A 56785-nucleotide genomic window follows, 5' to 3' on the forward strand; every position below is an offset into this window, starting at 1 on the left:
GCCACTTCAACGACGCCCGCGGCATCCTGCCGGTCACCGCGCGCGAGGAAAACGTCGACGACGTCGGCTTCACCCGGGCGCTGGTCGAGCGGCTGCGCCGCGACTACTCCGCCGGGCGCGTTTTCGCCTGCGGGTACTCCAACGGCGGGCAGATGGTCCTGCGGCTCCTCTTCGACGCCCCCGGGCTGCTCAGCGCTGCCTGCATCTTCGCCTCGACGCTGGGCCGCGGCGACAACCACCGCCCCAGCAACCCAGACTCCGCCCTGCAGCCGACCCCGGTCCTGCTGCTGCATGGCACCGCGGACCCGTATGCCCCCTATGCCGGCGGCACGGCCGGGCTGGACGCCCAGCGCACTCGCGGGGAGGTCACCTCCGCCGGCGAGACCGCCGCCCGGCTCGCCGAACTCAATGGCTCTTCCCCCTCCCCGGCGACCAGCCGGCCCTACCCTGGCGTGCGCGCCGAAACCTGGGACGGAGATGCCCCCGTGGTGCTGTGGACCATGGAGGGGCTAGGCCACGTGGTGCCGTCGGGCAACGAGGTCGACCCGCGGCTGGGCCCCAACACCCAGGACTTCATCGCGGCCGAGGTGGCCGCGGATTTCTTCGGCCTAGCCGGCCGCGCGGCGCTGCCGGGCGAATTCGGATAGCACGGCGCCGGCCGCGACGGAGGCGTTCAGAGACTCCACGCCCGCGGCCATCGGGATGGACATGATGACGTCGCAGTTCTCCCGCACCAGGCGGGAGATCCCCTTGCCCTCGGAGCCGATGACGATGACCACCGGGTCAGTGCCGCCGTCGTAGCTGTCCAGGGTGTGCTCGCCGCCAGCGTCAAGGCCGACGACCTGGTAGCCGTTCTTCTGGAACTGTTGCACCGTGCGGGTGATATTGGTGGCGCGCGCCACCGGCAGGCGGGCCGCCGTGCCCGCCGAGGTGCGCCAGGCCACCGCGGTGACGGATGCGGAGCGGCGCTCCGGGATGATGACGCCGTGGCCGCCAAAGGCCGCCACCGAGCGCACCACCGCGCCCAGGTTGCGCGGGTCGGTGATGTTGTCCAGGATGACGAACATCCCGGTCTCCCCGGTGTCCTGGACCTGCTGCATAAGAGCCTCGACCTCGGCGTACTTGTAGGGCGGGATCTGCAGGCCAATGCCCTGGTGCATACCGTTGCCGGTCATGCGATCCATCTCGTGGCGCGGCACCTCGTGGATGGGCACATTGCGGGTGTTGCACATGGCCACCGCCTCGGACAGGCGCTCGTCGTTCTTGGTGCCCTGGGCGATGTAGAGCGCCGTGGCCGGCACGCGGGCGTGCAGGCACTCGATGACCGGGTTGCGGCCCACCACCATCTCCGGGGTCTCCTTGACGTGGCGCCCGGAGTCGCGGCGCTGGCGGGCCAGCTTCGCCTTGTGCTTGGCGTGGTAGACGCGGTCCTCCGCCTTGGGCGTCGGTCCCTTGCCCTCCAGGCCGCGACGGCGCTGCCCGCCGGAGCCTTTAATCTGGCCCTTCTTGTTGGTCTTGCGGGTGCCTGCCCCGCCGCGACCGTGCGTGCGTGCCAATGGTGGTCCTTCCTGAGTTTTTAAAAAGTCTTAAGACAGCTGCCAGGTGGCGCCGTCGGGAGTGTCCGTGACCGTAATGCCCGCCGCGGCCAGCCGGTCGCGCACCGCGTCCGCGGTGGCGAAGTCCTTGTCCTTGCGAGCCTGGGCGCGCCGGTCCAGTTCGGCCTGGACCAGCTGATCCAGGGCGGCATCGGCAGCCGACGAGTTCGCGTCCGCCGCCCACTTCTCATCCAGCGGGTCGAAGCCCAGGACCGCGGCCATGGCGCGCACGGAGCCCGCTAGCTTCCTGGCGTTATCCTCGTTGCCGGCGGCCAGCTCCTTGTTGGCCGCACGGACCGTGGTGTGGATTTCGGCTAGCGCCTTGGGCACGGCGATGTCCTCGTCCATCGCGGCGCCGAAGGCCTCAGTCCACTCGCCCAGCGCCAGGTCCGGGAAACGGTTGACCAGGTCCTCGATCCGGCGGTAGCCGGCCGCGGCCTCGGTGAGCGCGGCCTCGGAGTATTCCAGCACCGAGCGGTAGTGCGCGGAGCCTAGATAATAGCGCAGTTCCACGGGCCGTACTAATTCCAGCATGTTGTCCACGCTGAGCACGTTGCCCAGGGACTTCGACATCTTCTCGCCCGCCATGGTCACCCAGTGGTTGTGCATCCAGTACCGGGCGAAGCCGTCCCCGGCCGCATGCGACTGCGCCATCTCGTTCTCGTGGTGCGGGAACTGCAGATCCAGGCCGCCGCAGTGGATATCGAACTCGGAGCCCAGGTAGTAGGTGGACATCGCCGAGCACTCCAGGTGCCAGCCCGGGCGGCCCTTTCCCCACGGGGTGGGCCAGGCAGGCTCGCCCGGCTTGGCGGCCTTCCACAGCGCGAAGTCCAGCGCGTTGCGTTTGCCGGCGTTGTCCGTCTCGCCCTGCTCCATCTCCTCGACGCGGTTGCCGGACAGGCTGCCGTAGTCGGAGCCTTCCGCTTGGGTCCAGGCGTTAACGTCGAAGTAGACCGAGCCATCAGCCGCGTAGGCGAAGCCGTTGTCGATGAGCCGCTGCATGTAGTCGACCATCTGGGTCACGAACCCGGTCGCGCGCGGCTCCACGGACGGCGGCAGCACGCCCAGCATGTTGTAGGCGGCGGTGAACTCGCGCTCGTAGGTGGACACCCACTCCCACCAGGGGCGGCCGTTGTCGGCGGCCTTGGTCAGGATCTTGTCATCAATATCGGTCACGTTGCGCACGAAGGCCACGTCCCAGCCCTTGGCCATGAGCCAGCGGCGCAGGATGTCGAAGGCGACCCCCGACCGCAGGTGCCCGATGTGCGGCTTGGCCTGCGGGGTGGCCCCACACAGGTAGACCGACACATGGCCGGGGCGAAGCGGCTCAAAATCGCGGAGGTTACGGGACGCAGTGTCATAGATACGCAAAGTCACAACAGCAATTCTACCTAACCGTATCTGCCGTCCTAGTTGGGCTTATTCGCCTCCGCGAACTCGTAATAATCGCGGTTGCGCAAGCCAGCCGCGGCGGCCGCGTCCACCACCACCGTGGCGTGCCGGTGCCACTGCAGGATGGAGGCCGGACACGCCGCGCTCAAGGGTCCTTCCACCAGCCCGGCGACCGCGTTCTGCTTGTTTGAGCCAGTGGCAATCAGCAGCAGGTGCCCGGCGCACTGGATGGTGCCCAGGCCCTGCGTGACGACGTGGCGCGGGACCTCGTCGGTGGAGGCGAAGAAGCGGGAATTATCCGCCACCGTCTGCGGGTGCAGCGTCTTCCAGCGGGTCAGGGAGTTGAGCGAACTGCCCGGCTCGTTGAAGCCAATGTGCCCGTTTTGGCCCACCCCCAGCAGTTGGCAGTCGATGCCGCCGGCCGCCGCGATCTCGTCTTCGTAGCGCTCCGGCGCGCCCGCGTCCGGCACGTGCAGCCGCGCCGGCTCGACCCCGAGCGGGTCGATGAGCTCACGGCGCAGCGTGTGGTAGTAGCTCTGCGGGTGGTCGTGGTCCAGCCCGACGTATTCGTCCAGGGCGAAAAACTCCACCCCGTCGGCCTGAAGGCGGTCGGCCCGCGCGCGGGCGATGAGCTCGGCGTAGGTGGCCAGCGGCGTCGACCCCGTGGCCACCCCGATGACCCCGCCGGGGCGGAAATAACCGCCCAGGATGTCCGCGGCCACCGTCGCGACCTCCGCCGCGCTGTGCCGGATGATGACCTCCATGCTTGCCGCCTCCTGTCCTTTCGTCTCGCCTACTACCGCGTGCCCCTATTATCCCCGCAATCGCGTGCCGCCGGCGAAAACGGTGCGGACGGCCCCGGCGGGGTCGAATTCCACGAATTCCGCGGGCTGGCCGACCTGCAGGCCGCGCGCCTGGTCCAGGCCCAGCAGGCGGCCGGGGTTCACCGCTGCTGCCCGCGCCGCGGCGGCCGCCCCGTGGCGGGTGCTAAATCGCGTGAACTGCTGGGCCAGGGTGCTCGTCCCGCCCGCGATGGCGCCGTCGACGCCGGCCAGCCGCGCCACCCCGCCGGCGACGACGACGTCGAGCGGGCCCAACCGGTAGGCCCCGTCCGGCATGCCCGCGGCCTCCATCGCGTCGGTGACCAGGACCAGGCCGTCGCCGGCGCAGGCGGCGATGACGTCCACGGTCCCATCGGCCAGGTGCACGCCGTCGCCGATGGCTTCCACGGCCACCTCGCCGCGGGCGGCGGCCGCGAGCATGGCGCCCACGGCCCCGGGCTGGCGGTGGTGCAGCGGCGGCATGGCGTTGAACAGGTGCGTGGCCGTGACCCTCGCCCCGCGGGCCACCGCGTAGTCAAGGATCTCGGCCGTGGTGGCGAAGTCCGCCGTGGTGTGCCCCAAGGAGACGATGACGCCGTACTCGACGCAGGCGTCCACCAGCGCCCGGGCGTGGGGCGTTTCCGGGGCGAAGGTCAGCTGGCGGACCGCACCCGCGCCGCGCTCCAGGATGCGGCGCAGCATGGCCGGGTCGCCGTCCTGGATGCGGTCCGGGGCCTGCGCCCCGCACTTGGCGGTGTGGATGAACGGGCCCTCCAGGTGGATCCCATCCACCACGCCCTCGGCCACCAGCGGCGCCAGTACTCCGACCTGGCGGGTCAGCTCCTCCTCCGTCCCGGAGACCAAGCTCGCCAGGAGGTGGACGCTGCCCTGCTGGCGGTGGAATTCGGCCGCTTGCCGACATTCAGCGAGCGTGCCCGTGGGGAAGGCCCCGCGCGCCCCGCCGTGATTGTGGACATCCACCAAGCCCGGCGCGATAATCCCCAGCGTATCGGGGGATGACTCGAGGCGCTCAACGCTTTCGATTACGCCCTCGGCATCCACGCGCACCTGCGCGGGGTAGGGCTCGGCCTGGCCGTCGGTGAGCCGAGCGGCGACGGCAAAACCGGCCATTAGCGGTACTCCACTTCCATGACGTGCTGGCCCACGGCCACATCTCCGGTGCGGATCAGCGTGGTCTCAGCGACTTTCTTCTTGTTGGTCACGACCACCGGGGTGGTCAGGTCGATGCCGCGCTCGCGCAAGGCGGCCGTATCCACCTGCACCAGCGGGTGGCCCGGCTCCACCGCGTCCCCGCGGCTAACCAGGACCTCGAAGCCCGCCCCGCGCAGGCCCACGGTGTCCATGCCGATGTGGACTAGTACGTCCAGCCCCTCGGCGCTGCGCACCGCGACGGCGTGCTTGGTCTTGGCCACCATGATGACTTCGCCGGCTACCGGGGAGGCCACGACCAGCTCGTCCTCGTTGCCCGGCACGATGGCGAAACCGGGGCCCACCTGGCCGCCCGCGAAGGCTGGATCCGCCACCTCCTCCAGCGGGATGGCCTTGCCCTCGGTGGGCGCGGACAGCTCCGTCATCCCCGCCTTCTCCGGGGAGGCAGTCGCGGGAGCTGGAGCGGGAGCCGCGACCGCCACCGGGTGCTCCATCTGGCGCCGCACCTCGTCGTGGACGAACTGCACGTTGGGTCCGATGATGACCTGCACGCCCTTGGCCGACGGCCGGTACACCCCGGCCACGCCCGCAGATTTGAGCGTCTGCTCCTCCACCCGCTGCGGATCGTGCACGGTGGTGCGCAGACGCGTGGTGCAGTATTCCATCGTGTTGATGTTTTCTGCCCCTCCGAGGCCGTCCAGGATCCGGGCGGCCTGCGCGACCACTTTGTCGTCGCCTTCCGCGCCGTCAGCCCCGTCGCTCGATCCGTCTTCCTCGTCGCCGCGGCCCGGGGTCTTCAGGTTGAACTTGCCGATGAGGTAGTAGAAGAACCCGAAGTAGATGAAGAAGTAGGCCACGCCCATCACGAGCAGCATCCACCACTGGTTGGCCAGCGGGTTCTGCGAGGACAGCAGCATGTCGAAGAAGCCGGCCGAAAAGCCGAAGCCCGCCGTCCAGTCGAAGAAGGAGGCGATAGCCATGGAAATACCCATCAGGATCGCGTGCACCACGAACAACAGGGGTGCTACGAACATGAAGGAAAACTCGATGGGCTCGGTGACACCGGTGAGGAAGGAGGCCAGCGCCCCGGCCAGCATCAGCGAGCCGACCACCTTGCGGCGTGACGGCTTGGCGCGCAGCGTCATCGCCAGCGCCGCGCCCGGCAGGCCGAACATCATCACGGGGAAAAAGCCCGCCTGGTACTGGCCGACAACGCCGATGACCTCGCAGCTCGAGCCGTCCCAGACGCCGGGGCAGGAGGTGGCATCGCCAGCCGCCTGGGCGGCGGCCAGGGTGTCCGCACCACCCAGGAACTTGCCGATGTCGTTAATTCCGACCACGTCGAACCAGAAGATGGCGTTCAGCGCGTGGTGCAGGCCGGTCGGGATGAGCAGGCGGTTGGACACGCCGTAGACGCCCGCGCCGATGGCGCCCATGCCCTGGATCCACTGGCCGAAGTTGAAGAACGCGGTGTAGAGCACTGGCCACAGGAAGTAGAAGACCCCGGCCAGCGCGATGGAAAACAGGGAGGTCAGGATGGGCACCAGACGCCGGCCGGAGAAGAACGCCAGCGCGTCCGGCAGCTTGGTGGCGTGGAAGCGGTTATAGGTCCAGGCGGCGAGCACGCCGACGAAAATGCCCAGCAGCACGTTCGCCGGACCAACCGCGTCCCAGCCCTGGGCCGCCCAGTCGAGGGCTTGGTCGCCCTCCAGGGCGGCAGGGTCCTCGATGCCGCGGTAGTTGGCCACGGCCTCCGGGCCGACCAGCTTGGTGACGGTGAAAAATCCGAGGAAGCCCGATAGCGCGGCCGCGCCGTTGGAGTCCTTGGCCAGGCCGAAGGAGATGGCGATGGCGAAGAGCACGCCGAGGTTATCCAGCACCGCCCCACCGGCCTGCTGGAAGACGGAGGCCAAAAAGCTTAAGCGTTCACCTCCCCGGGCGTCGAGAAAATAGCCGATGCCCATCATCAGCGCCGCGACCGGCAGCACCGCCACCGCGCCCATCAGCGCCTTTCCGAGCTTTTGCAGCGGTCCCATGACTTTATCCATGGCGCTTTTACTCCTTAGCTTTATTAAGACCGGGAGACCTAGTCCCGGTAGGAATACACCAGGGCGGTGGCAATCGCCGCGCGGCCTTCCTTGCGGCCGGTAAAGCCCAGGTGATCGGTGGTGGTAGCGGAAACGCTCACGGGAGCGCCCAGGACCTCGGTGAGGGTGCGCTCGGCCTCCTCGCGCCGCGGCCCCATCTTCGGGGTTTGCCCGATAAGCTGCGCGGACGCGTTGCCAATCCGGTAGCCGTGCGCGGCCAAGTAGTCCCGACACTCGGTGAGCAGGCGGGCCCCGGATACGTTGTCGTATTCGGCCCGGCCCACGCCCACAAACGAGCCCAGGTCCCCCAGCCCCGCAGCCGACAGGAGGGCGTCCACGAGGGCGTGGGAGACCACATCCCCGTCGGAGTGGCCCTCACAGCCGTCGTCGTCGGCGAAGAGCAGGCCGGCAATCCAGCAGGGCTTGCCGGCCTCGATTTGGTGGGCGTCGCTAGCGATGCCCACCTTGGGCAGGATCGGTTCGTTCATTAGGCACCTCAAATACTGTGGGTTCAGCCTCAGATACTACGGCCTGAGCCAGCCGCAGATCTATAGGGGTAGTGATTTTAAATGCCATGGCATCCCCTGTCACCGTCACGACCGGGCAGCCGTACCACTCCATGAGGCTGGCGTCGTCGGTGGCGACGAACTCGCGGGAATCGGTGGCGAAATAAGCCTCATTGGCCTGGCGCAGGGTGGCCAGGTCGAAGCCCTGCGGGGTCTGGACCGCGCGCAGCAGGCTGCGGTCCGGGGTAGAGCGCACCCGGGAAGTATCCGCGGCCGCCACCTCTTTAATGGTGTCGGCGACCGGCAGGACCGGGATGACCGCCGGCGCCCCGTCGAGCACCTTGCGCACGACCCGGCTGATCATCCCCGGGGGCGTGAGCGCGCGGGCGGCGTCGTGGACCAGCACCACCGCGTCCTCGTGCTCAATGGCCTGTAGCCCGGCCCAGACCGAGTCGGCGCGCTCGCCACCGCCGGCGACGAAGCGCAGAGGGATCTCTTTAGCCTGGCTAGCCAGGGCGTGCTCGGCGTGGGCGCGCATGACCGGGTTGATGAGAACGACGACCTCGTCCACCACGGCGGAATTAATCATCGCCTGGACGGAGCGTTCCAGCAGGCTGCGGCCGGCCAGCTCGACATAGGCCTTCGGCAGCTCGGCGCCCAGCCGCGTGCCGCTGCCGGCGGCGGCGATGAGCGCGATAACCCGGTGAGTCACTAGTCTTCGTCGTCGAAGGACAGGTCACCCAGGTCGACGTCGTCAGTGTCGACGTCGGTGGTCACCGAATTGTCCTCGACCAGGCCGGCGGCGCGGTGGCGCTCGATGGTGGCGTTGATTTCGTCCATCATCTTGTCCGCCTTGGCGTCATCCACCGGCTTGGCCAGGGCCAGCTCGCCGACGAGGATCTGGCGGGCCTTGACCAGCATGCGCTTCTCGCCCGCGGACAGGCCGCGGTCCTGATCGCGACGCCAGAGGTCGCGCACGACCTCGGCGACCTTGTTGATGTCACCGGAGGCCAGGCGCTCCTGGTTGGCCTTGTAGCGGCGGGACCAGTTGCCGGCCTCTTCCACGTCCTCCTCGCGCAGGACGGAGAAGACCTTTTCCAGACCTTCCTTGCCCACCACGTCGCGCACACCGACCTTCTTGGCGTTCTTGGAGGGCACGCGGACAACCAGGTCGGACTGGTTGATGTGGAGCACCAGGTACTCCAGCTCTTCGCCGCCCATCACGCGCTGCTCGATGTCTTCGATCACCGCGGCGCCGTGGTGCGGGTAAACAACCACCTCTCCGACCTTGAACTCCATTGCCACTCCTTGCTCGATTGTTAAAGAGGTACCCCTAAAGCCTGCCTGGCAGACACATAGGACAAATATTCTACCACGCGCCAACTCCCCCGGCGCCGGCCGGCCTCATCCCCCAAAAGTACACCCCCAATTGCCCTCCCTAGAGCGGGGGCTAGGTCACGTTGAGGTCGAAAACTGTGTACTTGGTTGGAAAAAATACTAGGCTTGATGATCGACAAATCCCTGTGATCTTTAGTTGATGGAGGACAACCCAAAGTGAAGTCCCTGAAGTCTGCCGCCCGTCGCGGTGTCATCGTTTCGGTTACCGCTGCGTCCGCGCTGGCGCTGGCTTCCTGCTCCGCCGGCCAAGTCACCCAGACTGCCGACCAGGTCGCTGCCGTTGACGGCTCCGAAGCTTCCACCGAAGATGGCCTGATTGCGGTGCGCGACGTGACCATCCTGGTCGAGCCGGACAACCAGCACGCCTCCCTGAAGTTCACCGCCGTGAACCAGAGCTACGAGGACCAGGCAGCCGAGCTGGAATCCATCACCGTGGACGGCCAGGAAGTCCAGCTGCAGCCGGACTCCGTCGAGCCGATCAACCGCGATCAGCGCCTGGTGGGCGACTCCCAGAAGAACCTGGACAACATGCCGCAGGCTGAGTCGGACGACATCCAGTACGTCGCCACCACCATGCAGGATGACGACTTCGGCTACGCCGGCCACCGCACCGTGGTCTTCCAGTTCTCCAACGGCGACATCGAGGTCAACGCCACCGTCGCCGCTTCCCAGAAAGAAGCCGGCAAGTACAACCGCGACGTCGAGTCCACCGAGGGCTACACCACCGAGGAACCCTCCGGCCACTAAGCACTAGCTTTCCCATCTCCCCTGGCTACGGCCGGGGGATTTGTTGTATCTGCGGGAATGTCCGGGACGTGTTTTAAGCTAGGGGCATGGCAAAGAAGCAGCGTCCCATCCATACCTGTACCGAGTGCAACTACGTCTCGCCGAAGTGGCTGGGGCGCTGCCCGGAGTGCGGGTCGTGGGGTACGTTCCAGGAATCCACGCCGGCCAGCCCGGCCGCCGCGACCGCCAGCGCGCCGCAAGGCCTGACCCCGTCCAGCCCGGCGCAGCCGATGACCAAGATCACCGCCTCGGCCACCCGGACGCAGAAAACCGGCATTTCGGAGTTGGACCGGGTACTCGGCACCGGCATCGTGCCCGGCTCCGTCGTGCTCATGGCGGGCGAGCCCGGCGTGGGCAAATCCACGCTGCTGCTGGAGGTCGCCTCCCGCTGGACCCAGCAGGACCGCACCGCGCTTTACGTCACCGCGGAAGAGTCCGCGGGCCAGGTCCGCGCCCGCGCCGAGCGCACCGGAGCGCTGCAGGACACCCTGTACCTGGCGGCCGAGTCCAACCTGGACGTCGTCTTCGGACACGTCAAGCAGACCCAGCCCTCGCTCATCATCGTCGACTCGGTCCAGACCATGCAGGCTCCCGGCGTGGAGGGCGTGGCCGGCGGCGTGGCCCAGTCCCGGGCCGTGACCGCGGCACTGACCACGCTGGCCAAGTCGACGGGGATCCCCATCCTGGTGGTCGGCCACGTCACCAAAGACGGCAACGTGGCCGGGCCTAGGGTGCTCGAGCACCTCGTCGACGTGGTCTTGAACTTCGAGGGCGACAAGCAGTCCAGCCTGCGCATGCTGCGCGGCATGAAGAACCGCTTCGGTGCCACGGATGAGGTCGGCTGCTTCGAGCAGACCGCCACCGGCATCCGCGAGGTCGCCGACCCGTCCGGCCTCTTCCTCTCCCACCGCGGCACCACCCCGGACGGGTCCGCGGTGACCGTGGCCATGGACGGCGTGCGCCCCATCCTGGCTGAGGTCCAAGCCCTGACCGTGGACCCGGTGGCCAAGAACCCGCGCCGCGTGGTCACCGGCTTGGACACCAACCGGGTGCCGATGGTGTTAGCGGTCCTGCAGGCCCGGGCCGGGCAGCGCACCAATGACAAGGACGCCTATGTCGCCACGGTCGGCGGCGTGCGCATTTCGGAGACCGCCACGGATCTGGCAGTCGCGCTGGCCACGTGGTCTTCCCTGCACGAGCAGCCGCTGCCGCCGCGCACGGTCGTTATCGGCGAGGTCGGTCTGGCGGGCGAGCTGCGCCCGGTGCCCAACCTGGCGCGCCGGCTGAGTGAGGCCGCCCGGCTGGGCTATGAGAGCGCCATCGTCCCGGCCACGAAGAACCTAGAGACCAACTTGCAGGTGCGCCAGGCGCAGACGCTGCGGGAGGCTATCGGGCTGGTTAGCCCCTAGGACAGGTTGAAGGTGTGGGCCGCCGACGGGTTGTCGCCGATGACGGCGTGGAGGTAGTAGCCGCCCGGCTCCACGGCGGAGCGGTTGTTGCACTGCTCCGGGGCGGAGTTCTGCCGCGACCAGGTCGCCTGGAAGTGGCGCTTCTTGCCGGACTCGAAGGTCTGCTCGCCCTCCTGCACCGACGGGTAGCAGTCCGTGTCCGCCCACATCCGCTGGTTGGTGCCCAGGTTGTAGACCTCGAAGCGCAGCTCCTGGTCGTCGAGGTTGATCTCGCAGTCGGCCTTGGTGGGGTTTTCCACCGTCATGTAGAAGGTGGGCAGCTCGCCCTCGCCGTAGGTAGCCTTATCGCTGCTGGCGGTGATCTTCAGATCGGAGAGCTGACAGGTGTCCTTAGCGTCGGCCGCTACCGGCTCCGAGCTCGCTTCCGCGTCCTCGCTTTCGCGGGCGGATTCAGACTCGGTCTCCGTCTGAGATTCCGACTCGGCTTCTGATTCCACCGCGGTCGTCTCAGTCTCCGCCGCAGGGGTTGACTCCGAGGTGGTCTCGGCGGCCGGCTCGGTCGTCTCGTCGTTGCTGGAGCCGCCGACCATGCTTAAGACCCAGACCAGCAGAACGACGACCACGACGATGATGACCAACGCCGCGACGCGGCGGCGCTGGTAGATCTCGTTGGGCAGGGGGCGCTTCTGCTGGGGGTTACGGTTAGTCACGGCTACTAGTTTATTGCTTTAGCAGCGGCGACGGCTGGCACCTTCAGGGGCGTGTCTTCGATTGGCCGGCGGTTACGCGGCTCAGTCCAGCCCGTGGGTCACCAGGGTCTCGACGGTAGAGTCTTCCAGCAGGTAGCGGGCGCCGACGACGCCGACGGTCCCCTCCTCGACCTTGTGCTGCAGGACCGAGAGGCTGGCCACGAGCTGGTCGACGGTCTCGCGCACGTGCTGGCGCTCGTAGTCGTCGGTGCTCGAGTTGCCGGCGCGCTTGGACTTCAGCGTCGACAGCGTGACCTTCTCGATGATCGCGCGCTGGAAGCCGGCGGGTAGCTCGGCGTGCTGGTCCACCACCGCGGCGGTGGCGGAGACCGCGCCGCAGGACTGGTGGCCCAGGATAACCACCAGGTTGCAGTTCAGGTTTTCCAGGGCGTATTCCAGCGAGCCCTTCACCGCGGTATCCAGGATGTGCCCGGCGGTGCGGATGACGAAAGCATCCCCCAGGCCCAGGTCGAAGAGGATCTCCACGGGGGCACGGGAATCCGAGCAGGACAGGACCACCACGCGGGGATCCTGCCCGCCGCGCAGGCCGGCCCGACGCTCCTCGTCGCTGTGCGGGTGCAGCGGGGAGTTGTCGCGGAAGCGCTCGTTTCCGGCTTGGAGGGCCTCCCAGACTTCCCGGGGGCTTTGCTTTTTATCTTTCAGTGGCATGGCTCAAATTATAGTCCTGTACACCGCTCCTATTAGACTCCTGCACAGATATGGATACTGGTGCTTTGCTCGAATGGTTCGCCCACGCCCGCCGACCCCTGCCCTGGCGGGAGCCGTCGACGACCGCGTGGGGCGTGTTGGTCAGCGAGGTCATGAGCCAGCAGACCCCCGTCGCCCGGGTCGCGCCCGTCTGGCAGGAGTGGATGCGCCGCTGGCCCACCCCTACCGACTTCGCCGCCGCCAGCCGGGACGAGATCCTGCGCGCCTGGGGCAAGCTGGGCTACCCGCGCCGCGCGCTGCGCCTGTGGGAGTGCGCGCAGGTGGTCCGCGACGACTTTGCCGGCGAGGTCCCCGACAGCGTCGATGATTTGCTCAGCCTGCCGGGCATCGGCGACTACACCGCCCGCGCGGTGTCCTGCTTCCACTACGGCTACAACGTCCCGGTGGTCGACACCAACGTCCGCCGCGTGGTCGAGCGCGCCGAAAATGGCAATTTCCTAGCCCCCAACCCGTCGAAGAGGGAGCTCGCCCAGGTCGCCGCGCTCCTGCCGAAAGATAACGGCCCCACCGTCTCCGTGGCCCTGATGGAGCTGGGCGCCCTAGTCTGCCGCGCCAAGTCCCCGGCCTGCCCCGCCTGCCCGTTGAAGGAGTCCTGCGCCTGGCAGGCCGCCGGCTGCCCCAGCCCTAGCGCGGAAGAGCTGACCAAGGCCAAGAAGCGGGTCCAGAAATTTGCCGGCACCGACCGGCAGGTGCGCGGCAAAATCATGGACGTGCTGCGCGCTGCCGATGCCCCCGTCCCCCAGGCGGACATCGACGTCGTCTGGCCAGACGCTCCGCAACGCTCCCGGGCGCTGGCCTCGCTTCTGGCCGACGGCCTCGCCGAACAAGACGAGCAGGGGCTTTTCCACCTGCCGCGCTAGGTCCGGATGGAAAAGTCGATGAGCCGGGTCAGCGCCCAGTCCGGGTCCGTGAACAGCCGGGCCAAGACCAGGCCGGCGCCGATGGAGGCCACCACCATCATGCTGGTGGCCAGGTTGGCCAGGGCCTGCTCCATCTGCCCCTCGTTGAGGTAGTAGACCGCCCGGAACATAGTCACCCCGGGAATCATGATGACCGCGGCCGGCACCGTCGTGGTAATCCGCGGCAGCCGCGCCTTCCGGGAGGCCAGCGCGCCCAGCAGGCCGATGACCAGCCCGCCGCAAAACGCCGCGAAGTACCCGGTGGTGCCCAGGTGCAGCAGCAGAAGGCGCGCCGCGTTCGCCACGGTGCCCACCATCGCGGCCACCAAGATCATCCGGCGGGAGGAATTAAACAGGAAGGCGAAACCGGCGATGCCGAAGAAGCTGGCCAGGACCGCCATGGTGTGCCAGGTGGCATCGGTAGCCGGCACCGGCGGGGCCGGGTTCAGGTCCGTGAGCCAACTGACCATCGCCACGGTAAAGGTGGCGGCGAAAATGACGGTGAAGGCATAAGCCAAGCGCACCATGCCGGCGTCGAAGTCGAAGCGCGCAATATCAATCAGCGCGGAGAACAGCGGAAAGCCCGGGATCAAAAAGAGCACCGCCGCCACGTAGCCGGAGGAAAAATCCCCCGGGTCGGCCAGCCCGAGCGCCCCGACGAACTCGGTCACGAGGAAGAAGACCAGGCTGGCCGTCGCGCCGCCGGCCACGATGCCACCGATCTGGTGGACGTGGTTACTGAGCACGAAATGGCGCACGAATTGCCCGCTAAAGGCGGCCAAGGCGACGATCCCGACCGCGGCCAGGGGAAAGAAATTCAGCAGCGCAAACGATGCACAGGCCACGGCTGCGGCGGCCGAGAGCACCCAGCCGTTCCACCGCTTGCGCACGTTGTGCTCGATCTGATCGAGCTTTTCCGACAGCTCCTCGGCCGTAATCCCGTAAAACAAGTGGTGCCGGGTCAGGTCTTCTAGCGCCTCGATGCGGGAGGCATCCACCGCCGGCGAATGCTGCCGGGAGATCACCGTGCGGAAAAGCTCACCGCGGTGGAAGGTACAGGTAATCTGCGTGAGCCCGACCGTGGCATCCAGCCGGTCGAAGCCCAGGGCCCGGGCCGCGCGCTTCATCCCGCGCAGCACCCGGTAGCCCGACGTGCCCGCCCCCATGAGCAACATTCCCAGGCGTAAGACCACGTCGGCCTCCACGCCCATGCGGCGGTGCTTTTCGTACGGCGGCGGGGTCACTTTAGCGCCAGCGTCCGCGCCAGTTGAGCCCGCCCGGCAGGTTCACCCAGAACCCGCCGCGGGAGTTGAACGTCACCGGACCAATCTTGGTCGAGGCCGAGGCCCCGCGGCCGGAGAAGTTGATCCAGCTGTTCTTGCCGGTCTTCTTGCGTGAACGGTATTGCAATCCCATGCCAGTGATTCTAACTCACTTTTAGAGCCCGGTTTACAGGCACTAAAAAGCAGCCTCCCGCAGGAGGCTGCTTTATCACGTCAGCGACGTCTTACATCGGCTGGCCGGCTCCGGCCGGCCCATCCTCATCGCCTAGGTTCTCAGGCGTTTCGGGCAGGGTATCAGCCGTGATTTCCTCTGGCTCGCCGGTTTCCTCGTTCTCGCGGACCTCGGTGTCGTCCAGCTCCTGTTCGAAGGTGCCTTCCGGCAGCGGCTTCGGGCGCGGGCTGAAGGTGAAGGTGGCCTGGGAGTTGTCTTTGGACTCGCCGTCCCAGTTCTCCACGTCGACGCTGATGATTTCGCCAGCACCGATCTCGCCGAAAAGGATCTTCTCCGAGAGCTGGTCCTCGATCTCGCGCTGGATGGTGCGGCGCAGCGGGCGCGCGCCCAGCACCGGGTCGAAACCGCGCTTGGCCAGCAGGCGCTTGGCCTTCTCGGTCAGCTCGATGTCCATGTCGCGCTCCTGCAGGGACTTGGACACGCGGCCGATGAGCAGGTCGACCATTTCCATGATCTGCTCTTCGTTGAGCTGGTGGAAGACCACAACCTCGTCGATACGGTTCAGGAACTCCGGGCGGAAGTGCTTCTTAAGCTCGTCGTTGACCTTGGTCTTCATCCGCTCGTACTGCGCATCCTGATCCGAGGCAGCATCGGCAGTAAAGCCTAGGCCCACGGCCTTGGAGATGTCCTGGGTGCCCAGGTTCGAGGTGAAGATCAACACGGTGTTCTTGAAGTCCACCACGCGGCCCTGGCCGTCGGTCAGGCGGCCGTCCTCGAGGACCTGCAGCATGGTGTTGTAAATCTCCTTGTGGGCCTTCTCGATCTCGTCGAAGAGCACGACGCTGAACGGCTTGCGGCGGACCTTCTCCGTGAGCTGGCCTCCCTCCTCGTAGCCGACGTACCCCGGAGGGGCACCGAACAGACGGGAGGCGGTGAAGCGGTCGTGGAACTCACTCATGTCGATCTGGATGAGGTCATCATCCGAGCCGAAGAGGAAGTTAGCCAGCGACTTCGACAGCTCCGTCTTACCCACGCCAGACGGGCCAGCGAAGATGAAGGAACCGGAAGGACGGCGCGGGTCCTTCAGGCCCGCACGGGTGCGGCGGATGGCGCGGGAGACGGCCTTGACGGCCTCGTCCTGGCCGATGATCCGCTTGTGCAGCTCCTCTTCCATGTGCAGCAGCCGCGAGGATTCCTTCTCCGTGAGCTTGAGGACCGGGATGCCGGTCCAGTGCGCCAGCACCTCGGCAATCTGATCCTCGCCGACCTCGGCGATGTCCTCCAGCTCGCCGTTGCGCCACTGCTTTTCCTTCTCGGCGCGCTCCTCGCCCAGCTGGCGCTCCTTGTCGCGCAGGCCGGCGGCCTTCTCGAAGTCCTGGGCGTCGATGGCCGCTTCCTTCTCCTGGCGGACCTCGGCGATCCGGTCGTCGACCTCGCGGACGGAATCCGGGGCGGTCATGCGCTTGATGCGCATGCGGGCGCCGGCCTCGTCCAGCAGGTCCACCGCCTTATCCGGCAGGAAGCGGTCGTTGATGTAGCGATCCGACAGGGAGGCCGCCGCCTTCAGGGCGTCGTCGGTGTAGGAGACACGGTGGTGCGCCTCGTACTTGTCGCGCAGCCCCTTCAGGATCTTGATGGTGTCGTCCAGGGAGGGCTCTTCCACCTTCACTGGCTGGAAACGGCGCTCCAGCGCGGCGTCCTTCTCGATGTGCTTGCGGTATTCCTCCAGCGTGGTCGCACCGATGGTCTGCAGCTCGCCGCGGGCCAGCTTCGGCTTGAGCAGCGAGGCGGCATCAATAGCGCCCTCGGCGGCGCCGGCGCCGACTAGGGTGTGGATCTCATCGATGAACAGGATGATGTCGCCGCGCTGGTTAATCTCCTTGAGCACCTTCTTCAGGCGCTCCTCGAAGTCACCGCGGTAGCGGGAACCGGCGATCAGCGAGCCCAGATCCAGGGAGTAGACCTGCTTGTCCTTCAGGGTCTCCGGGACCTTGCCGTTGACAATGTCCAGGGCCAAGCCCTCGACGACGGCGGTCTTACCGACGCCGGGCTCGCCGATGAGCACCGGGTTGTTCTTGGTGCGGCGCGAGAGCACCTGCATGATGCGCTCGACCTCGGACTCGCGGCCGACGACCGGATCCAGCTTGCCGTCCTTGGCGGCCTGGGTCAGGTTGCGGCCGAACTGGTCCAGCACCAGGGAGTTGGAGCGCTCCCCGGAGCTGCCCTGGGAACCGCGCCCGCCGGCGCCAGCACCCACGGGGCCGCCCTTGTTACTGTTGTCGTTTTCCTGGTTATTGCCCTCGTAACCGGACAGCAACTGGATAACCTGCTGACGCACGCGCGGCAGATCCGCGCCCAGCTTGGTCAGCACCTGCGCGGCGACGCCGTCGCCTTCGCGGATAAGGCCCAGCAGCAGGAACTCAGTACCGATGTACTTGTGCCCCATCTGCAGTCCCTCACGCAGGGACAGCTCCAAGACCTTCTTCGCGCGCGGGGTAAACGGGATGTGCCCGGTGTGCGGCTGGGTGCCCTGGCCGATGATCTCCTCGACCTCGCGGCGCACGTCCTCCAGGGAAATCCCCATGGACTCCAGCGCCTTGGCGGCTACGCCTTCACCCTCGTGGATAAGGCCCAAAAGGATGTGCTCGGTGCCGATATAGTTGTGGTTGAGCATGCGTGCCTCTTCCTGCGCCAAGACGATGACGCGGCGGGCACGGTCAGTAAACCTTTCGAACATCTGCTATCTACCCCTTGTGGTTTTTCCTAAATTCTCTATCCACTCTAACGCGCTTTCCCCAGCCTCCATTCTCACTTTCTGTGTCAAGGTAGTAAATCAGCCGCTTTTAGCAGGTCATGAACCTGTACGCCGGTAGCGAACAGCGGAATTTAGCGGGGTGGATTACCCCGCACTAGGCTTTAGGGAAAAGCCCAATTCTGAAAGGCGTAGTGAACATCTCCCACCGCTCGGCGCTCCAGCACTACCACGCCGCCGCCAGCCAATCCGCGGGTCGCATTATCAGCTACTATTCCACCAGTTTCTCGTGGAGTACCCGGCTTTTCCCCGCCCGGATCCGGCGCGACATCCAGGCCCTGTACGCGGTGGTGCGCATTGCGGACGAGATCGTCGACGGCGCAGCGGCGGAGGCTCACGCCCCGGACATCCGCGCCTTGCTGGATGGCTACGAGAAGCAGGTCGTCCACGCTGCCGATGCCGCCTTCCACACCGACCCAGTCCTCCACGCGTGGGCGAACACGCAACGCCGCTGCCAGTTCTCCGAAGACCACATCAGGGCGTTCTTCGCCTCTATGCGCCGGGACTTGGACCCCGCGCCGCATGATGCGGCGAGCCTCCAGCGCTACATCCACGGCTCGGCGGAGGTCATCGGCCTGATGTGCCTGGATATCTTCCTGGTCGGCCACCACCCCGGCGAAAAGGACCGGGCCACCATGGCAGACGGGGCGCGGGCCCTTGGGGCGGCCTTCCAGAAGGTCAACTTCCTCCGCGACCTCGCCGAGGACACCGACTGCCTGGGGCGGGGTTACCTTCCGGAGCTGGATACCGCCACTAAGCGACAGTGGTGCGCGGAGATCCGCGACGAGCTCGCCCGCGCACGCCGCGCCGCTCACCTCCTGCCGCCCGGCGCGCGGCGGGGAGTCCTCGCCGCGACGGGCCTTTTCGCGGACCTAAACGAGCGCATCGACAGCGCCAGCGTCGACGAGCTGCACGCGCGCCGGATCCGGGTGCCCGCGCCCCGCAAGGCCCAGATCCTGGCCGGCACCCTCTGGAGGAGAGCATGAGTACCTGCGTTGTTATCGGCGCGGGCGTGGCCGGCCTAGCCACCGCCTGCCTCCTGCAGGACGAGGGCTACCAGGTCACCGTGGTCGACCGCCTCGCCGAGCCAGGCGGCCGGGCCGGGCGGTTCATCGACTCCGGTTTCCAGTGGGATACCGGCCCGTCCTGGTACCTGATGCCCGAGGCCTTCGATCGTTTCTTCAGCCTGCTAGGGCACCGCACCAGTGATTTCTTCGAGCTCAGCGAACTGGCCCCCGCCTACCGGATTTTCAACGAGGACGGCCCCGCCGCCGACATCGACGGCAACGTGGTCGAATTTTTCGACCAACGCACGCCCGGGCAGGGCGCTCGCCTGAGTGACTACCTCGCCACCGCCAGCGATACCTACCGGATGGCGCTCAAGCACTTCCTCTACACCACCTTCAACCACCCCTCGCAGCTCCTGCACCCCGATATCCTGTGGCGCCTGCCGCGCCTGGCGAAGCTCCTGGGGCAGTCCCTGCAAAGCTACGTCGGCTCGCGTTTTAGCGATCCCCTGCTGCGCCAGGTCCTGACCTACCCGGCGGTCTTCCTGTCCACCGAGCCGGCCGCCGCCCCGGCGCTGTATTCCCTGATGAGCCACACCGATCTCACCCAGGGTGTGCGCTACCCGCAGGGCGGTTTCGCAGCGATCATCGACGCGCTTATGAACCTCGCCACCAACCTGGGCGTGCGCTTCCAGTGGGAGACCGAGGCCACCGACATCGTCACGCACGGCAAACGCGCGACAGCCGTCACCACCGACCGCGGCACGCTGCCGGCGGACCTGGTGGTCTCCGCCGCCGACCTCCACCACACGGAGACCCGCCTGGTGCCCGCCCACCAGCGGACCTTTTCCGATAAGTTCTTCGCCCGCCGCGACCCGGGGCTTTCGACCGTGCTCGTCCTGGCCGGCGTGCGCGGTCCGCTCCCCACCCTTGCCCACCACAACCTGCTGTTCAGCCGCGACTGGGACCCAGACTTCGACGCCGTCTTCCGAGAAGGTGGCGCCTCGAATTCCATCTACGTCTGCAAGACCTCGGCCAGCGATACTTCCGTGGCGCCGGAAGGGTGCGAGAACCTCTTTATCCTGGTGCCCACCGCCGCCGATGCCGCCTTCGGCCACGGCAGCGCCTACGGGGAGGAATCGGCGGAGGTAGCCGGCATCGCTAGCCGGGCTCTCCAGCAGCTGGCCGAGTGGGCGGAGATCCCGGATCTGCACGACCGCATCCTGACCCAGCACACCATCGGCCCCGCCGACTTTGTTAGCCGCTACCATTCGCTCTCCGCCGGGGCCATCGGTCCCGCGCACACCTTGTTCCAGTCCGCCTTCTTCCGGGGGCGCACGAAGTCCAAAAAGATTGACAACCTGTTTTATGCCGGGGCCACGACTGTTCCCGGAGTGGGGGTACCGATGTGCCTCATTTCTGCCGAAAATGTACTGACGGCCGTGAAGGAACTTAAACTGAAGGTGTAGGCTCTATCCCTCTCTCGAACAGGAACCCTCACCATGCCAAGGTTTAACGTCAATATTCAGCAGATTATTTCCGCCGTCCTGTCCCTGCTTACCATTCTGGGGATCATCATCGGCGGCATCTCCTCCGGCAGCTCGGTCGGGACGACCCCGTCTCCGTCCGCTTCTGCTTCCGGCACCTTTACCCAGCAGCAGCTCATCGACGCGACCAACGACTTCCGCGCCCAGAACGGCCTCGCCTCGGTCAAGGCCAACGCCGCGCTCAACGACCTCGCCCAGGACTGGGCCGAGACCGTCGCTCGCACCGGCGATTTCAAACACCGCCCGGAGTTTGCGCAAAGCTACCCGGCCGGCTGGCGCGGCGCGGGCGAAAACATCGCCGGCCAGCCGACCGGCAATAACCCGCGGGCCTTCGTCGACCAGTGGGCCAATTCCCCTGGGCACCGCGCAAACATGCTGAACCCGGACTTCACTGACCTCGGGGTGGGAATCGCCCGGGGCAACGACGGGATGTACTACGCGGTGCAAAACTTCGGCACCTTTTAAGCCTTCGCCCCGCGCACCGGCTTAAGCAACGGGGCCAAGGCCACCACGGCGAGCGAAACCACGCCGGCGAAAAGGAACGCCCAGGAGGTGCCCTGGGAGGTAGCGGCGGCCACGTCCAGCCCGGCGTCTTGGCCGGCCTGGGTGCCGCGGGTCAAAAAGACCACCAGGAAGGCCGTGCCCGTGGCGCCGGCCAGCTGCTGCAGCGTGTTCATGATGGCGGAACCGTGCCCGTAATACTCGTTGGGCAGGGAGGCTAGCGCGGTGGTCATCAGCGGGGTCATCATCATGCCCATGCCCACGGCGAAGAGCACGTGCATACCCACCACCATCCAGACCTGGCTATCCTGCCCCAGAAGGGTCATCAGCCAGACGCCGGCCGCGAACATGATGGAGCCGGGGATGAGCAGCGGGCGCGGCCCGCAGGCATCGAAAATGCGCCCGACGAACGGGGAAATCACGCCCTGCAGCAGGCCGCCCGGCATGACCATCAGGCCGGTGACCAGGGCGGACACCCCCAGCGCGGACTGCAGGTAAATGGGTAGGACCGTGACCGAGCCCAGCATCAGGCCGAAGGACAACAACATCACGGCCACGGACAGGGTGTAGTTGCGCACCTTGAACGGGCTAAAGTCCAGCAGCGCCCGGTTCTCGCGGGCCAGGCGGCTTTGCCGGCGCACGAAGACCACCAGCGCGACGACGCCCACGATCCCGACGATGAGCGGCAGGGTGGCAGCGCCCTCCATGGCCTTCTCCATGGAGGACAGCGCGTAGACCAGGCCGCCAAAGGCCAGGGCGGAAAGGATAACGGAGGGAACGTCCAGCGGGGTGTCGCGGTGTTCACCGACGTTGGCCAGCAACTTCAGCCCCGCAGCCAGGACCATCACCAGCAGGGGCACCATGCACCAGAAGATGAAGTGCCAGCTGGAGGCATTCAAGATGGCGCCGCCAACCGTGGGGCCTAGCGCGGGCGCCACCGCGATGACCACGGAGATGACCCCCATGACGGTTCCGCGGCGCTGCGGCGGGACTAGGGTCATGGCGACCGTCATCAGCGTCGGCAGGATAAGCGCCGTGCCCGCGGCCTGGATGACGCGCCCGAGCAGCAGGATGACGAAGACGGGTGCGAGCGCGGCCACGACGGTGCCGGTGAGGAAGAGCCCGGTGGCGATCCCGAAGATCTGCCGGGTGGTCAGCCTTTCCAGCAGGAAACCGGTGGTGGGGATGACTACGCCCATCGTCAGCATGAAGCCCGTGGTCAGCCACTGAGCGGAGGTCGCCGGGATGGAAAAGTCCGCCATGATGGACGGCAGCGCGACGGACAGCGACGTCTCGTTCAGAATCATAATGGTGGCGGCGAGCACCAATACCACCAGGTTGCTGACAACTTCCCGGCTCAATGCGGCATCTTTCACCTGAGGTCCCCCTTAGAAAAGCTAAAACAAAAACGCAGACCAGAGATATTAGCCGCATTTCACTGGTCTGCGCAAAGAGCCTTTTAGCTTTGCTCAGGCTTGACGATGGGGAACAAGACCGTCTCGCGAATGCCCAGGCCGGTCAGGGCCATCAGCAGGCGGTCGATGCCCATGCCGGTGCCGGCTGTCGGCGGCATGCCCTGCTCCATCGCGGCGAGGAAGTCCTCGTCCAAGACCATGGCCTCCTCGTCGCCGCCGGCGGCCAGTCGGGCCTGGTCCTCGAAGCGCTCGCGCTGGATGACCGGGTCGATGAGCTCGGAGTAGCCGGTGGCCAGTTCGAAGCCGCGCACGTAGAGGTCCCACTTCTCGGTCACCCCGGGCTGGGAGCGGTGCGAACGGGTCAGCGGGGAGGTCTCCACGGGGAAATTCTTGACGAAGATCGGGCCCTCGAGCTGGTCCTCGCAGAGCACCTCCCAGATTTCCTCCACCAGCTTGCCGTGGCCCCAGCCGGTGCCGACCTCAAGGCCGATGACGTCGGCGATGCCCTTGAGCTCCTCCACGGAAGAGTCGATGGTCACCTCCGGCTGGCCCGGGAACTTGCGCGCCAGCGCCTCGTTCAGCGAGGGGTACATCTCAATCTCCGGCCATTCCTCGCCGCCGAAGTCATACTCGGTGCCGTCTGCCAAGGTGACCTTCTGCGAGCCGAAGACCTCCTGAGCCACCGCCTGGATGGACTCCCGGGTGGTGCGGGCGCAGTCATTGTAGTCGCCCCAGGCCGCGTAGGTCTCGAGCATGGCAAACTCCGGCGAGTGGGACTTGTCGATGCCCTCATTGCGGAAGTTGCGGTTAATCTCGAAGACGCGATCGATGCCGCCGACCACGGCGCGCTTCAGGAACAGCTCGGGCGCAATGCGCAGGTAGAGGTCGATGTCCAGGGCGTTGGAGTGGGTCACGAACGGGCGTGCCGCCGCGCCCCCGTGCAGGGTCTGCAACATCGGGGTCTCGATCTCGTTGAAGCCCTGGGACTCCAGGTAGTTGCGCAGGGCGCGCACGACCTTGATGCGGATCATGGCGTTGTCGCGCGCTTCCTTGCGCATGATGAGGTCGTTGTAGCGCTGGCGCACGCGGGTGTCCTCCGCCATGTCGGCGAAGGAGACCGGCAGCGGACGCAGGGACTTCGAGGCCATGGTCCACTCGGTGGCCATCACGGACAGCTCGCCGCGGCGGGAAGAGATAACCCGGCCGGTCACGGAGATGAAGTCGCCCAGATCGACGTCCTGCTTCCAGGCGTCGAGGCTCTCCTTGCCTACCTCGGCCTGGGAGAGCATGGCCTGCACCTGGGTGCCGTCGCCGTCCTGCAGCGTGGCGAAGCACAACTTGCCGGTGTTGCGCATAAAGATAAGGCGCCCGGCGATGGAGACTACGTCCTCGGTCTCCTCCCCTACCTCCAGGTAGGTCACGCCTTCTTCCGAACCGGCGGCCTCGTCCTCAGCCAGCACGCGGTACTTGGCGCGCAGGTCGGCCAGGGAGGTGGTTCGGGCTACCGACACCGGGTAAGCCTCGGTGCCGTCAGCGAGCAGACGGGCGCGCTTGTCGCGGCGGATCCGTAGCTGCTCCGGGATGTCTGGGGTCTCATTCTTCTTTTGCTCGCTCACGCCCAACAGAATACCGCATGCCATCTGCAGCGGTGTTAACCCGTTCTTCATGAACACGTCGTCCGATAGCAACGCGAATCTCACCCCTCAGTTACTTCACCGAACTAAGTTCTAGGCGCAACTTTCCATGACTTTCTGTAATCGAATTTGGAGCATTCACCCATGGCACTAAAGGGCCGTAATCTACTCAGTTCCTTGTTCACCTCCTCCCGTTCCAGCCTGACCTGCACCTACAAGTGCGGCAACGCCTGCTTCGGCGAGGCGGACAACCCCACCACCAACCCGTACTTCGGCGATCAGTTCAGCCGCCGCACCGCGCTGCGCGCCGGCGGCCTGGGTGTTGTCGCCGTCGGCGGCAGCGCCGCCCTGGCCGCGTGCTCGGCCCCGGAAGATAATGCCGGTGGCACTTCTTCTACCACCACCACGGAAGCCGAGGTGGAGCTGACCTCCGCCGAGGGCATGAAGTTTGAGCCGGTCGAGCCCAATACCAAGGACGAGGTCGTCGTGCCAGAGGGCTACCAGCAGTCCGTGCTCATCGCCTGGGGCGATCCGGTCATCGAGGGCGCGCCGGAATTCGACGTTAAGAACCAGACCTCCCAGGACGCGGAGAAGCAGTTCGGCTTCAACAATGACTTCGCCGGCCTGGTGGATCACCCGAACGATCCGGAGCGCTTGGTCTACGTCTGCAGCCACGAGTACACCACCGAGCCGCAGATGTTCCCCGACTACGACGCCGAGAACCCCACCGAGGAGCACGCGAAGATCGGCTGGGCCAACCACGGCCTGACCGTGCTGGAGGTCTCCAAGGCGGAAGGCGGCAACCTCAAGCGCGAATTCGGCCCGCTCAACCGCCGCATCACCCTGACCACACCCTTCCGCCTGACCGGCCCGGCGGCTGGATCTAAGTACGTGAAGACGGACAAGGACTCGGAGGGCACCACCATCTCCGGCACCATGGCCAACTGCTCCGGCGGCGTTACCCCGTGGGGCACCATCCTGTCCGGCGAAGAAAACTTCGACGCATACTTCGCCAACGCTAAGGTCGACGACGAGCGCGCGCAGAAGTCGCTGGACCGCTTCGGCTTCGAGGACAAGCCCTCCCAGCGCAAGTGGGAGCGCTTCGACGACCGCTTCGATATTTCCAAGACCCCGAACGAGCCGAACCGCTTCGGCTACGTCATCGAGCTGGACCCGCTCGACCCGCAGTCGACCCCCATCAAGCACTCCGCCCTGGGCCGCTTCAAGCACGAGGCCGCCAACGTGCACGTGACCAAAGACGGCACGGTGGTCACCTACTCCGGCGACGACGCCCGCTTCGAGTACATCTACAAGTTCGTCTCCTCCCGCAAGATTAAGGAGGGCGACACCCGCCACAACATGACCATCCTGGACAACGGCACCCTCTACGTCGCCGAGATGAAGGGCAACTCCCCGGAGGAGGAGATCGACGGCTCCGGTGTCCTGCCGGAGGACGGCAAGTTCGACGGCACCGGCGTGTGGAACAAGCTGCTGACCGTGGAGGGCGACAAGGCCGAGTCCCACGTGGACGGCTTCAGCGCCGAAGAGGTCGCCATCTTCACCCGCGAGGCCGCTGACAAGGTGGGCGCGACCAAGATGGACCGCCCGGAGGACGTGGACATCCACCCGCAGACCGGCAAGGTCTACGCCGCCCTGACCAACAACTCCTACCGCGGCGCCACCGGCGAGGACGCGGAGAAGAACCAGGAGGACCCGAAGGAATGGGCCCCGATCAAGGAGAACAAGAACGGCATGGTCATGGAGATCTCCGACGACCACGCCGGGGAAAAATTCACCTGGAACCTCTTCCTGGTCTGTGGCGACCCGGCCACCGCGGACTCCTACTTCGGCGGCTTCGACAAGGAGAAGGTCTCCCCGATTTCCTGCCCGGACAACCTGGCCTTCGACTCCCACGGCAACCTGTGGATTTCCACCGACGGCAACGCCTTGGAGTCCAACGACGGCCTGTACGCGGTCACCACGGAAGGCGAGACCCGCGGCGAGCTCAAGTGCTTCCTCACCGTCCCGACCGGTGCGGAGACCTGCGGGCCCATCGTCACCGACGAGCGCGTCATGGTCAACGTGCAGCACCCGGGCGAGGACGACGAGGCCGCCTTCGACGAACCTTCCTCCCACTGGCCGGACGGCAGCAATTCCACCCCGCGCCCGGCTGTCGTGGTCGTGTGGAAGGATAACGGCAACATCGGAGTATAAATCCTGAGCCCAGGCATCCCGCCTGGGCTCCTTTTTCGGATAAATTTTCGAACACTTTTGCTAACTGGGTAGCGCAATGTCAGTCGGGCACGTATTATTCGAGTTAGTTAGAACAAATTAGCTAACTCACCACCGGGGGAATAATGCAGCCCTACTACACCGTCAATACTCCCTACTGTCCGACTGCTACCGCCTGCACCACCTACCGCCGCAACTACTACCACCTCTGGCAAGACCTCCGCCCTGCTCGCAGCGAGGATGACGAGCTCGCCATCAAACGCTTAGCCCTAAAAACCGGCGTCTCCTTCGGGCGCGCCCGGGATTATTGCGAGAGCCTAGAACGGCTCGACACCTTGCCGGAGTTGAAACAATTAGTCGAAACCCTCCACCACATCGAGTTCAAGCAACTCACCCTCATTGATTCCGTTCTCAACAAGCTAGGCGCCACCCCGGCACCCGAGTCGCTCGCGCGGATCGACGCCGGGATTACCGCCTACCTCACCCCCACGCAGCCCGCCCAGGCCCTGCCCTCCCACGAGCCGCCCCCACCGCACTATTCTGCCGGCCCCGTCGGCGCCAACCGGGGCGAGATTGTCGCGGAATACGACGCGGAAACCACCGCCGCCATGGACACGGCCATCCGGAAGGTCGCCAAGGACAACAACGTCAGCCCGGCCAAAGCGCTGGCCGGGCTCGTGCTGGGCAAGTACGGCTCGCCGCGCGTCGTCCTCAACATGTTCATGGCCCAAGACCTCCCAGACAGCGGCGGGTTCATCGACGGCTACGGCTGGGTCGACGCGGACACCGCCCACCGCATGGCCGAAAAATCCGACCACCAGCGCGACATGGCGGCCGCGGCCGTAAAGCGCAGCCCGAACTACCAGACCCCGGAGGACATCAAGGCCTTTCTCAACGGTCGGGACGGCTACTGCCGGTACCCGGGCTGCAGCACCCCCGCCGTCCGATGCCAGAAAGACCACTGTAAGGACTTCCGCGACGGCGGGGCTACCGCCGCGAGCAACCTCATGGGTGGATTGGTGTACAACTATCTATATGGCCCAAAAGACCACCCCTACAGCGCTGCCCGCCGGTATCTACGTGCGCATTTCCCTAGACAAGCACGACGGTGCCGGTGTTGAGCGCCAAGAAGAAATGTGCCGTCAATTGGCCGCCGAGCATGGCCTTGAGGTATCCCGCGTGTATTCTGATAACTCAATTTCTGCCTATACGGGAAAGACGCGCCCCGGCTTTATTGACCTCGTAGCCGACGTTAAGGCCCGCAAGATTGGCGCGGTGCTATCGTTCGCACCCGACCGCATTAGCCGCAACGTGAGCGAATACGGACTGTTTAAGGCCACGCTTAAGAACATGCATTGCCGCCTTATCTATGTCAATGGCGGCGAGCAGGCCCTAGACGACCCCAACGCCGACCTTATTAGCACCATGCTGTCGGGTGTAAGCCAATGGGAAAGTGCGATTAAATCCACCCGTGTAGCTGCCGCCTTTGCACAGCACCGCAGCCGTGGGGACTATCCCACTAAGCCCAACCGGCTGTTTGGATACACCCGCAGCGGTGAGCCTCACCCCACCGAGGCGGCCCTTGTACGAGACGCGGCAACCCGTATCTTGGCAGGGGAGTCGCTACGCCGTATTGCCCGTGAATGGGAGGAAAAGGGCGTGACCACAACCAGCGGCGGCCGCCCCAATGCACAGAACTTACGCAAAAGCTTGCTAACGCCAACAATGGGCGGGTTTACGCACTATGGGTTAAAGAAAAAGGACTACACCGCCGCCGAGTGGGAGAAGTTGAGCGCGTGGGAGAAGCTCGGAATCATTGGCCGCGGCAATTGGGAGCCGGTGCTCGACCCCGAGGTATGGCAGGCGCTGTGGGCACATCTGACCAACCCGGCACGAAAGACCAACCGTGTAGGCAACGCCCCGCAACACTTGCTTAGTGGAATTGCGCTGTGTGGAAAATGTGGCGCGCCCATGTCCTGCCGTAAAAAGTGGTACAAGAAAAAAGGTGAGGGACAGCCCAAGCGTGTCTATTGGCGCAAGTCCACCGGCGGCGGTCACCCCACCCGCATTGCCGACCCGTTAGAGCGCTATATCACCGATCTTGTCCTTGCCCGGCTTTATCAAGCAGACATTATCGGGGACTTGGCCGCCGGTGTGGATACGGATCGCCGCGCCGAGCTGACAGCCACACGCGATATGGTGCGCGGGCGTATGGCCGACCTTGAGCAACAGGCCACGCTAGGAAACGTGGGCATGGACCAGTTTGGCCGTATGAACAAAGCGTTAACAGAACAGCTTGAGGCTATCGACGCCGAGCTTGTAGAGCTGGCAGGCGCGGGCGGTGTCTTATCCGAGGTCGCCGGGGTGACAGACGTTCGCGCATGGTGGGCAACGGCGACACTTGAGTTAAAGCGTGAACTTATCCGAGCGCTTATGACCATCACCATAGAGCACACCGGCGGCCCGCAATCTAAGTTCAATCCAAAGTTTGTAACCGTAGATTGGAAGGTGTAGCTATGGCCTCGCGCGTACTGAAAATTAAATGCAAGTGTCGGCCTACGCCACAGGGTACGCCTAGACCGGTATCCAATCTCATGTGGCTTAAGCAATCTGCCCACGCTAATCGCTACATGGCACCGCCTTTTGACCGGCAGGTACGTAACGCTGTGGTGACCGATCACGGGCACCAGCCCAATGAGCCTGTAGGGGAGAACGTCTACACCTTGGAATGTACCAAGTGTCGCCGCGTGCATACGGTGAAGTTTGCACAGCTCGTTCAGTGGTGGGGCGATTATCTTAATGGGGGCACCCCCTCGGTTGAGTTATAATCGACTACAAGTTATAATGCGAGCACAACTTGATTGAAGCGTCCTGGGTTTAGTTCCGCTTCTTTTACGGCCCTGTGTTGATGGGCTGGGTGAGATAGTACTCGGTTTCTACTTCCTGTGGGGTGGCGTAGTCCAAAGCTTCATGAAGCCGCTTGGTGTTCCACCAATGCACCCACCGCAAGGTGGCCAGTTCGACTTCTCCGACCGAAGTCCACGGGCCTTGGGCGTGAATGAGTTCAGCCTTGTAGAGCCCGTTGACTGTTTCGGCTAGTGCATTGTCGTAAGAATCGCCGACTGTTCCCACACTCGGGCGGATTCCGGATTCCGCTAGCGCGGTGGAATACTTCAGTGACACGTACTGGCTGCCCCGATCGCTATGGTGAATTAACTGGTTTCCATGAATTCGTCCTGCAGTCGTTAACGCATGTTCCAATGCCTCCATGGGCAGCGCATCGGTACGCATCGTCGAGCGTGTAGCAACGCCAACAATTTTTCGGCTGTAGACATCCACGACAAACGCGGTGTAGGCGAATCCTGACAGGGTGCGAACGTAGGTAATGTCGGCAACCCAAAGCCTGCCTGGTGCCTGCGCACGGAAGTTTCGGCGCACAAGGTCCGGGCGATGATCCGGTGTCTTCGGGCTGATCGTTGTTACTGGGGTTCGCCCACGTCTGCGGCCAGAAACACCTGCTAGCTTCATCAGTCGTGCAGTCTTGTCGCGACCAATATGAAAGCCTTCACGGTTCATCGCGTGCCACATTTTGCGGATGCCGTAGACCGAGAAATTCTGCGCATGCACACGCTGTATCTCTGGGATGAGAAGGCTATCGCTTAAGGCCCTTGCGCTGGGAACACGAGTGGTGGCTTTGCGGTAGCCGCGTGAAGTAATGAATCCACGATCTGCTTGTTTAAGGACTCGGCAGATGGCCTCGACCCCAAACTGATCTTTATACGTGTCGATGTAAGAGATCATTTGGTCGTGGGTCGGTCGAGTTCCGCTGCGAAAAAAGCCGAAGCAGCCTTAAGAATCCCGTTTGCTCGCTTCAGCTCACGGTTTTCGCGGCGCAGACGCTTGATCTCTTCTTCCATTGTTTCGCCGCCTGACGCGTCGGAGTCATCACGTACTGAAGCGCTGTCACGGTACCAAGCCCGCAACGTGTGGTGAGATACTCCAAGCAGCTCACCGACCTCCGTGTAGGCGCGTTGCAGTGAGCAAGACTCCAGGCGAACCATTTCGATGATCTGATGGACCGCCTTCTCCTTGAACTCGACGGAGTGCTTCCTAGGCATAGTTCCCAATCCTTCCTTAGCTGAGGTAGGAACTAAACCCAGGACGCTTCAGATCGGCGTGGTTACCAAACGAGCCTTTACCAGCGTCAATGCTAGGTAAATGGTATTCACCACACTAAGCCGCGGGGAGCCTCCATACCCTGCCTAAACGGTGGCCTAACAACCTTTCTTCCGAGAAAGGTCTGAAAGGTATGCCGAAAATGGCCCCTAAAAGTTCACCAGTACAACACGTTATGGGGCGTCTTATCGCTCAAAGGCGCTGGCACCCAGATACCGACACCACCGAGCTGGAACAAGACCTAGCCGCGTGCCGAATCAGTGAGTACGCCCGCAAAATCATGGCCGACGCGCCCGCCCTTACCCAATCTCACATTGACGATATAGCCGCCATTTTGTCTAAGGCGGGTGCATAGCTGTGACCGTACCTAATTTCTTTGAAGGTATGCACCCCGGTGAACAAGTGCGTGCACTCACTGGCATGGTGTTTGAACACGTGCGTAGGCACTATAACCATTCCGAGCGCACTAATGACCTTGTGTGTGAGGCTATCGAAGTCTTGCAGTGGCTTCGCGTGCCAATAATCCGCTACTGCGGCGAACCATTGGCGCACTCCTGCACTGACAAACACCTTGTAGGAGTCATCGACCACGGCGACCCCAAGTGTTTGGTTACTAGCGTGGACATTGAGAGCGCCCGCGGCGGTGACGACACGACCCGAAAGTTCTGTGTCACCCTCAAGTCTGACGACCGCGACGAAACGGAACGCTATTTCGATTCCGTTTACGACTTCATGCCGGTTTTGGTGGGAATTGGCTACTTTGCTAAGACTCGCCCCGGCCGACCGGTCACATGGACAGACCTTGAGGCCGTGGTTGAGTACGCCGGGTCTGACGAGCCAATCGACCCATGGGTATGGGAATGGGCACCACTCGCCAAGGCGGGTGCATAGGCCATGACCGCACCCGCAATGACGCCTACGCAGCGCGCCGAATATATCCGTCTTTCTTTCGCCACGCTGGACACCCTCGCCGCCGCCGACAAGGCCCGCCGCGCGCCTGCACTAAGCCCCGAGCGGCGCGACCGCGTGGTATCCATCTACCGCGCCAATAAGGCGGTGGTGTAGGTGGCAAAGCTCATTCCGTTCTATCTCATGCCCGGCACCTATGTGACGGTGCGCATGTTCGACGGCACCTATATCCATCGCTTTAAGGTGCTTGGCAAGTCCGATGGCACCTATCGCGCTATTGGCTTTGACATGCCGCTGAATTGCGACATTGGCGACATACGCCGCTGGCTTGGCGGCAGACGCCTTAAAGGCCATAAGTGGGAATGCAACCCTGAGTTTCCCAAGCGTTTACCCGACGTTAAGCCGGTAGTGACTGAACGGGGGACTTGGCACCCCGTTGGCTACCTCACCACCCCGCGAGAGGCCAAGCGCCTAGGCGGCCGCCCCATTAATGAGCACACGCCCAACATGCTTAGCCCTGCCGCCCTAGACGTGGTGCAGATATTGGAGCAGCAAGAGCGCATGAAAAAGGCCCCCGCCGAAAGGACTCACAACGAGGGCCACCATGCCACCACCAACAACAAAGAAAGTGACAGTTACTATGGTAACCCATAATCTTGAGTCCACCGAGTCAAAGGCGCTTAGCAAGGTGCGAAAACTCACCAAGCAAGAGCGTCAATCACTCAACGACAAGTACAGCAGAGACCTCAACGAGACGCTTAAGAGACTCGGGTTTGAGAGTCGAACCGATGTACTTGACGACGGCACCTATCGCAACGCCCTAGTCGCTCCCGGCGGCGATGAACAGGTGCTATGCCAAAGTTTGTACGGTGGCTATGACGTGCTTTCTCCCGTTGGCTTTACCAACGCCAAAACCGGTGAGGTTGTACGTTTCAAGGCCGGGGAACACGTGGACGCCATAGAGCTTTACGCCGGTGTGCGTGGTATGACTCCCGACGAATACGGGCGCGTTCTACTAGACAACGAACTTGCACGTGAGCGTGTTGAGGCCACCAAGCGAGAGCGGGCGCGTCTTGAGGCGCGTGAGGCCGCCGAGCAAGAGCGCATTGAACAGCGTGCCGTACGCCTTGGAATCACGCCCGGCGACGGCTGGCAAGGCAACGAGAGCGCCTATAGTGACGTGCTCACCATGCTTGCCAACGGCACGTTGGAACAGCCCACCGCCGAGGTTGTCTACCGTAGCGACCATGTAGGTATGTTCTACCCCGGTTGCACGCACACCGTCTTTGGCGAACCGGGCGTGGGTAAATCATGGGTAGCCCAATTCTCATGTGCCGAGCAGCTCAAGCGCGGCGGGCATGTCCTTTACCTTGACTACGAGAGCAACTTTAGGCAGGTAGCACAGCGCCTATACAACCTCGGGGTGCCTGTTTCTGCCATGCGTGAGCGGTTGACCTATCGCGGCGCAACCGGTGACCCGGCCAACCCCGGCACCACGCTCGAGCACCCACACACGCCCCACGACGGCAACACCATGGCCGAGGCCATTTACACCAAGTTCACCGAGCTTATTGGCGCGCACCCCTACACGCTTGCCGTCATTGACGGCGTGGCAAGTGCCATGAGCGCGGGCGGGTACGACAACAACAGCAACGACGACGCGGTGACCTTTAGCCGTGAGCTACCCGAGTTCATCGCCAACCACAGCGGCGCGGCCGTGCTCATGGTTGACCACGTGACCAAGGCAGCAGGCAACCGACGCTACGCCATGGGCGCGGGGCAAAAGCTGGCACGTGTCACCGGCGCGTCGTTTCGTGCCGACGCTATCGACACCGATGACCCCAACAGGCACCGCCTTGCGCTGTATGTCACGAAAGACCGCAACGACGCCGTGGTGCTGGAAAGTGAGCTAACCAGCGAGGGGCACCTTTTCGGTCATTTTGTATGGGAGCGCGGCAACGTCTTTGGCAAGAATGACAACGCCATTACCGCCGGAATTGAAAACCCGGCCACAGCTCAAGCGTGGGAGAAACGAGAGACCGCCAAGGTGCTTGCCGCCGAAGCGGGCGACATTGACCAAGCCGTTAACGCGGCCGGGCTTAGCCAACCGGAAACTATAGCGGTGTTGCTGGCACACCTCGGCCAAGGTGAGGCCATGACAACCAAGGAACTACGCACACAGCTAAAGCAGGACGCACCGCAGTTCTTTGACGGCCTCAAGCGCAACTTTACCCAACGCCTCAACAGGGTACGCGGCGGAAAAGACAAGGCCGTCGTCTCACTAGGTGGCAATGGCGCAAGGATCAAGGCCAATACGGACGTGTTCACCGAGGATATGGTGGGCTTGCTTCACCGCCTACAAGCCCCGGTAGACGACGCCGAGGCCAACCAAGACACCGCCTAGTTTGTCCGCAAAAGTGGTGCACCAAGAGGGAGCAGGTGCACCACTTTTGCACCGGTGCATTTTTGGTACACTTTCGCCCAAGTGCTAGACCACTTGCACCACATTTTACCCCCTATATGCGCAGCTCACACCACTTAACGCTCAATTCAAAACGGTGGTGCACAAAAGTGAAAAGTGCACAACCCTTTTGACCTAGCAACGCCTTGGTGCAGTGCGCCTTTTAAGGCGCACACCACGGGGCTATGGCGGTGTGGACATGGTGCAAGACAAAGAAAACAGGGGAGTCAAGTCGAGACCAATGAGCCGAGACGAGACGAAACCAAGCAAGGCTGTGTGGACACCTCAAGGCTGTGGACTACTTATTGCTTCCGCTGTGTTGACGTGTCTCACGCCGCGGCCGCGCGTAGTAAGCAACGGCAACGAAAGATGGAAATGAATAACTACACACATCGCGTATAATGTCCATTGGCCTAGTCTCCGGTCTCAAGCCGGGGTGGGGGGTGACTCCCCTCGGCCCCGGCCCCTCTATGCCTCCGGTATATGGACTTTTGTACCGCGTAACCCAAATGCTCGGAACCGGAACAACCTAATTCCCTTACAGCGGTGCATAGAACGTGCATAAAATGGCCGTAGAGCACCAACACGAAAAGGAATGACAGCCGTGACTAGCCCCCAAGCACCCCGCAAAAAGCGCGATAAGACCAACGCCCCCTATGCCTTTTCCCACTCATGGCGAAAAAAGGTAAAGACGTGGCGTAGGAAATTAGAGCGCGACCCCGCCCTTGCCGTGTGCTGGCTGTGCGGTGGCACTATCGACATGAACTTGCCACCAACGCACGGCCGGGCGTTCACCCTTGACCACCTCGTACCCTTGAGCCAAGGCGGCGAACTTATGGGAGATGTAAAACCAGCGCACCGGTCCTGCAACTCGGCTAGGGGCAATGGACGGCGTACCCGCCGCGGGCCTAATCCACCTACTTTGCTGGACTGGTAGACCACGCCGAGGGGCAAACAGCGCGAAATCAACGCCTAGCGTGGCCGTGGAAGCCCTCAGCTCCCGGCGGTAGGCAACTTATCCACCCATGCCCTACAAGCCGCGACAGGGGTACACAGCGCGTCCTAGCGCCTTGGCCGCGTGACATGCCCGCCAATCGGCGCAAAATGTGGGTATGACCTGCCAGTTTATGAGGTTTCATAAGGTCATAAAACGCCCACAGGGGGGCACCACCAAACGCGCCGACGTATACCTCGACCGCATGGCCGCCTACCTTGTCGCCATGAACGGCGACCCCAATAAGCCCGAGGCCGAGTTGACCGACTACCCCCGCTTGCTACCCCCACTCTGTGCGCGGGCCAACGTACAGCCGTGCAGTCCTCACCTTGTATAACGCTTGAGTATTACACATTAGCGTCGTGACCAGCGTAAACAGTACCTTTATGGAAACTTGCCAACGCCGCTAATTCAGTCAACAATCAAAAGCAAGTGGTACGCCCCGATCCCAACCCGACCCGACCTCAACAGTGCCATGACCACCAACCGCTTTAATCGAGCAAAGGAAATGACACTATGGCAACCGAGCCAATCTCCCATTTCTCCAACCGTGTTGAGGCCGTAGCGGCCGCGTTGAGCATGACCGGCATTGTTCCTACCGCCGCTAAGGCAATGAGTGAGGCTGATGAAAAGATTACGGCCCACTTGACCGAGTTCGATGAACGCACCGCCGCGCCTAAGCTAGTTGAGTACACCGAGGCCGGGCGCAAGTGGGCAAGCAAGCCCACCAAGGGCGGGCTTGACCGCCTCGTTGAATCCTTGAACGCCCCCGTAGGCGACTCCATCACCACGGTGCCCGTGCGCGTCAAGACATCGTGGGGCGAAGAGTGGCAGAACACGGTAGCCAGCACGACCCATTCTCGCCGTCTTGCCGCCGCGCGCAAGGGTGCACTTGACGGCCTCATTGCAAAATATGACAAACCGGCCTTTTCCACGGCGGCGCTAATTGAATCGTGCAAGGCCGAGGTACGCGAATGGTTCGACAATCTGGCAACCGAATACACCGAGGCCGTGGCAGCACTAGACGACAACGCCCTCGACCGTGCCCGCCGCGGCAACCGCATGGACGCCATTCTTGAGTTGATTGACCCTGCCACCACGCCCGAGGCCACTATCACGGCCTACCGCCGGGCGGTGCGAGCATGGAAAATAGTGGACGATGAAAACGGGGCACACGTTCCACTAGCCCGCGCTATGGCTTTCAACGATGTAAGCGATACGCCTAACCCCGAGCGTGACGTGCTCCGCCGCTTGGAAGAAATGACTAGCAACCGGGCTAGCTACACCGCATTAATGTTTGACGCCCAGACGTGTGCGCTAAACGCACTTGGCATGGGCGATATTGAGGCGACGGGCAAGGGGCTTGGACGTATTGCCCCGCTTGCCGACCCGCTTGGCGACGACCTGCCCGAGCTTGAACACCGCATTGACGCTATTAGGGCAGTTGACGCGTGGTTTGACTACCGTAAGCGCACTGTTGGTGACCGCTACCCTGGAAAGGGCTGGCACGAGCCGTATGAGCGTTACGGCATGTCCACCCCCGAGGAGTCACTAGCGGCACTCAAGGAATTTCGCCCGGAGGTCTTTGAGTACAAGACCGACAACGCCGACGGCTATGACCTTGACGCGGTAGACGATCCTTACGAGAACTAAATGCCATGGACGGCCTAGACCTGAAAGTATGGCCGTGCCACCCGCATGGCTCATGGCAGCGGGCTTTAGCTCACCAAGCTATGAGGTTGCCTGTAGACGACGCGGACGCTAAGGCCCTAGCGGTGTGGGATAAAGAGGCAAAGACCGCCCTCGGCAAGAAGGCGCTTATAAAACAGCACAGGCAATACGTGGCACATGTGGTAGCCGCAGCCCGTGAACTCATTAAGCCGGGGGAGGTTGTAGGGTGCTATGAACTAGCCCGCCGGGTTGCTCGAGACCCTGACATGCCCGCCCGAGTTGAAGTGGTGGACGTGCTGAAATCACTCAAACCGGGGCGAGGCTACGCCGGGTTAACCAAGCGCTATATCGACAACTTGAGTGGGCACCCCGGTCACTTTTACGCCCGGCATGACCGTGACTTTGACCGGTTTATTTCACAGCGAAAGGCCTACCGGGCTGAAATTGCTAGGCGGGCACTTGCCCTGAATATCCACGCCGGGGAAGAAAGAGAAAGGAAACAAAGCTAATGGCATACATTGACGAGTTCGACGAGATTGGTGCCCGTGTTTATGGGCGTAGCACCAACACCGAGACCGGACGACTAGGCGCTCGTATTTATGGACACAGTGACGAAACAGACTCGGCACAACTAGGCGGCCGTGTCTATGGTCACGACCCTGAATTGGACGCTATCGGGCACCGCGTGTACAACCCGGAGGTGGTGAGCTCCCAACAGGACGACCCCGCCGATGAGGTAGATGAGTCTCGGCCATGGCGGCTAGACGAGTCCCGCCCCGGCCCCGGTGCCTACTACCTCGACGAGGCCGGGCAGGAGGACGACCTCGACGCGATCGGGGCCCGCATATATAACGGCCGCGGGGGCAGGGGGGTTACCACAGTCTGGGAGTACCGGCCCGGGGCCGGGGGCTTTGAATACGAATACACTCTATAGGTGCCTAGCTACTCGGAATATGCCACCGCCCCGGTGCTCACACGTAGAGCGCCGGGGCGGTGGTCTTTGTCTTAATTGTCATTCTTGTCGTCAATAGGCACGACTGGTTGCTCGGCCATGTGCTCGGGATACTCAAGCAGCGACAGCCGGGCCACGATTGTTAACTCCCGTATTTCTTTTAGCGTCTGTTCGCTAAGTGGTTTCAGCTTCTTGGCCTTGGCAAGCCAAACGTCACCAGAGCGAGCCTCCCCGTCGCCATCTAGTTCCTTTTGGTCGTGTTCGATACAGACCCACACGTTTGTAATCTGTTCGCTAACGTGAGGTTGGGTTACCTCAAGGTCACATCGGTTTAGAAGTGTTTCGGCCTCGAGGTAGAACTGACTGAGCGCTGTGGCTTTTTCAACTAGTACCAGTTCAGTCGAGGCTATTCTCTCCCGCCTAAATTGTGTAACCGCGTCCTGAACACGTTTAGAGGCTGTAAAAATTCCGCTAATACAATCGGCCACTGCCCGGCGTTGGCGCTCCCAATCTTCTCGTTGCAGTTGTGCGCGCCGTTCCCGTTCACGTCGGTCGTCGTCTGCCTTTCGTCTAGCGTCCTCGGCCGCTTGGTCGTCCTTACGCCGCTGATCGGCCGCTTCTTGGTCTGCACGGCGTCGTTTCTCCGCCGCTCGGTTGTTAATAAGCACACCACCGAGGGCAATAAGGGCAACCAACAACGACACACCGCTTTGAGACGTAAGCCAAGAAAAGAACGCATGCATGAGGCAAGCATAGAGGCGTTGACCCTACCCACGTACCGGCGGCGGTCTTTCAACGCCTTAAATCGCGTTTCCCACCTGCATGTTTGCACCCTTTGGCGGTGTCAGTGGCACCAACCTGCCTACCCCCTAAAGGGTTGACACTAATCCACCAATTAGCAACCTGGTCAACCTCTGCCAGCACCACCACAACATCAAAACCGACGGCCGCGTGAGCTATATCCTCGACCCGCGCACCGGCACCGTGGTATGGCTATCCAACGACGACACCTGGGAGTCCACCTCCCCGGAAGGCCCGCTGTTCGCGAAAAACGTCAACTGGATGCGGACCATGGCACAGGCGCAGCACGCTCGGCGCGACCGCGCGCACGCCAAAGCCACCTCCCCCATTTCAGAAAACCGGCCCCTCCACGAAACATTCGTGCCACAATGGTGATTCATTGCACACTTCGACGGAGGATACCATGAACTCACTCATCCTCGCTGCCATCGGCATCGCCATGATGGCCGCCGGATACTTTCTCTATTCCCGCTTCCTAGGAAACCGAATTTTCCGACTCTCCCCCGACTACGCCACCCCCGCGCACACCATGCGCGACGGCGTGGATTACGTCCCCACCAACAAGTACGTCCTGTGGGGGCACCACTTCACCTCTGTTGCTGGTGCGGCCCCGATTATCGGTCCGGCCGTGGCCGTCATCTGGGGCTGGTTGCCCGCGTTTCTGTGGGTGACCATCGGCACCGTCCTCATGGCCGGAATGCACGACCTCGGCGCGCTGTGGGCATCGCAGCGCCACCGCGGCCAGTCCATCGGTACGCTGTCCGGCCGTTACATCGGCTCGCGCGGGCGCAACCTCTTCCTAGTCGTTATTTTCCTCCTGCTGCTGATGGTCAACACCGCCTTCGCGGTCGTCATCTCCAACCTGTTGGTCTCCACCCCGACCGCGGTCATCCCAACCTTGGGCGCCATCGTCGTGGCTTTGTTGATCGGTCAGGCAATCTACCGCTTTAACTGGAACCTGCCGGTGGTCTCCATCGTCGGCGTCGTGGCCCTCTACGCGTTGATGATCATCGGTGACCGCGTACCGGTGGTGCTTCCGGAGACCGTGCTGGGAATCCCGGCCAACGGCGTCTGGATCATCACGCTGTTCATCTACGCCTTCGCGGCTTCCCTGCTGCCGGTCTGGGTACTGCTCCAGCCGCGCGACTACATTAACGGCCTCCAGCTGTTCATCGGTCTGGCCATCCTCTACGGCGCCTTCCTGTTCACCGCCCCGGACATCGTCGCCCCGGCGCTTAACGATGCCGTCCCGGACGGCACCCCCTCCATCTTCCCGCTGCTGTTCGTCACCATTGCCTGCGGCGCGATCTCCGGCTTCCACGGCGTGGTGGCCTCGGGGACCTCCTCGAAGCAGCTGGACAAGGAAACCGACGCCCGCTTTGTCGGATATTTCGGCGCCGTCGGTGAGGGCCTTTTGTCCCTGGGCACGATTATCGCGACCACGGCTGGATTCAAGACCATCCAAGATTGGGAAGAGATTTACCACGAGTTCAACGCCGGGGGCGTGGACGCCTTCGTCGCCGGTGGTGGCTCGTTGGTGAACGAGGGCCTCGGTATCCCAACCTCGCTGTCGGGGACCATTCTCGCGACCATGGCCGTGCTCTTCGCCGCCACCACCATGGACTCGGGCATCCGTCTGCAGCGCCTCGTGGTCCAAGAAATCGGCGAGGTCGTCGGGGTGCGGATCGGCGCCCTGGTGGCTACCTGCATCGCGGTCGGCGTGGCTTTCGCGCTGACCTTCTCCCAGGGCACCGACGGCTCGGGCGGCATGACTATCTGGCCGCTGTTCGGCACCACCAACCAGCTGATGGCCGGCCTGACCCTGGCTATTCTGGCCGTCATCCTGACCTACCTGCGCCGGCCGACGCTGCCGGCGCTCATCCCCTTCGCCTTCCTCATGGTCATGTCCGTCTGGGCGCTGATTATTCAGCTCGGCACCTTCTGGCAGGAGCAGAACTGGCTGCTGCTGGTGATGGACGTCATCATCCTCATCGCCGCCCTGTGGGTCACCGTCGAGGCGCTCGCTTCTCTCCAGCGCGCGCGGCGAAGCCCGGCCATTACCTGGACCGACGAGGACGTCGACGCCCCGGAGCCGGTCCGATGAGCCTGCGGCAGCTGCTCCAGGATTACTACGCCGGCCCCTACCGGGCGACCTTCGCCAAAGCCAAGCAGGAAGAGGATGACCTGTTCCTGCTGCTGGTGATGTCGGAGGCGCTCGGGGTCCCCAACCCGGCGACCTATTACACCCTGGAATTGCTGCCGGTCGTCTACGACGAGTTCCACGCCTGGCATCGGCGTATGGGAATGGATCGCTCCCCGCTGGAGGGCATCTCATGCTGCTAAAACCGGTGACGTTTTTCGGCGGCAAGGGCGGCGTCGGCAAGACCACGCTGGCGGCCGCCGCGGCGTGGAAGGCCGCGCAGCAGCATTCGACGCTGCTGGTTTCGACGGACCCGGCGCACAACCTGGGGCACCTTTGGGACGTCTCGCTGGGCGATACCCCCACGGCGGTCGCCGACCGCCTCGACATCGTGGAGATCGACCCGGCCGAGGTCACGGAAAGGCACCTGGCCGAGGTCCAGCGCACGATGCACAAGATGATGCCGGAGCGGCTGCACTCGCAAGTCAACCGTCACCTGGACCTGGCCCGGCAGTCACCAGGGACGCACGAATCCGCGCTGCTAGAGCGCATGGCGGACCTGGTCGATACCAACTACGAACGGATCATCTTCGATACCGCCCCCAGCGGCCACACCGCCCGCCTGGTAGAGCTGCCCGAAATCATGCAGGCCTGGACCGACGGGCTGCTGGAGCGGCGGGACCGCTCGGATCGTTTTAGCTCCCTGGTCCGCGGGCTCGGCGGGGAGGCCGGTTCCGACCAGGTGGATAAGCGCAACCAGGAGATCCGGAGCATCCTCTGGCGCCGCCGGGAGCGTTTCGTGCGACTGCGGGCGACGCTGCAGCAAGACTCCGAGTTCTATCTGGTGCTAACCCCCGAGAGGCTCCCGGTGCTGGAAACCACCGAGTTTTATCACCAGCTCCAGGACAGTGGAATGACCGTCGGCGGGGTTATCGTCAATCGCCGGTCACCGCAGGGGCAAGGTACCTTTATGGAGGCCCGCCGGCGGGTCGAGGACGCGGCGCTTAGCGGCTTGGAGCTACCGGTCCCGACCGTGGAGGTGCCGCTACTTCCCGCGGACGTCGGACCGGAGCAGCTCGGCTTCATCGCGGAGCTGCTCTGACTGGTACTCGTCCCAGTTTTTGAAGCCCACGCCCAGCGGCAGGCCGACGTTGTCGATGAGGCGTATTGCTCCCAAGGTGGCAGCGACGAGGAGACGGGCATCACCCTGCTCGGGCGCGGGCCCGAGATCCTTGCCGCGCACGGCGACGTAGTCGGGATCCACGCCGGCGGAACGAAGGACGGACTCGGTGACCTCGAGGACGTGCTCGGCGCCGGCCTCGGCCGCGTGCGCCCCGGCGGTCAGCGCGGCGGAGATCGCGGTGGCCGCGGTGCGGTGCTCGGCGGGCAGGCGGGTATTGCGCAGGCTCATCGCCACGCCCTCGGCGGTGCGGACGGTGGGCACGCCGTGGAGGCTAACGCCCAGGTGCAGATCCCGCACGGCCTGGTTTATGGCTAGGTTGTATTCGTAGTCCTTCTCCCCGACTACGACGTCGGAGGGGCGCAGCGCGCCGATGAGCGCGAGCGGCAGCGCCAGGTCCTGGACGGGTTCCAGGCCACGGTCGGGGGTCGGCACGGTGATGGTTTTTCCGTGCGGCCAGAGGGTCTCGGCATCGTAGTGCCAGACCACGTCGGCGTCGGGGGCGTCGCCTTCCCGCAGCGCAACGACCACGACGGCCGAGCGGATGGCGCGGGCCGCGCGGATGAGTGCCTGGTGGCCGGCGTGTACGCCGTCGCCCAGGATGACCAGCACGACGGGACGGCCGGTTTTCGCGTACGCGCTGCCGATCATGCGGATCTTGTCAAGGTCACTGGTTTCTATCATTGTTCCCCCAGAATTCTAAGTCGATGTCCCCGCGCAATTCTGCCAGCCGGCGGGCATAGCTTAGGTAGGCGGGTTCTCCGTTGTATCCGGCCATTACCTGCTGCGCGCTCAGCGGCACGTAGTCGTTTCCGCCGCCCTCCCGGGCGAGGATCTCGCGCAACATCTCGCGCTTGTAGAGCCCGGCGACGAATCCGGGGCGGTCGGCATCACCTAGCAGCATGTACTTCCCGTGCGCCTCAAAGACCAAGAGGGTGGCGACGGTCTCGCCGAGCTCGTCGAGGGCATCGACGGCCCAGGCCTCGTCATCGACCGGGCAGACGGCGGCGACGATAGCGCCGCGGGTCTCCAGGGCATCGAGGGCCTGCGCGCCCCGGGTCAGGCAGGTGTGCATGACGATGGTGCCGGAGCGGACGATGCCGGCTGCCTCGTCGATGGCCACCGGCAGCCGGTCTTCCTCCACCGCTAGGATGAGGGCTTCCGCGTCCGCGGCGGTGCCGATCTTGTGGCCGGCTTGGGCCAGGCGTTCGGCGAAGAGCTTTCCGGGGGCGGAGTCACCAATCACCCCGATGCGCATGCGCGGTGCGTCCACTGCTACTTCTTTTTCTTCATCTCGGCCATGAGCTCCGCGACGGAGACCGATCCCTCGCGGTTAGCGTCCTGGCGGCGGCGGCCGCGCTTTTCTTCCTTCGGCTTGCTCACTTCCGGATCCCCGCCGGTATCCCAGCGCACGGCTTGGAAGGAGTCAGTCTGGAAGGTGGGGCCTTGCTTCTTGGGCTCTTCGGCTTCCTGCTTTTCCTTGATGATCTCCTCGAGGGAGGTCTCCTGCGGCGTCTGGTTGCCCAGGCGGCCGGCGATGGCGTCCTCGGAGGGCGCGCCGGCGGAGGTCTGCTTGAAGTTGTCCTCGAGCTCCATGATGCGGCGAGCCTCGGCGCGTAGGGCGGCCGGCTCGTAGCCAAACTCGCGGCCCGACAGGTCCTCCAGCTGCTGGCGGATGGTGCTCAGCTGCTCGCGGATCTCGGCGAGGACCTCCGGCTCTTCGGCGGTCTGCGCCTTTTCCAGCTCCGCCTGGTGGAGCTTCTCGCGGTAGGCGAGCTCGTCCTCGCTCTTCTGGGCCAGGCGGCGGTAGCGGGTGACGAGGAAGAACCCGACCACAGCGGCCCACAGTGCGGCGAGAAGTGCGATCTTTAGCGCGGCGTCGGAACCGGCAATGAGCATGACGATGCTGGCAACAATTGCGAGCGCCACCAGCACTGCGATCCCAATCTGGCCACGATCGGTCTGGTTATTCATGGGTACTACTCTAACGCGTCCGTCCCCGTTTCGGGCGGAGGGACTTCACAGTATCGTTCCAAAACCACGCCCGCGATGGCCATGGCCACCCCACCTAGGGCGGAGGCCAAAACGCCGGTCAGATCGTCGGAGGCAGCGGCCAGGCGGCCGGCGTTCGGGACGACGTAGCAGGCGATGCCTGCGTACGCACCGCCGACGATGGTCCCGGTCCACGCCGAGGCCTTCGCCACCAGCATGAACTGGGCAATCGTCAGTGGGTTCAGCTGGGTGCGGTCCAGGCCGATGCCGTCGTCGTTTTTGGCCTGCCGCACCTTCCACGTCAGGCCCAGGCAGAGCGCGGTCATGACCCACAGGGTTATCGACACCGTCGCGGGGATGGCCAGCATGGAGCCGTAGAAGCGAGCGGTGAGGATCGCGGCCGCGGCGGCCACGAAGAGCCCTACCCCGATGAGCGTTCCGATGGAGGTGCGTTTCACTTAGCGTTCCTTGATCTCGGCGACCTCGGCCGGATCCAACTTCGCGATCAGCTCGCGGACGAACGCGCCGTTCAGGCTGGCATCCGGGTCGGCCGCCAGCCACGGGACTAAGACGAAGGCGCGCTCGTGGGCGTACGGGTGCGGCACGGTCAGCTCGGGATCGCCGCTGGTATAGCCGTCGATGTCGACGATGTCGACATCCAGGGTGCGCGGGCCCCAGTGGCGGATGCGCCGGCGGTCGGCGGCCTGCTCGAGCTTCTGCCCGCGGCGCAGCAGCTCGATCGGGGTCTCCTCCACGTCGACGATGAGCACCGCGTTGAGGAATTCGTCCTGGTCGGTAACGCCCCACGGCGGGGTGGAATAGACGGGTGAGGCCGCCACCGTCTGGTCCGCGAATTCGCGGAAGACGGTCTCCAAGAGTTTTTCTCGGTCGTCCATGTTGGAGCCGATGGATAATACCGCGCGCATTAGCCCCTCCGAATGGTCTTCTTCGAGCGCCGGGCGACGACGGCGACGTCACCGAAGGTGCGCTCGATGGGCGCCTGCGGCTTGTGCACGGTCACCTCGACGGCGAAGAGCTGCTCGTAGGCTTCCATTGCGGCGTCGGCAATCCGGGAGGCGACGGTCTCGATGAGATCGTAGGGCTCGCCCTCGACGATCCCGGCGGCGAGATCCGCCAGCTCCGCGTAGTTGATGGTCTCGGCCAGGTCGTCGTTCGGGCTGAAGCTCAACCAGCAGGTGATGTCGACGAGGAACTTCTGGCCGTCCCGCTTCTCGTGGTCAAAGACCCCGTGGTAGCCGTAGCACTCGAGGCCGGTCAGCTCAATGCGGTCTGCCATTAGTTCCCCTGGTAATCCGCGCCGAGCTTCCAGGCGGCCGCGACATCGACGGCGTCGCGGGAGACGGCCACCTCGTGCACGCGCACGCACCACGCGCCCAGCTGGGCGGACAGCGCGGTGACGGCGGCGGTGGCGGGATCGGCCTCGGTCGGGCCGGCCGGCAGGTCGCGGTTTTTCCGGATACCGGTCAGGAATCGCTTCCGGGAAGCGCCGACGAGCACCGGGTAAGGCCCGTCGATGAATTCGGGCAGGGCCTTGAGCAGCGCCCAGTTGTCCTGCGGGGTCTTGGCGAAGCCCAGGCCCGGGTCGATGCTGATGTTGTTCTCACTCACGCCGGCCTGCAGCGCCTTTTCGACCAGGTCGTCTAGGACGTTGTGCACGTCGCGCACGACGTCGCCGCCGTGGTCGGCCGCGCCCGCCGCGTCGCCGAAGCGGACGGTGCGCCAGTGCATCAGGCACACGGGCAGGTCGGTCTCGCCCATCACACGGAACATGTCCGGATCGGCCAGGCCGCCGGAGACGTCGTTGAGCAGGTCCACGCCGGCCTCGGCGGAGGCGGCCGCCACGCTGGCGCGCATGGTGTCCACGGAGGTGCGGATGCCGTCGGCGTGCAGGGCCTTGATCACCGGCGTGACGCGGTCGCGCTCGACGTCCGCGTCCACGCGGGTAGCCCCCGGGCGGGTGGACTCGCCGCCGACGTCGATGATGTCCGCGCCCTGGGCCACGAGCTCGTGGGCGTGCGCGATGGCGTCGTCGACGGCCAACCACTTGCCGCCGTCGGAGAAGGAATCCTCAGTTACGTTAACAATCCCCATCACCAGCGTGCGGTCGGTCGGGGCGGACAGATCTGCAATCGACATGGTTTCTAGCTCCGGATTAGGCTCATGACCTCAGCGCGTGAGGCCGCGTTGGTTTTGAAGCCGCCGCGCACGGCGGACGTCGTGGTTGTCGCACCCGGCTTGCGGATGCCCCGCATGGCCATGCACAGGTGCTCGCACTCGATGACCACGATAACCGACTGCGCGCCCAGGGTATCGGTCAGCGCGTCGGCGATTTGGGTGGTCAGGCGCTCCTGCACCTGGGGGCGCTTGGCGTACATATCGGCCAGGCGGGCCAGCTTGGACAGGCCCGTCACGTGCCCGTCCTTGCCGGGGATATAGCCGATGTGGGCCACGCCGTAGAAGGGCACCAGGTGGTGCTCGCAGGTGGAATAAATCGGGATATCGCGCACCAGGACCAGCTCCTCGTGGTTCTCGGCGAAGGTCTTGTGCAGTACCTCGGTGGGATCCACGTGCAGGCCGGCGAAGATCTCCGCATACGAGCGGGCCACGCGAGCCGGGGTCTCCTGCAGGCCCTCGCGGTCTGGGTCTTCGCCCACGGCCAACAGGAGTTCGCGGATAGCCGCCTCAGCGCGCGGTTGGTCGAAGAAGTTAGTCATCGTCGCGGTCCTTGTCGTAGTCCCCAGCGTGCTCGCCGAAGTTGAATCCGTACTCGCCGGACGGGGTCTCGCCGGCCTCCCGGCGCTCGCGGGCCGCGCGGGAAGCATCCAGCAGCGTCATGCGCTTAGGCAGCTCCTCGCCGCGCTCCTTGGCCAGCTCGACCGGGGTCTTGACCGGCACGCGGCCGGCCTGCTGCGGGAAGCGCACGTTCTCGCCAGGGAAGACGTCGTAGGACTCGCGCGGGACGATGTCGGTGAACAGGCGCTCCAGGTCCGGGCGGCGCAGCGTTTCCTTCTCCAGCAGCTCGGTGGCCAGGGCATCCAGGTAGTCGCGGTGCTCGGCCAGGATCTCGTAGGCCTGCTGGTGGGCGCGGTCGAGCAAGTAGTGCATCTGCTCGTCGATCTTGGCGGCGACCTGCTCGGAGTATTCGCTGGTCCCGCCCGGGCGCCCGCCGAAGGGATCGCCCTGTTCCTGGCCGTACTTCACGGTGCCCAGCTCCGGGGAGAAGCCGTATTCGGTGATCATGGCGCGCGCGATCTTGGTGGCCTGCTCGATATCGGCCGACGCGCCCGTGGTCGGGTGGCCGAAGACCAGCTCCTCGGCGGCGCGGCCGCCCATGGCGAAGACCAGGCGGGCGAACATCTCGTCGCGGGTGTACATGCCCTTGTCGTCTTCCTGGGCGGTCATGGCGTGGCCTCCGGTGCGGCCGCGGGCCAGGATGGTGACCTTGTAGACGCGTTCGATGTCCTTGAGCGCCCACGCGGACAGGGTGTGCCCGCCCTCGTGGTAGGCGGTGACCTTCTTCTCCTGCTCGGAGATGATCTTGGACTGACGGCGTGGGCCGCCCACCACGCGGTCGGTGGCCTCCTCGAGGGCGTCGGCGGTGATCACGTTGCCGCCGATGCGAGCGGTCAGCAGCGCGGCCTCGTTGAGCACGTTGGCCAGGTCGGCGCCGGACATGCCGGCGGTGCGCTTGGCCAGCTGGGTGACGTCCACGTCCTTGCCCAGCGGCTTGTTCTTGGAGTGCACGCGCAGGATCTGCTCGCGGCCGGCCAGATCCGGGGCGGTGACCGGGATCTGGCGGTCGAAGCGGCCCGGGCGCAGCAGCGCCGGGTCCAGGATGTCCGGGCGGTTGGTCGCAGCTATAAGGATGACGCCCTCGCGGTCGCCGAAGCCGTCCATCTCCACCAGCAGCTGGTTCAGGGTCTGCTCGCGCTCGTCGTGGCCGCCGCCCATGCCGGAGCCGCGCTGGCGGCCGACGGCGTCGATCTCATCGACGAAGATGATGCACGGGCTGTGCTCCTTCGCCTGCTTGAACAGGTCGCGCACGCGGGACGCGCCCACGCCGACGAACATCTCCACGAAGTCCGAGCCGGAGATGGAATAGAAAGGCACGCCCGCCTCGCCGGCCACGGCGCGGGCCAGGAGGGTCTTACCGGTGCCGGGCGGGCCGTAGAGCAGCACGCCGCGCGGGATCTTCGCGCCGAGCTCGTGGTAGCGGGTCGGATCCTCCAGGAAGTCGCGGATCTCCTGGAGCTCGTCGACGGCCTCGTCCGCGCCGGCCACGTCCTCGAAGGTGTTGGTCGGCATGTCCTTGGTGAGCTCTTTGGCCTTGTTGCCGCCGATGCCGAACATTCCCCCGCCCTGCTGCATGCGGGACATGAAGAAGAACAGGAGGCCAAACAGCAGGAGCATGGGCAGCAAGAAGCTGAGCATGGAGCCCAGGAAGGATTCCTGGGTCACGTTGGTCTCGTACTTCTCGGCGTCGGTGTCCTTGACCGCGTTGAAGATCTGCTCGCTGGCCCGGGCCGGGTACTTCGCGACGATCTGCTCGACGCCCTCGCGGTCCTCGACCGTGATGGGCTTTTTCAGTTCCAGGCGCAGCCGCTGTTCGCGGTCGTCGATCTGGGCTTCCTTCACGTTGCCGTCCTGCAGCTGCTGGATGGCCACCGACGTGTCCGCCGGCTCGTAACCGCGGGTTTCGTCGGTCAGGAAGGTAAAGGCGTACAGGGCGATGAGCAGGATCGCCGCAATGCCGCCGTAGCGGAGGATTTTCTGGTTTTTCATCAAGGAATAAGTCTAGTTGTTGCTGTAGACACTGGGGTGCAGGGTGCCCACGAACGGCAGGTCGCGGTAGCGCTCGGCGAAGTCGAGGCCGTAGCCAACCACGAACTCGTTGGGGATGTCAAAGCCGACGTCGAACAGGTCCAGCTTGGCCTTGACGACCTCGGGCTTGCGCAGGAGGGAGACCACCTGCAGGGACTTCGGGTTGCGGTTTCGCAAGTTGCCGATGAGCCAGGACAGGGTCAGGCCGGAGTCGATGATGTCTTCGACGATGAGCACGTCGCGGTCCGCGATGTCCCGGTCCAGGTCCTTAAGGATGCGCACCACCCCGGAGGAGGAGGTGGAGTTGCCGTAGGAAGAAACGGCCATGAACTCCAGCTGGGCCGGGATGGACAGCGCCCGAGAGAAGTCCGTGAGGAAATAGGCCGCGCCCTTGAGCACGCAGACCAGCAGCAGCTCGTCCTCGGCGTCGCGGTAGTGCTCGGAGACCTTGTCGGCCATTTCTTGGACGCGACGGGCGATGTCGTCTTCGGAGAGGAGGACCGCTTCCACATCAGAGCCGTACCGCTTGTCCGGCACGGAGTAGTCCTTGGCCTCGTGCAGAGTCATGGTGGGGTGACCTTTCTTCTTCGCTTCTACCAGTGACAGTTTGCCACCTCGGCGCAGCACTTCCAAGCTCTGCACCGCCACCGGACCCTGGCCGCGCCAGCCGGTGCACAGCTTGTCGATGCCCCGGATGGCCGCCCGGGTCACCGGCACGCCGTGCGCGTTCAGCCAGCCGGCAATCGCCCGGCGCCGCTGCGGCTCGGCCAGCGCGGCCAGCTCCGCGCAGTCGTCGATTAATCGATCGGGGCTCAGCAGCTCGTCGTCGGCGGCGACGTCCGCGGCCGCCTGGGCCAGCGCCGGGGTGGGGTCCCCGCCGATGATGTCGCGCAGCAGCGGCAGGACCTGGGTGCGGATGGCCACGCGGCGGAAGCGGGCATCGGCGTTCTGCGGATCCTGCCAGGGGGTATAGCCCAGCTCCCGGCAGGCCCCCTCGGTGTCGGATCTGCGCACGCTCAGCAGCGGGCGCCAGATATTGTTTTCCACCTTTCGCATGCCCGTCGCCTTGCCGCGCAAGGCCCCCAGCAGCAGGGTTTCCGCCTGGTCGTCGGCGGTGTGGGCGACCAGGACGGGCCGTTGCGTGCCCAGCGCCTGGTACCGCGCGATCCGGGCGGCGGCCTCGGTGGGCTCGGCGACCTCGACGGAGATGACCTTCCCGACCACGCCCAACTGGCGTGCCGCCTCCACCGCGCGCTCGGAGACCTCCCGCGAGCCGGGCTGCAGGCCGTGATCGACGGAGACGGCGGTGATTTTGTCCTTGTGCTCTCCGTACTCGGCCGCCAGGGCGGCGGTCAGGGCGAAGGAATCCGCCCCGCCCGACAGCCCGACGGTCACAGCGGGATAGCCCTCCGCGAAGGGCCGCACCGCGGTGCGGCAGGCCAGAAAGTGCGGGGATTTCCGCGGCCAGAAGGGCTCGGCCATGGCTAGTACTGGGCCAGGATGCTGGTCAGCGCGTCCTGGTTGGCGCGGGCGGGCAGCAGCTCGCCGTCGTTGGTCAGCAGGGCGAAGGCGTAGATGCGGCCGGACTGGCCCTGGGCGGTGCCGGCCAAGGCGGCGGTGCCCGTGAGCGTGCCGGTCTTGGCGCGCACGTAGCCCTTACCCGCCAGGTCACCGTAGCGTTCGTAAAGGGTGCCCTCCCCGCCGGCGACCGGCAGGTAGGTCAGCAGCGGCCGCAGGTCCGCATCCTCGGCGGCGTGCTCGACCAGGTGGGCCAGCAGCTGGGCGTTCAGGCGGTTGTCCGAAGAAAGGCCAGAGTTGTCCTCCAGGTGCGCCCCGCTCAGGTCGTAGCCGGCATCGTGTAGGACCTCGAAGGTGGCCTCGGTCGCGCCTTGGAAGCTCGCCGGCTTGCCCTGGTGGAGGGCGAGCTCGCGGGCGATAGCCTCGGCCGCGACGTTGTCGGAGTGCTTAACCATCTGCTCGGCGCGCAGGGACAGCGGCTCGGATTCGATGGTGGCCGCGATCTGCGCGCCCTCCGGGGCAGTGCCTTCGCCGGCCTCCGCGCCCAGGCGATCGGCCAGCTGCTGGGCGACGTCGCGGGCCGGCTGGTGGCTGCGCGGGACGTCGCCTTCGGTGGCACCCAGCCGCCCGCCATAGAGCATGGACGGCTGCATGGGGGCGACGTAGCCTTCGTCCACGTTGGCCGGGTCCCAACCAGCGGCCTGCTCGGGGCCGGACCAGACGGAGTTGTCGATCAGCACGCGGGAGGCGCTGCCGATTTCCTCAGCCGCGCGGTCCAGCTGCTCGTGGGTGATCCACACGTCGCCGGCGGATTTAATGATGACGTCGTCGCCAGCGCGGACGATATCGGTGCGCAGCCGCTCGTTTTCGTCCAGGGCCAGGGTGGCCGCCGCCGTGGTCAGCACCTTGGTACTCGAGGCGGGAACGAGGGCTTTGCCCGCGTCCTTTTCCCACAGCACCGCGCCATCGGTGGTGTCGATGATTTGGGCGCCGTAATTGCCCAGGTCTTCCTTGTCCAGCGCCTCGATTTCGCCGGCCAGCGCGGCCGCGTCAATATCCCCCGGGGTGGCCGGGGTGAGCGCGTCGTCGGGGGCGGAGACGGCAAACTCCTCGCCGTGGTCCAAGTCGCTGTAGGCCTGCTGCACTGTGATGCCTACCGCCGCAGTCGTGCCTACCGCGGCGGCGGTGACCACCGCAGCGAGGGTCCACCACACATGTTTTGCCTTCATCGCCTAATACCCTACCCCGGGCGCACGCTAGGATGTTCACTAGAATCAATACCGGCAATTTGCATTTCTTTCATGGAGGTACAACGTGAGCATTGAAGTAACCATCGAGATCCCGAAGGGCTCCCGCAACAAGTACGAGGTTGACCACGAGACCGGCAAGGTCTACCTGGATCGCTACCTGTTCACCCCGATGGCCTACCCGGCGGACTACGGTTTCATCGACCACACCCTGGGCGAGGACGGGGATCCGCTCGACGCCCTGGTTCTCCTGCCGGAGCCGGTCTTCCCGGGCGTCATCGTGGAAGCCCGCATCGTCGGCGTGTTCAAGATGACCGATGAAGCCGGCGGCGACGACAAGCTGCTGGCCGTGGTCGATGACCCGCGTTGGGAGCGCTACCAGGACATCGACGATGTCGAGCAGCACATCAAGGACGAGATCGAGCACTTCTTCACCCGCTACAAGGATCTGGAGCCCAACAAGGAGGTCACCGGTTCCGGCTGGGGCAACAAGGAAGAGGCGGAGAAGATCCACGCCGCCGCCATCGAGCGCTACCAGGGCTAGTCCTTATTATGCGTAACGTTAACCCGACTGAGGTCCCCGCGGGCGCCCAGCTCATCGACGTGCGGGAGGACAGCGAGTGGGCCACCGAGCACGCCGCTGGCGCCACCCACATCCCGATGGGCGAAATCATCGACCGCGTGGGCGAGCTGGATAGCGATAAGCCCGTCTACGTCATCTGCCATTCCGGTGGGCGCAGCCTGCAAGTGGCCGCCTACCTGGAGCAGAACTTTGGCCTCGACACCGTCAACGTCGTCGGCGGGACCGACAACTGGAAGGCCAGCGGTCGCGAGATGGCCTAAATCGTTGGCTCTCGCCAATCATTTAGGTTTTCGACCTTAGGGGCGCTACTATGGTGGAATGACCTCAATACCCACCGAATTGCTAGAATCCCCGTCTTTCCAGTTGGAGCGCCTCCGCCGCCGCACCCGCGACGGCGTCGAGGCCGCCTTGTCCACCAAGCAGACCACCCTGCGCGAGTACTGGGTGCTGACCTGCTTGGTGGATTCTTCTGCCACCTCCCAGTCCTCCCTGTCCGAGCTTTTGGCTATCGATGCCTCGGATATGGTCCGCCTCCTCGACTCGCTGGAAAAGCGCGGCTGGGCCAAGCGCGAGCGCGACCCGCAGGACCGCCGCCGCCAGATCGTGGCCTCGACCAAGAAGGGCTCCAAGGCCCAGAAGGAACTGGCCCAGCTGGTCGACTCCGCCGAGGAAGAGGCCCTGGACTCTTCCACCAACAAGCAGCTTAAACACCTGCGCAAGCTGGCCAAGTCGATCATTGCCGCGGACGAGGAAGAAGCGTAAATGGTCCCGCAACACTACCTAGCCAGTGCCCTAGCCCCGCGCCCGCGGACTCTCTGGGACGTGCTGTGCACCACCGCTGAACTCTTCCCGGAGGCAGCGGCCATCGACGACGGCGAGGTGATGACCTACGCCGAACTCATCGACAGCGCCCGCGCCTGGGCGGCCGAGCTGGCATCCCAGGGCATCCGCCGCGGCGACCGCATTGGCATCCGCATGACCTCGGGCCACCGCGACCTTTACCTGGCCATCGTGTCCACCCTGGCGGTGGGCGCGGCCTACGTGCCGGTGGACGCGGACGACCCGGACGAGCGCGCCGAGATGGTCTTCGGTGAAGCCGATATCGACGGCCTGTTCACCGACGCCGGCTTCCGCCCGCTGCGCCGGCGCGAGCCCGCCCCGCTGGAGGAGCCGCGGCCGGAAGATAACGCCTGGATCATCTTCACCTCCGGCTCGACCGGCAAGCCCAAGGGCGTGGCGGTGAGCAACCGATCCGCGGCGGCCTTCGTGGACGCGGAAGCCGCGCTCTTTTTGATCGACAACCCGCTCGGCCCGGACGACCGCGTGCTGGCGGGCCTGTCCGTGGCCTTCGACGCCTCCTGCGAGGAGATGTGGCTGGCCTGGGGCCACGGCGCCTGCCTGGTGCCGGCCCCGCGCTCGCTGGTGCGCTCCGGCATGGATCTGGGCCCCTGGCTCATCCGCCGCGACATTACCGTCGTCTCTACCGTCCCGACCCTGGCCGGCCTCTGGCCGGCGGAGGCGCTGGACCACGTGCGCCTGCTCATCGTGGGCGGCGAAGCCTGCTCGCAGGAGCTGGTCGAGCGCCTGGCGACCGAGGACCGCGAGATGTGGAATACCTACGGGCCCACCGAGGCCACCGTGGTCGCTTGCGCCGCGCAGCTCAAGCCCGGCCAGCCCGTCTCCATCGGCCTGCCGCTCAACGGCTGGGACCTGGCCGTCATCGACGGCTCCGGCCACCCGGTGGCTTACGGCGAGGTCGGCGAGCTGGTCATCGGCGGCGTCGGCCTGGCGTCCTACCTGGACCCGGTCAAGGACGCGGAGAAATACGCGCCGCTAGAATCCCTCGGCTGGCAGCGCGCCTACCGCACCGGCGACCACGTGCGGCTGGAGGAAGACGGCCTCTACTTCGTGGGCCGCGTGGACGACCAGGTCAAGATCGGCGGACGCCGCATCGAGCTCGGCGAGGTCGAGGCGAACGTCGCCGCCCTGGACAACGTCTACAACTCCGCCGTCGCCGTGCAGAAGACCCCCGGCGGCGAGTCCGTGCTGGTGGGCTACGTGAGCCTGGAAGAGCCGGACCGCGGCTTCGACGAGCGCCAGGCGCACGAGCGACTAGCCGAGACCATGCCGGCGGCCCTAGTCCCGCGCATCTGCGTGATGGACGAGCTGCCCGTGCGCACCTCCGGCAAGGTGGACAAGAAGGCCCTGCCCTGGCCGCTGCCCGGCGTGGGTGTGGACAGCGCCGGCCTGACCGCCACCGAGGTCTGGCTGGCCCAGCTGTGGGTCGACGTGCTGGGCGTGTCCGTCGAGGACGAGAACGCGGACTTCTTTTCCCTGGGCGGGACCTCCCTGGCCGCAGCGACCTTGGTCGGCCGGATCCGCGAGCGTTACCCCACCGTGGCCGTGCGCGACCTCTACGATCACCCGCGGCTGGGCTCGCTGGCCGAGCACCTCGCCGGCGCCGAGCCGCGTCCGGAAACCCACGAGCCGCGCTCCGTGGCCCCGGTGGGCGCCGCGACCCGCGTGGCGCAGACCCTCACCAACGTGGTCGCCATGACGCTATCCGGCATGACCTGGATCGCCTGGCTGCTGCTGGGCTCGAACCTGGCAGCGGCGGCCGGCATTGATTTCGCCGTGCACACCAGCTGGTGGCTGGTGGCCGTCCTGCTGGTCGTCTTCGCGACCCCGCTGGGGCGCATCCCCATCGGTGCATTGGGCGCCCGCGCGCTCACGGCCGGGATTTCCCCGGGCGACTACCCGCGCGGCGGCTGGGTCCACCTGCGCATCTGGGCCGCGGAGCGCTGGGCGGACGCCTCCGGATCCCGCGGCATCGAGGGCGCTACCTGGGTCAACAACTACGCCCGCCTGCTGGGGGTAAAGATCGGCAAGTCCGTGGACCTGCACACCCTGCCGCCCGTGACCGGGCTGCTGACGGTGGGCAAGCACGCGGCCATCGAGCCGGGCGTGGACCTGTCCGGCTACTGGGTGGACGGGGACGTCGTCCACGTCGGCGCCATCGACATCAAGGAGGGCGCCCGCATCGGCGCGCGCTCGACCCTGCTGCCCGGCGCGGTCATCGGCTCTTATGCCCACGTGGAGACCGGCTCCACCGTCACCGGGGCCAAGAAGGTCAAGGCGGACCAACGCTGGTCCGGCTCCCCGGCGCGCAAGGTCGGCCGATCCAAACACCGCTTCCCCGACCACCCGCCGGCGCGGCGCTCCGGCTGGGTGCCGGTCTACGGGCTGACCTCGGTGCTACTGTCGCTGCTGCCCATCGTCGCCGTGGCAGCCGGCGCCGCGCTGGTGGCCTGGCTGGTAAACGGCCCCGGCAACCCCGCGGTCGGCGCCGTGCTTTACGCCCCGCTGGGCGGGCTGGTGGCCTTCGCGGTCTACCTGGCGCTGACCTGGGCGGGCGTGCGGCTGTTCTCGCTGGGGCTCAAGCCCGGCACGAACCCGGTGCGCTCCGCAGCCGGTTGGCGCACGTGGACCATCACCCGCCTGATGGACGACGCGCGCACCAACCTCTTCCCGCTTTATGCGGGCCAGCTGACCCCGGCCTGGCTGCGCAGCCTGGGAGCGAAGATCGGCTCCGACGTGGAGGTCTCCACCGCCGTGATGGTGCCCAAGTTCGCGGAGGTCAAGGACGGCGCGTTCCTCGCCGACGACACCCTGCTGGGCGGTTACGAGCTCGGCGGCGGCTGGATGCTCACCGACGTGTCCAAGGTGGGCAAGCGCTCCTTCCTGGGCAACTCCGGCGTGACGGGCCCGGGCCGCAAGCTGTCCAAGAACTCCTTGGTGGCCGTGCTCTCCTCGACCCCGAAGAAGTCCAAGGCCGGCGCCAACTGGTGGGGCTCCCCGCCGGAGCGCATGCGGCGCGTGGAGGCCCACGTGGAAGGCAGCAGCGGCGATTCCCACACCTACCGCCCGGGCCTAGGCGTGAAGGTCGCCCGCGGGCTGGTGGAGACCCTCCGCCTGCTCGCCCCGATGGCCTCGGCCATGCTGGCCGCCGGCGTGCTGGCCACCCTGCTGTGGCTGCTCCAGGCCGCTAACCTGGGCGTGGCAATCGCGCTGAGCGGCCTCGTCCTCATGGCGGCCGGCGCGGTCGCCGTGGCGATTGCCTGGGTCGCGAAATGGGTCTGCGTCGGCAAACACCGCGCCGCGGATCACCCGCTGTGGTCGGCGTTCGTCTGGCTCAACGAGCTGCAGGACACCTTCGTCGAGGTCGTCGCCGCGCCCTGGTTTTTCAACCACACCACCGGCGCGGGCGAAATCAACCTGGCGCTGCGTTCGCTGGGCGTCAAGGTCGGCCGCGGCGCCTGGATTGAAACCTACTGGTTCCCGGAAACGGACCTGTGCGTGGTCGGCCGCGGCGCGTCCGTGGGCCCCGGCACGGTGGTCCAGACCCACCTTTTCCAGGACCGCGTGATGAGCCTGGATACCGTCACCGTCTCCGACGGGGCCACCCTGGCCGCCCACTCGGTCGCCCTTCCGGCCGCCACCATCGGGGCCGGCGCGACCGTCGCGCCCGGCTCCCTGGTCATGCGCGGCGATGCCGTGCCGAGCGACTCCGCCTGGCAGGGCAACCCCATCGAGCCGCTCACCTAGCGCGGGAAGTCCTGGAATTTCATCATCTTTCCTGCCTTGAAATCCCAGGCTTCCACCCGCACCCGGTCCGGGTAGACCTTCACCCGCAGGCCGGACGATGCCTCGTCCTTCTCCTTCACGATTTCCTCGTCGTGGTCGCCATCGGGCAGGTATTCGTTGAGGGTCGCCCCGGTGTTGACCACCGGGAAGGCGGGACTCCAGCCAGCCCAGCTGCTCTTTGGACAGGCGCTGGAAGGGCTCTTTGCCGCCGCGGTCAATATCGGAGTAGTACTCCGTGTTGATCGAAATCAGCGGCACCCCGCCGGCCATGACCTCCGCCCAGGGCTTGTCCTGTCCCGAGTGCTCCAGGAAGCGCTGCAGGTAGGTCTCCGAGCCTTCGGGCCCGTACATCTCATGGTTGCCGATGGTCCACAGCTCCGTGCCGGAATCATGCGGCTGTGCCCGGTGCGCGGCGAGGAACTCATCCCACTGCGCCTTCGAGCCGTCATCGACCAAGTCCCCGTTGAGCACCAGCGCGTCCGCCTTGTCCTCCATGCCGTTGAGCTGGCGCACCGCGTCCTGGTAGTCCTC

General features: G+C 65.1%; 53 protein-coding genes and 3 pseudogenes (2 of these 56 running past the window's edge). 25 read left to right on the forward strand and 31 right to left on the reverse strand.

Features of this window, described 5'->3' with window-relative positions; all coding sequences use genetic code 11:
• Positions 1-647 carry the 3' portion of a CE1 family esterase gene (locus CCONF_RS09845; protein ID WP_290223240.1) on the forward strand. Its footprint begins 220 nt before the window's first position, so 647 of the gene's 867 nt are visible here — the last part of the coding sequence; the start codon falls outside the window, past its left edge; its stop codon occupies positions 645-647.
• Here the strand turns inward: CCONF_RS09845 and rlmB are convergent.
• The 8 genes from rlmB to CCONF_RS09885 are packed head-to-tail and all read right to left on the reverse strand — an operon-like array spanning position 609 to position 8870.
• Entirely contained in the window at positions 609-1556 is a 948-nt protein-coding gene (rlmB, locus tag CCONF_RS09850; protein WP_290223243.1) for a 23S rRNA (guanosine(2251)-2'-O)-methyltransferase RlmB, read from the reverse strand. The genes CCONF_RS09845 and rlmB overlap by 39 nt on opposite strands.
• A gap of 30 nt (positions 1557-1586) precedes the next feature.
• A complete protein-coding gene (cysS, locus tag CCONF_RS09855; protein ID WP_290223245.1) occupies positions 1587-2972 on the reverse strand; it encodes a cysteine--tRNA ligase in 1386 nt (461 codons plus the stop codon).
• 32 nt (positions 2973-3004) lie between these two features.
• Complete coding sequence (locus CCONF_RS09860) at positions 3005-3751, reverse strand: glucosamine-6-phosphate deaminase (protein ID WP_290223247.1); 747 nt, start codon at positions 3749-3751, stop codon at positions 3005-3007.
• 48 nt (positions 3752-3799) lie between these two features.
• Positions 3800-4939, reverse strand: a complete 1140-nt coding sequence (locus CCONF_RS09865; protein WP_290223249.1) for an N-acetylglucosamine-6-phosphate deacetylase — start codon at positions 4937-4939, stop codon at positions 3800-3802.
• Positions 4939-7026: an N-acetylglucosamine-specific PTS transporter subunit IIBC gene (gene nagE / locus CCONF_RS09870; protein ID WP_290223251.1), complete on the reverse strand. Its 2088-nt coding sequence runs from the start codon at positions 7024-7026 to the stop codon at positions 4939-4941. The genes CCONF_RS09865 and nagE overlap by 1 nt, the downstream gene beginning before the upstream one ends.
• 38 nt (positions 7027-7064) lie before the next feature.
• A complete protein-coding gene (gene ispF / locus CCONF_RS09875; protein WP_290223253.1) occupies positions 7065-7553 on the reverse strand; it encodes a 2-C-methyl-D-erythritol 2,4-cyclodiphosphate synthase in 489 nt (162 codons plus the stop codon).
• Complete coding sequence (gene ispD / locus CCONF_RS09880; RefSeq protein ID WP_290223254.1) at positions 7516-8283, reverse strand: 2-C-methyl-D-erythritol 4-phosphate cytidylyltransferase; 768 nt, start codon at positions 8281-8283, stop codon at positions 7516-7518. The genes ispF and ispD overlap by 38 nt, the downstream gene beginning before the upstream one ends.
• Positions 8283-8870 carry a CarD family transcriptional regulator gene (locus CCONF_RS09885; protein ID WP_290223257.1) on the reverse strand — a complete coding sequence of 196 codons (588 nt, stop codon included), beginning with the start codon at positions 8868-8870 and terminating at the stop codon, positions 8283-8285. Before CCONF_RS09885 ends, ispD begins: the two co-directional genes overlap by 1 nt.
• Before the next feature lie 255 nt (positions 8871-9125).
• Between CCONF_RS09885 and CCONF_RS09890 the strand changes: the two genes are divergently transcribed.
• Together CCONF_RS09890 and radA are read left to right on the forward strand one after the other, a co-directional pair.
• A complete protein-coding gene (locus tag CCONF_RS09890; protein ID WP_290223259.1) occupies positions 9126-9716 on the forward strand; it encodes a hypothetical protein in 591 nt (196 codons plus the stop codon).
• A gap of 86 nt (positions 9717-9802) precedes the next feature.
• Positions 9803-11164 carry a DNA repair protein RadA gene (gene radA / locus CCONF_RS09895; protein ID WP_290223261.1) on the forward strand — a complete coding sequence of 454 codons (1362 nt, stop codon included), beginning with the start codon at positions 9803-9805 and terminating at the stop codon, positions 11162-11164.
• Here radA and CCONF_RS09900 read toward each other — a convergent pair.
• Both CCONF_RS09900 and CCONF_RS09905 read right to left on the reverse strand, forming a co-directional pair.
• Complete coding sequence (locus CCONF_RS09900; protein ID WP_290223262.1) at positions 11161-11874, reverse strand: hypothetical protein; 714 nt, start codon at positions 11872-11874, stop codon at positions 11161-11163. The two genes, radA and CCONF_RS09900, sit on opposite strands and share 4 nt — an antisense overlap.
• 81 nt (positions 11875-11955) lie before the next feature.
• Positions 11956-12582: a carbonic anhydrase gene (locus CCONF_RS09905; protein WP_290223264.1), complete on the reverse strand. Its 627-nt coding sequence runs from the start codon at positions 12580-12582 to the stop codon at positions 11956-11958.
• Between the two features lie 50 nt (positions 12583-12632).
• Here CCONF_RS09905 and CCONF_RS09910 point away from each other — a divergent pair, with 50 nt between their 5' ends.
• Entirely contained in the window at positions 12633-13502 is an 870-nt protein-coding gene (locus CCONF_RS09910) for an HhH-GPD family protein (protein WP_290223266.1), read from the forward strand.
• Here the strand turns inward: CCONF_RS09910 and CCONF_RS09915 are convergent.
• The 3 genes from CCONF_RS09915 to CCONF_RS09925 all read right to left on the reverse strand — a co-directional run bounded on the left by CCONF_RS09915 (position 13499) and on the right by CCONF_RS09925 (position 17733).
• The gene (locus tag CCONF_RS09915; RefSeq protein ID WP_290226386.1) at positions 13499-14752 is read right to left on the reverse strand and encodes a threonine/serine exporter family protein; all 1254 of its coding nucleotides are present in this window, start codon (positions 14750-14752) and stop codon (positions 13499-13501) included. The genes CCONF_RS09910 and CCONF_RS09915 overlap by 4 nt on opposite strands.
• 34 nt (positions 14753-14786) lie before the next feature.
• Positions 14787-14957, reverse strand: coding sequence for a DUF4236 domain-containing protein (locus CCONF_RS09920; RefSeq protein ID WP_141759328.1), 171 nt, complete (start codon positions 14955-14957; stop codon positions 14787-14789).
• A gap of 91 nt (positions 14958-15048) precedes the next feature.
• Positions 15049-17733: an ATP-dependent Clp protease ATP-binding subunit gene (locus CCONF_RS09925; protein ID WP_290223272.1), complete on the reverse strand. Its 2685-nt coding sequence runs from the start codon at positions 17731-17733 to the stop codon at positions 15049-15051.
• 215 nt (positions 17734-17948) lie between these two features.
• Here CCONF_RS09925 and CCONF_RS09930 point away from each other — a divergent pair, with 215 nt between their 5' ends.
• From CCONF_RS09930 to CCONF_RS09940, 3 genes are read left to right on the forward strand one after another with little or no spacing between them, the layout of a single operon-like run.
• Complete coding sequence (locus CCONF_RS09930) at positions 17949-18794, forward strand: phytoene/squalene synthase family protein (protein WP_435384105.1); 846 nt, start codon at positions 17949-17951, stop codon at positions 18792-18794.
• A complete protein-coding gene (crtI, locus tag CCONF_RS09935) occupies positions 18791-20284 on the forward strand; it encodes a phytoene desaturase family protein (RefSeq protein ID WP_290223276.1) in 1494 nt (497 codons plus the stop codon). The genes CCONF_RS09930 and crtI overlap by 4 nt, the downstream gene beginning before the upstream one ends.
• A gap of 33 nt (positions 20285-20317) precedes the next feature.
• A complete protein-coding gene (locus tag CCONF_RS09940; protein ID WP_290223278.1) occupies positions 20318-20827 on the forward strand; it encodes a CAP domain-containing protein in 510 nt (169 codons plus the stop codon).
• Here the strand turns inward: CCONF_RS09940 and CCONF_RS09945 are convergent.
• Together CCONF_RS09945 and lysS are read right to left on the reverse strand one after the other, a co-directional pair.
• Positions 20824-22239 carry an MDR family MFS transporter gene (locus CCONF_RS09945; RefSeq protein ID WP_290223279.1) on the reverse strand — a complete coding sequence of 472 codons (1416 nt, stop codon included), beginning with the start codon at positions 22237-22239 and terminating at the stop codon, positions 20824-20826. The two genes, CCONF_RS09940 and CCONF_RS09945, sit on opposite strands and share 4 nt — an antisense overlap.
• A gap of 83 nt (positions 22240-22322) precedes the next feature.
• Positions 22323-23894, reverse strand: a complete 1572-nt coding sequence (lysS, locus tag CCONF_RS09950; RefSeq protein ID WP_290223280.1) for a lysine--tRNA ligase — start codon at positions 23892-23894, stop codon at positions 22323-22325.
• Between the two features lie 162 nt (positions 23895-24056).
• On the opposite strand from lysS, the gene CCONF_RS09955 reads away from it, so the two are divergent.
• The 3 genes from CCONF_RS09955 to CCONF_RS09965 all read left to right on the forward strand — a co-directional run bounded on the left by CCONF_RS09955 (position 24057) and on the right by CCONF_RS09965 (position 28658).
• Positions 24057-26126, forward strand: a complete 2070-nt coding sequence (locus tag CCONF_RS09955; RefSeq protein WP_290223281.1) for a PhoX family protein — start codon at positions 24057-24059, stop codon at positions 26124-26126.
• A gap of 143 nt (positions 26127-26269) precedes the next feature.
• On the forward strand, positions 26270-27265 hold the full coding sequence (locus CCONF_RS09960) for an HNH endonuclease signature motif containing protein (RefSeq protein WP_290223282.1): 996 nt from the start codon (positions 26270-26272) through the stop codon (positions 27263-27265).
• Positions 27180-28658: a recombinase family protein gene (locus CCONF_RS09965; protein ID WP_290223283.1), complete on the forward strand. Its 1479-nt coding sequence runs from the start codon at positions 27180-27182 to the stop codon at positions 28656-28658. The genes CCONF_RS09960 and CCONF_RS09965 overlap by 86 nt, the downstream gene beginning before the upstream one ends.
• A gap of 378 nt (positions 28659-29036) precedes the next feature.
• Here the strand turns inward: CCONF_RS09965 and CCONF_RS09970 are convergent.
• Positions 29037-30262 (reverse strand): IS3 family transposase gene (locus CCONF_RS09970; protein ID WP_290223284.1). Its coding sequence is split into 2 segments (ribosomal slippage): positions 29037-29983 and positions 29983-30262, totalling 1227 coding nucleotides; the frame shifts between segments, so codons are not numbered across the junction.
• A 415-nt stretch (positions 30263-30677) separates the two neighbouring features.
• Here CCONF_RS09970 and CCONF_RS09975 point away from each other — a divergent pair.
• From CCONF_RS09975 to CCONF_RS10005, 7 genes are all read left to right on the forward strand, one after another.
• Complete coding sequence (locus CCONF_RS09975) at positions 30678-31211, forward strand: hypothetical protein (protein WP_290223285.1); 534 nt, start codon at positions 30678-30680, stop codon at positions 31209-31211.
• Between the two features lie 3 nt (positions 31212-31214).
• The gene (locus CCONF_RS09980; protein WP_290223286.1) at positions 31215-31385 is read left to right on the forward strand and encodes a hypothetical protein; all 171 of its coding nucleotides are present in this window, start codon (positions 31215-31217) and stop codon (positions 31383-31385) included.
• Complete coding sequence (locus tag CCONF_RS09985) at positions 31386-31883, forward strand: hypothetical protein (RefSeq protein WP_290223288.1); 498 nt, start codon at positions 31386-31388, stop codon at positions 31881-31883. It begins immediately after the preceding gene.
• A gap of 34 nt (positions 31884-31917) precedes the next feature.
• Positions 31918-33633, forward strand: a complete 1716-nt coding sequence (locus tag CCONF_RS09990) for an AAA family ATPase (protein ID WP_290223290.1) — start codon at positions 31918-31920, stop codon at positions 33631-33633.
• A 1567-nt stretch (positions 33634-35200) separates the two neighbouring features.
• The gene (locus CCONF_RS09995) at positions 35201-36337 is read left to right on the forward strand and encodes a hypothetical protein (protein ID WP_290223293.1); all 1137 of its coding nucleotides are present in this window, start codon (positions 35201-35203) and stop codon (positions 36335-36337) included.
• A 122-nt stretch (positions 36338-36459) separates the two neighbouring features.
• On the forward strand, positions 36460-36864 hold the full coding sequence (locus tag CCONF_RS10000; RefSeq protein WP_290223295.1) for a hypothetical protein: 405 nt from the start codon (positions 36460-36462) through the stop codon (positions 36862-36864).
• Positions 36864-37289: a hypothetical protein gene (locus CCONF_RS10005; protein ID WP_290223298.1), complete on the forward strand. Its 426-nt coding sequence runs from the start codon at positions 36864-36866 to the stop codon at positions 37287-37289. Before CCONF_RS10000 ends, CCONF_RS10005 begins: the two co-directional genes overlap by 1 nt.
• Positions 37290-37360: 71 nt before the next feature.
• On the opposite strand, the gene CCONF_RS10010 is transcribed toward CCONF_RS10005, so the two are convergent.
• The gene (locus CCONF_RS10010) at positions 37361-38050 is read right to left on the reverse strand and encodes a phage holin family protein (RefSeq protein ID WP_290223302.1); all 690 of its coding nucleotides are present in this window, start codon (positions 38048-38050) and stop codon (positions 37361-37363) included.
• A gap of 208 nt (positions 38051-38258) precedes the next feature.
• Between CCONF_RS10010 and CCONF_RS10015 the strand changes: the two genes are divergently transcribed.
• From CCONF_RS10015 to CCONF_RS10030, 4 genes are read left to right on the forward strand one after another with little or no spacing between them, the layout of a single operon-like run.
• A complete protein-coding gene (locus CCONF_RS10015) occupies positions 38259-38483 on the forward strand; it encodes a hypothetical protein (RefSeq protein WP_290223304.1) in 225 nt (74 codons plus the stop codon).
• Positions 38484-38511: 28 nt separating this feature from the next.
• On the forward strand, positions 38512-40212 hold the full coding sequence (locus CCONF_RS10020; RefSeq protein WP_290223306.1) for a carbon starvation CstA family protein: 1701 nt from the start codon (positions 38512-38514) through the stop codon (positions 40210-40212).
• On the forward strand, positions 40209-40451 hold the full coding sequence (locus tag CCONF_RS10025) for a cory-CC-star protein (RefSeq protein WP_290223308.1): 243 nt from the start codon (positions 40209-40211) through the stop codon (positions 40449-40451). The genes CCONF_RS10020 and CCONF_RS10025 overlap by 4 nt, the downstream gene beginning before the upstream one ends.
• The gene (locus CCONF_RS10030) at positions 40442-41350 is read left to right on the forward strand and encodes an ArsA family ATPase (protein ID WP_290223310.1); all 909 of its coding nucleotides are present in this window, start codon (positions 40442-40444) and stop codon (positions 41348-41350) included. Before CCONF_RS10025 ends, CCONF_RS10030 begins: the two co-directional genes overlap by 10 nt.
• On the opposite strand, the gene CCONF_RS10035 is transcribed toward CCONF_RS10030, so the two are convergent.
• The 12 genes and pseudogenes from CCONF_RS10035 to dacB form a co-directional block, all read right to left on the reverse strand.
• Entirely contained in the window at positions 41294-42112 is an 819-nt protein-coding gene (locus tag CCONF_RS10035) for a pantoate--beta-alanine ligase (protein WP_290223312.1), read from the reverse strand. The two genes, CCONF_RS10030 and CCONF_RS10035, sit on opposite strands and share 57 nt — an antisense overlap.
• Entirely contained in the window at positions 42096-42701 is a 606-nt protein-coding gene (locus CCONF_RS10040) for a Rossmann-fold NAD(P)-binding domain-containing protein (RefSeq protein ID WP_290223315.1), read from the reverse strand. Before CCONF_RS10040 ends, CCONF_RS10035 begins: the two co-directional genes overlap by 17 nt.
• Before the next feature lie 2 nt (positions 42702-42703).
• Complete coding sequence (locus CCONF_RS10045) at positions 42704-43402, reverse strand: DUF6779 domain-containing protein (RefSeq protein ID WP_290223316.1); 699 nt, start codon at positions 43400-43402, stop codon at positions 42704-42706.
• 5 nt (positions 43403-43407) lie between these two features.
• On the reverse strand, positions 43408-43878 hold the full coding sequence (locus tag CCONF_RS10050; RefSeq protein ID WP_290223318.1) for a DUF3180 domain-containing protein: 471 nt from the start codon (positions 43876-43878) through the stop codon (positions 43408-43410).
• Positions 43879-44346 (reverse strand): 2-amino-4-hydroxy-6-hydroxymethyldihydropteridine diphosphokinase, encoded by a 468-nt coding sequence (folK, locus tag CCONF_RS10055; protein ID WP_290223319.1) that lies wholly within the window; start codon positions 44344-44346, stop codon positions 43879-43881. It abuts the gene before it with no gap.
• Positions 44346-44717: a dihydroneopterin aldolase gene (folB, locus tag CCONF_RS10060; protein WP_290223321.1), complete on the reverse strand. Its 372-nt coding sequence runs from the start codon at positions 44715-44717 to the stop codon at positions 44346-44348. Before folB ends, folK begins: the two co-directional genes overlap by 1 nt.
• Complete coding sequence (gene folP / locus CCONF_RS10065; RefSeq protein WP_290223322.1) at positions 44717-45577, reverse strand: dihydropteroate synthase; 861 nt, start codon at positions 45575-45577, stop codon at positions 44717-44719. Before folP ends, folB begins: the two co-directional genes overlap by 1 nt.
• A 5-nt stretch (positions 45578-45582) precedes the next feature.
• On the reverse strand, positions 45583-46155 hold the full coding sequence (gene folE / locus CCONF_RS10070; RefSeq protein WP_290223324.1) for a GTP cyclohydrolase I FolE: 573 nt from the start codon (positions 46153-46155) through the stop codon (positions 45583-45585).
• 73 nt (positions 46156-46228) lie between these two features.
• Positions 46229-48223, reverse strand: a pseudogene (ftsH, locus tag CCONF_RS10075) (ATP-dependent zinc metalloprotease FtsH); the annotation flags it as partial.
• Between the two features lie 12 nt (positions 48224-48235).
• Positions 48236-48823 carry a hypoxanthine phosphoribosyltransferase gene (hpt, locus tag CCONF_RS10080; protein WP_290226388.1) on the reverse strand — a complete coding sequence of 196 codons (588 nt, stop codon included), beginning with the start codon at positions 48821-48823 and terminating at the stop codon, positions 48236-48238.
• Positions 48824-48856: 33 nt separating this feature from the next.
• Positions 48857-49744: pseudogene (gene tilS, locus CCONF_RS10085) on the reverse strand (tRNA lysidine(34) synthetase TilS); the annotation flags it as partial.
• A 2-nt stretch (positions 49745-49746) separates the two neighbouring features.
• Positions 49747-51009, reverse strand: a complete 1263-nt coding sequence (dacB, locus tag CCONF_RS10090) for a D-alanyl-D-alanine carboxypeptidase/D-alanyl-D-alanine endopeptidase (RefSeq protein ID WP_290223326.1) — start codon at positions 51007-51009, stop codon at positions 49747-49749.
• Positions 51010-51094: 85 nt separating this feature from the next.
• Between dacB and CCONF_RS10095 the strand changes: the two genes are divergently transcribed.
• From CCONF_RS10095 to CCONF_RS10110, 4 genes are read left to right on the forward strand one after another with little or no spacing between them, the layout of a single operon-like run.
• On the forward strand, positions 51095-51571 hold the full coding sequence (locus CCONF_RS10095; protein WP_290223328.1) for an inorganic diphosphatase: 477 nt from the start codon (positions 51095-51097) through the stop codon (positions 51569-51571).
• An 8-nt stretch (positions 51572-51579) separates the two neighbouring features.
• Positions 51580-51870 carry a rhodanese-like domain-containing protein gene (locus CCONF_RS10100; protein ID WP_290223330.1) on the forward strand — a complete coding sequence of 97 codons (291 nt, stop codon included), beginning with the start codon at positions 51580-51582 and terminating at the stop codon, positions 51868-51870.
• 58 nt (positions 51871-51928) lie between these two features.
• A complete protein-coding gene (locus CCONF_RS10105) occupies positions 51929-52372 on the forward strand; it encodes a MarR family winged helix-turn-helix transcriptional regulator (protein ID WP_290223332.1) in 444 nt (147 codons plus the stop codon).
• Positions 52373-56215: a Pls/PosA family non-ribosomal peptide synthetase gene (locus CCONF_RS10110; RefSeq protein ID WP_290223334.1), complete on the forward strand. Its 3843-nt coding sequence runs from the start codon at positions 52373-52375 to the stop codon at positions 56213-56215.
• Here the strand turns inward: CCONF_RS10110 and CCONF_RS10115 are convergent.
• Together CCONF_RS10115 and CCONF_RS10120 are read right to left on the reverse strand one after the other, a co-directional pair.
• Positions 56212-56397 carry a hypothetical protein gene (locus CCONF_RS10115; protein ID WP_290223336.1) on the reverse strand — a complete coding sequence of 62 codons (186 nt, stop codon included), beginning with the start codon at positions 56395-56397 and terminating at the stop codon, positions 56212-56214. The two genes, CCONF_RS10110 and CCONF_RS10115, sit on opposite strands and share 4 nt — an antisense overlap.
• 4 nt (positions 56398-56401) lie before the next feature.
• Positions 56402-56785: pseudogene (locus CCONF_RS10120) on the reverse strand (metallophosphoesterase family protein); its annotated part runs 141 nt beyond the window's last position; the annotation flags it as partial.

The sequence above is a fragment of the Corynebacterium confusum genome (assembly GCF_030408715.1).
GTDB classification, from domain to species: Bacteria; Actinomycetota; Actinomycetes; order Mycobacteriales; family Mycobacteriaceae; genus Corynebacterium; species Corynebacterium confusum.

What these genes read in the sequence shown, in the direction of transcription:
- CCONF_RS09860 (WP_290223247.1), bottom strand. Translation starts at nt 3,751, where the DNA reads ATGGAGGTCATCATCCGGCACAGCGCGGCGGAGGTCGCGACGGTGGCC.
- CCONF_RS09865 (WP_290223249.1), bottom strand. Translation starts at nt 4,939, where the DNA reads ATGGCCGGTTTTGCCGTCGCCGCTCGGCTCACCGACGGCCAGGCCGAG.
- nagE (WP_290223251.1), bottom strand. Translation starts at nt 7,026, where the DNA reads ATGGATAAAGTCATGGGACCGCTGCAAAAGCTCGGAAAGGCGCTGATG.
- ispF (WP_290223253.1), bottom strand. Translation starts at nt 7,553, where the DNA reads ATGAACGAACCGATCCTGCCCAAGGTGGGCATCGCTAGCGACGCCCAC.
- CCONF_RS09885 (WP_290223257.1), bottom strand. Translation starts at nt 8,870, where the DNA reads ATGGAGTTCAAGGTCGGAGAGGTGGTTGTTTACCCGCACCACGGCGCC.
- radA (WP_290223261.1), top strand. Translation starts at nt 9,803, where the DNA reads ATGGCAAAGAAGCAGCGTCCCATCCATACCTGTACCGAGTGCAACTAC.
- CCONF_RS09905 (WP_290223264.1), bottom strand. Translation starts at nt 12,582, where the DNA reads ATGCCACTGAAAGATAAAAAGCAAAGCCCCCGGGAAGTCTGGGAGGCC.
- CCONF_RS09910 (WP_290223266.1), top strand. Translation starts at nt 12,633, where the DNA reads ATGGATACTGGTGCTTTGCTCGAATGGTTCGCCCACGCCCGCCGACCC.
- CCONF_RS09915 (WP_290226386.1), bottom strand. Translation starts at nt 14,752, where the DNA reads ATGGGCGTGGAGGCCGACGTGGTCTTACGCCTGGGAATGTTGCTCATG.
- CCONF_RS09920 (WP_141759328.1), bottom strand. Translation starts at nt 14,957, where the DNA reads ATGGGATTGCAATACCGTTCACGCAAGAAGACCGGCAAGAACAGCTGG.
- CCONF_RS09925 (WP_290223272.1), bottom strand. Translation starts at nt 17,733, where the DNA reads ATGTTCGAAAGGTTTACTGACCGTGCCCGCCGCGTCATCGTCTTGGCG.
- crtI (WP_290223276.1), top strand. Translation starts at nt 18,791, where the DNA reads ATGAGTACCTGCGTTGTTATCGGCGCGGGCGTGGCCGGCCTAGCCACC.
- CCONF_RS09940 (WP_290223278.1), top strand. Translation starts at nt 20,318, where the DNA reads ATGCCAAGGTTTAACGTCAATATTCAGCAGATTATTTCCGCCGTCCTG.
- CCONF_RS09955 (WP_290223281.1), top strand. Translation starts at nt 24,057, where the DNA reads ATGGCACTAAAGGGCCGTAATCTACTCAGTTCCTTGTTCACCTCCTCC.
- CCONF_RS09960 (WP_290223282.1), top strand. Translation starts at nt 26,270, where the DNA reads ATGCAGCCCTACTACACCGTCAATACTCCCTACTGTCCGACTGCTACC.
- CCONF_RS09965 (WP_290223283.1), top strand. Translation starts at nt 27,180, where the DNA reads ATGGCCCAAAAGACCACCCCTACAGCGCTGCCCGCCGGTATCTACGTG.
- CCONF_RS09980 (WP_290223286.1), top strand. Translation starts at nt 31,215, where the DNA reads ATGACCGCACCCGCAATGACGCCTACGCAGCGCGCCGAATATATCCGT.
- CCONF_RS09995 (WP_290223293.1), top strand. Translation starts at nt 35,201, where the DNA reads ATGGCAACCGAGCCAATCTCCCATTTCTCCAACCGTGTTGAGGCCGTA.
- CCONF_RS10005 (WP_290223298.1), top strand. Translation starts at nt 36,864, where the DNA reads ATGGCATACATTGACGAGTTCGACGAGATTGGTGCCCGTGTTTATGGG.
- CCONF_RS10010 (WP_290223302.1), bottom strand. Translation starts at nt 38,050, where the DNA reads ATGCATGCGTTCTTTTCTTGGCTTACGTCTCAAAGCGGTGTGTCGTTG.
- CCONF_RS10020 (WP_290223306.1), top strand. Translation starts at nt 38,512, where the DNA reads ATGAACTCACTCATCCTCGCTGCCATCGGCATCGCCATGATGGCCGCC.
- CCONF_RS10025 (WP_290223308.1), top strand. Translation starts at nt 40,209, where the DNA reads ATGAGCCTGCGGCAGCTGCTCCAGGATTACTACGCCGGCCCCTACCGG.
- CCONF_RS10030 (WP_290223310.1), top strand. Translation starts at nt 40,442, where the DNA reads ATGCTGCTAAAACCGGTGACGTTTTTCGGCGGCAAGGGCGGCGTCGGC.
- CCONF_RS10035 (WP_290223312.1), bottom strand. Translation starts at nt 42,112, where the DNA reads ATGATAGAAACCAGTGACCTTGACAAGATCCGCATGATCGGCAGCGCG.
- CCONF_RS10045 (WP_290223316.1), bottom strand. Translation starts at nt 43,402, where the DNA reads ATGAATAACCAGACCGATCGTGGCCAGATTGGGATCGCAGTGCTGGTG.
- folK (WP_290223319.1), bottom strand. Translation starts at nt 44,346, where the DNA reads ATGCGCGCGGTATTATCCATCGGCTCCAACATGGACGACCGAGAAAAA.
- folB (WP_290223321.1), bottom strand. Translation starts at nt 44,717, where the DNA reads ATGGCAGACCGCATTGAGCTGACCGGCCTCGAGTGCTACGGCTACCAC.
- folP (WP_290223322.1), bottom strand. Translation starts at nt 45,577, where the DNA reads ATGTCGATTGCAGATCTGTCCGCCCCGACCGACCGCACGCTGGTGATG.
- folE (WP_290223324.1), bottom strand. Translation starts at nt 46,155, where the DNA reads ATGACTAACTTCTTCGACCAACCGCGCGCTGAGGCGGCTATCCGCGAA.
- dacB (WP_290223326.1), bottom strand. Translation starts at nt 51,009, where the DNA reads ATGAAGGCAAAACATGTGTGGTGGACCCTCGCTGCGGTGGTCACCGCC.
- CCONF_RS10100 (WP_290223330.1), top strand. Translation starts at nt 51,580, where the DNA reads ATGCGTAACGTTAACCCGACTGAGGTCCCCGCGGGCGCCCAGCTCATC.
- CCONF_RS10105 (WP_290223332.1), top strand. Translation starts at nt 51,929, where the DNA reads ATGACCTCAATACCCACCGAATTGCTAGAATCCCCGTCTTTCCAGTTG.
- CCONF_RS10110 (WP_290223334.1), top strand. Translation starts at nt 52,373, where the DNA reads ATGGTCCCGCAACACTACCTAGCCAGTGCCCTAGCCCCGCGCCCGCGG.